This window comes from Chromobacterium sp. (assembly GCF_041912965.1).
GTDB lineage: Bacteria > Pseudomonadota > Gammaproteobacteria > Burkholderiales > Chromobacteriaceae > Chromobacterium > Chromobacterium aquaticum.
On record NZ_JAYSGF010000034.1, the window covers coordinates 1 to 56,616 of the forward strand.

Consider the following 56,616-nt stretch of genomic DNA (forward strand, 5'->3'; position numbering starts at 1 on the left):
TGTTCGGCTCCACGCTGAACATGTTCTCGGTGATCGGCATCATCATGCTGATGGGCCTGGCGGCCAAGAACGGCATTCTGTTGGTGGACTTCATCAACCAGGCGCGGCGCGAGGGCATGGAGCGCAGCGAGGCCATCGTCGAGGCCGGCCGGGTGCGGCTGCGCCCCATCATGATGACCAGCCTGGCGATGATCTTCGGCATGCTGCCCTTGGCGCTGGGCACCGGCGACGGTTCGGAAAGCAACCGGCCGATGGCGCACGCCATCATCGGTGGCCTGCTGACCTCCACGGTGCTGACCCTGATCGTGGTGCCGGTGGTCTACACCTATCTGGACAGCTTGCGCGGCTGGGTGCGCCGCCTGCTGGGCGGCAAGCCGGCGCACCAACCGGCGGCCGAGCACTGAAACGACAAGAGCCTGCGTTAACGCAGGCTCTTTATTTGGGCGGAAGGGGGGCTTAGAACGTGTTTACGATCTCGCGAGCAAGAGCGGGGCAAGGCGAAAACGAGCGAAAAAGCGGAATGTACAGGTGGTACATGAGCATTTTGAGCTTGGTTTCAACGCCCATTTCTATCCATCCCGCCGACGCGCAGCAGATCGTAAACCGGTTCTTAATTCTTGGGCGGCGCCACGCAGTCATTGCCCTCGAAGCTCACCGACAGAATGGTGTGGGTCTTGGGATCGGCGACGAAATTGGTGGTGCAGCGGTAATACACCGAGCCGCCGCCGCTAAAGCCCCAGGGGTAGTTGTAGAGGCCGCCCTGATAGGGCATTTCCTGGCTGTAGGCGCTGCGGTAGGTATAGAGTTGATTGCCATTGGGCATGGTCAGCTGGCTGGTGGGCGCGCCCCATTGCGCCAGCATCTCGTTGACGTCGCGGCCTTGCCAGCCGTAGACCTTCTGCGCGTAACCCGCCTGGGTGGCGCAGCCGGTCAGCAGGCTGGCCGCCAGCAGGGACAGCGCTAGTGTCGTTTTCATGATGCGCTCCTGAGCGATGTGGCGGGCGGCTGGAGAGGGCGGCCGCTCGCGGTGGTTCGAAGGGATACTTTTACGATGGCGTCGCCGGCGTCGCTTGTCAACAAGCAGAGCCGGCGCACCTTGTTCATGAGTGTTAAGAACCTGTTTACGATCTGCTGCGCGTCGGCGATACGGCGTTGAAACCGAACTCAAAATGCTCATGTACCACCTGTACATTCCGCTTTTTCGCTCGTTTTCGCCTTGTCTCGCCTTAGCTCGCGAGATCGTAAACACGTTCTAAGAGCCGCTAGAACAGCGACATAAAAACTAGGCCGGCGCCAGACGTCAGGCCGGAGCAAGAACAAAGGAGAAAGTCATGAGCCTGACGCGATGCGCGCTGCTGGCGCTGATGGCGTGGGGGGGAATGTCGGTGCAGGCCGCTGACATGAACAAGGTGCTGCACGTGGCCTTCAACGCGCCGGAGACCGGTTTCGACCCGTCCAAGACCTCGGACATCTACTCCGGCGCCATCATCGAACACATTTTCGATCCGCTGCTGACCTTCGACTACCTGGCGCGGCCGGTCAAGGTGGTGCCCAATGTCGCCACGGCCATGCCCACGGTCAGCGCCGACGCCAAAACCTATACCTTCACCCTGAAAAAAGGCGTGTACTTCGCGCCGGACCCGGCCTTCAAGGGCAAGAAGCGCGAGCTGACGGCGGAAGACTACGTCTACGCCTTCAAGCGCTTGATCGATCCGGCGGTGGCCTCGCCGATCAGCGATCTGGTGGCCGGAAAATTCGTCGGCCTGGACGCCTGGGCCAAGCCCGCCGGCGGCAAGATCAACTACGACGCGCCGGTGGCCGGCGTGCGCGCGCTGGATCGCTACACCCTGCAACTAAAGCTGATCCAGCCGTATCCGGCGCTGAAATACATTCTGGCCGCGCCCTTTGTGCAAGGTCAGGCGCGCGAGGCGGTGGAAGCCTACGGCAGCAACACCAATGCCCATCCGGTGGGCACCGGTCCCTATATGCTGGCCAAATGGCAGCCCGGCACCCATATCTCGCTGGTGGCCAACCCCAATTTCCGCAAGCAGACCTTCAACTACCAGCCGGGCAGCGACCCGGAAGACCAGCGCGTCGCCCGCGAGATGAACGGCAAAAGCTACCCGCAGATCGGCCGCATCGAAGTGTCGGTGATCCAGGAGGAGCAGCCCACCTGGCTGGCGTTCAAGAGCGCGGAGCTGGACCTGGTGGGCATCCCCCAGCCCTTGATCCGGCAACTGCTGCGCATGGACCCGAGCAACCCGTGGCGAGCCGAGCTGAAGCCGGATCTCCAGCGCCAGGGCATCCGCTTGCTGCGCAGCCTGGATGAGGAAATCACCTTCTACGCCTTCGGCATGAAAGACCCGGTGGTGGGCGGCTACGGCAAGGACAAGATCGCGCTGCGCCGCGCCATCACCATGGCCTTCAACACCGATGAAACCATACGCGACATCCGCCGCAACCAGGCGGTCAAGGTCCAGTACGTGGTGCCGCCCAATGTGGCCGGCCACAACCCGGATTTCCGCGGCGCCTTCCCCTACAACCCGGCGCTGGCCAACGCCTTGCTGGACCGCTTCGGCTACAAAAAGGGCGCGGACGGCTACCGCCGCCAGCCAAACGGCGCGCCGATGGTGGTGGACTTCCTGACCGGTCCCACCGCCATCGACAAGCAATGGAACGAGTACTGGCAGAAAGCCTTCGATCTGATCAAGGTGCGCGTGGACTTCCGCGTGATGCAGTGGAACGAGCAGATCAAGGCGCAGCGCGAATGCAAGTTCGGCATGAACGGCGCGGCCTGGAGCGCGGACTTCCCGGACGGCGAAAACTTCGTCCAGCTGCTGTACGGCCCCAATACCGGCGGCGTCAACTACGCCTGCTACCAGTCCGCGCGCTACGACCGGCTGTATGAGCAGTCCCGCAATCTGGAGGATGGCCCGGAGCGCAACCGGCTATACGACGCGATGAACAAGACCGTGATGGCGGACACGCCCTGGGCCTTCAGCGACATCCGTTTCCGCAACACGCTGATCCAGCCCTGGGTGCGCGGCGCCAAGCTGCATCCCAACTACAACTACATCTGGCGTTTCCTGGACGTGCAGAAGTAAGCGGCAGGCGAGGAGAACATCATGTCCGCTTTTATCATCCGACGCATCCTGCAGATGATTCCAACGCTGTTCGGCGTCATGCTGCTGGTTTTCACTCTGTTCACCCTGGTGGGCGGCGATCCGTCGCTGGTGCTGGCCGGCAAGCACCTGACGCCGGACGTGCTGGCCAATATCCGCGCCCAACTGGGCCTGGATCAGAGCCTGCCGCGGCAGTTCTGGATTTTCGTCAAGCAAGTGCTGACGCTGGACTTCGGCACCTCCTGGTCCACTCAGCAGCCGGTGGCCGACATCATCGGCAGCCGCGTCGGCCCGTCCTTGACGCTGACCGGCGCCATGCTGGTGGTGGACCTCGCCATCGCCATCCCGCTGGCGGCGCTGGTCGCCTATTTCCGCGGCGGTCTCACCGACCACATCGTCACCATCGCCTGCACCGTGGCCATGTCCATCAGCGCGCTGGTCTACATCATCGCCGGCCAGTATTTCCTGGCCTTCAAAATGGGCTGGTTCCCGGTGCGCGGCTGGGGGGATTCCTTCTGGGTCAATCTCTTCCTCTACGTGCCGCTGCCGCTGCTGATGGGCCTGATGGTGTCGCTGGGGCCGGACATCCGTTTCTACCGCAGTTTCTTCGTCGAGGAAATCGGCCAGGACTATGTGCGCACCGCGCGCGCCAAGGGCTTGTCCGAACGCGCGGTGATGCTCAAGCACGTGTTGCGCAACGCGCTGATCCCGGTGGTCACCAGCGTGATGATGTCGCTGCCTTATATGTTGATAGGCGCGCTGGTGCTGGAAAGCTTCTTCGGCATTCCCGGCATGGGCAATGAAGTGGTGATGGCGGTGAACAAGAGCGATTTCCCGGTGATCAAGGCCATCACCATCTATATCGCCATCGCCACCATGGTGTTCAATCTGCTGGGCGATCTGGTCTACAAGCTGATCGATCCGCGCGTGCAGCTGAAGTGAGAGAGGGCTGGAGATGACGACATTGAACAATAGCGCCGGCGCGGCGGCGGCCGCTCCCTCGCGCGGCTTGTGGGCGCTGGGCTGGCAAAGGCTGAAGCGCAAGAAAGTGGGTTTTGTGTCGCTGTGGATCGTGGCGGTCTATCTGCTGCTGGCCATCGGCGGCTGGTTCAATCTGGTGGGCGCAAGCTGGACCGATGAAATCGCCGTGCCCTACGCGCCGCCCAGCTGGGTTCAGGCCTCCGCCGACGACGTGTTGCCGCCGGAGCCGGCCAAACCCGCCCAGGCGGCTCCCATTGTCACCATGACGCCGGAGGAAGACCCGATAGGCGCGGAGCTGCAACAGGCGCGGCAACACGTGGGCGAATACGCGCAGGCCGCGCCGGCCAAGCGCGCCACCTTGCCCTTTGGCGCGGATCTGCGCGGCCGTGATGTGATAGAGAAAACGCTGAAAGGCACCTCCACCTCCATCTTTGTCGGTGTGTTCGGCGCGGTGGCGGCGCTGTTGGTGGGCTGCGCGCTGGGCGCGGCGGCCGGTTATTTCGGCGGCCGGGTGGACGACGCGCTGGGCTGGTTCTACAGCGTGTTCACCTCGGTGCCGGACATGCTGTTGCTGCTGTCCTTCGCCGCCGTCTCCGGCCGCGGCATCACCACCATCATCGCGGTGATGGCGCTGACCAGCTGGACCGGCTGCTTCCGCCTGGTGCGCGCCGAATACCTGAAACTCAAGGGCCGCGAATACGTGCAGGCAGCGGACGCCATCGGCGCCGGCAGCGCCCGCAAGATGTTCATCCACATCCTGCCCAATATCTCCCATCTGCTGCTGGTGCAGTTCTCCTTGCTCACCGTGGCGCTGATCAAGTACGAGGCCATCCTGTCCTTCCTCGGCTTCGGCGTGGGCGTGCGCCAGGTCAGCCTGGGCTCGATGCTGGCGGAAGCGCCCACCGAGCTGATCCAGGGCTATTGGTGGCAAATGCTGGCGGTCACCTTGTCCATGTCGCTGCTGGTCACCGCTTTCAGCCTGCTGGTGGACGCGCTGCGCGATGCGCTGGACCCGCGCGCGGCGGTGCAGTGAGAGGGACCGAGGCGGCTCAGAATCAGGGTCTGCGGCCGGGGCGCTCTTTTTAAAGTGGCATTCCGGCAGCAGGCGTCGCTGTCCGGCCGCCCTGCTTACCTTGAAGTCTGGCGAGCCATCCGCAACAGCCAGTTCACCACGCTGGCGGCCGCATTGGCGGCTTAAACCATGTGGAGGCATTGATTCGCACGGCTTTTGCCCTTTATCGGCGTGACGGATGTCCAGGAGGCTGCGATTGAACCGGCGGAAATCGCCGTTGATGAACTGGAGAATGGCATCGCGCTAATGGTTGCTGAGCCCTTGAACCTAGCTGAGTTCACGCCTCACCGGGCTGGATACTGAGATTGCGTGTGCTGGCCGACATAAAAAACCGCCAGGAAGCCGGCGGTTTTTTATGCTGCGGTGCTTGCAGCCGGTTCACGATCCCACGAACCGTGAACCGCGGTTTAAGCGGCCGGCTCCAGCTTCAGCTCCAGAATATGGTCGCCATGCTGGTCCGACTCGCCGCCATGAACCCAGCCAAGATGGCGGTAGAAGCCGTAGGAGCGCGCCGCCGGATCGCTGGAGCAACTGAGGAACAGCCGCTGCCAGCCATGGCCGGCCAGCGTGTCCACCATATGCCGCAATAGGCGGCGTCCCCAGCCACCGGCCTCGTATTCCGGCAGCAGCGCCAGCACCACGATCTCGCCGCTGTCGCGATCGCCAAAGCAATAGCCGGCCATGCGCTCGCCGTCCCAGGCCACCCAGCCCGGCAGTTCGCCGCTGAGGATGCCGTCGCGCCAGCTTGCCACGGTAATGCCCAGCTCGGCCAGCCTGGCCTCGGTGAACGCGTTCTCCCGGGTCAGCGCGCGGATGCGCAGGCATTCGGCCGCATCGTCGGGGAGGGCGGGTTTGAGCGTCAGGGTTTGCATCTTGTTGTCCTTATCAATGAGGTGATGGCTCAGCCGAGGATGATGTCCCGGCCGCCATGCGGCGCCAAGCCCGCGGCGCGGTCTTCGCTCAAGCCCATTCCGGCATGGGGCTGTGCCGCCGCGTCGTGTCGCTCTTGCGCTTCCGTTTGTCCGGGGCGCTCCATGATAGGGCAAAAAGGGGCGGGCATGAAAAACGCCGCCAGCGGGGCTGGCGGCGTTGTCGGGACGGGCGTCAGGCCTGAACTCAGGCGGCGTCGTTCACCCAGCGGATGGCCTGGGTCGGCGCAACCTTGTTTTCCGTCACGATCTGCAGGGCCAGGCCGCCGCAGGAGGTTTCACGGTACTTGGCGTCCATGTCCTTGCCGGTTTCGTACATCGCGGCGATCACCTTGTCCAGCGACACCTTGGGGCTGCTGACGCGGTGCATGGCCATGCGCGCGGCGTTGATGGCCTTGACCGCGGCGATGGCGTTGCGCTCGATGCAGGGAATCTGCACCTGGCCGCCCACCGGGTCGCAAGTCAGGCCCAGGTTGTGCTCCATGGCGATTTCCGCCGCCATGCACACCTGGGACGGGCTGCCGCCCATCAACTCGGTCAGGCCGGCCGCGGCCATGGAACAAGCCACGCCCACCTCGCCCTGACAGCCCACCTCGGCGCCGGAGATCGACGCATTGAGCTTGAACAGGCAGCCGATGGCGCCGGACGACAGGAAGAAGCGTAGGCAGCTGTCCTCGTCCAGCGGCTGGATGAAGTGGTTGTAGTAGGCCAGCACCGCCGGCACGATGCCGCAGGCGCCGTTGGTGGGCGCGGTGACCACGCGGCCGCCGGCCGCGTTTTCTTCCGACATCGCCATCGCGTACATATTGACCCAGTCCATCACGCTCATCGGGTCATTGGCCACTTGCAAGGAGCTGGTCAGCATGCGATGCAGGGCCGGCGCGCGGCGCGGAATCCGCATCGGGCCGGGCAGATTGCCCTCGGTGCGCATGCCGCGCTCGATGCTGGTCTTCATCACATCCCACACCTTGGCGAAGTGCTGCTCGACATCCTTGGCTTCGTGGAAGGCTTTTTCGTTTTCCATCACCAGCGCGGACACGGACAGGCCGGTTTCCTCGCACATATCCATCATCTGCTGCGCGCTGAGGAAGTGATAGGGCACCGGGGTGTCGCTGCAGGAGCTTTGATTGAAATGCTCCTCGTCCACGATGAAGCCGCCGCCGATCGAATAATAAGTCTTGGTCAGCACGCACTCGTCGCCGACGAAGGCGTGGATCTGCATGCCGTTTTCGTGCATCGGCAGGTTGGCGGTGTGGAAATCCATGTCGAAGCCCACGCGCTGATGGGTGCGGCCCAGCGTCAGCTGGCGGGTTTTTTCCACATCGGCGATCAGGGCCGGGGTCTGTTCCGGGTCCACGGTGTCCGGCAGATTGCCGGCCAGGCCCAGGATGATGGCGTGGTCGGTGCAATGGCCCTTGCCGGTCAGGGCCAGCGAGCCGTAGCAGTCGACGTGAACATGGGTGACTTGGTTGAAACGGCCGGTTTCCTTGAGCGAGCCCAGGAACTGGTGGCCGGCCTTCATCGGACCGACGGTGTGGGAACTGGAGGGGCCGACGCCGATTTTGTAGATATCAGTCATGCTGAACATGATTGCTTACCTCTTGGCTTGATACTTTGGCTTGATGCTGAGGAACCCGGCCGGCCGCGACCGGCCGGGTTGTCAGAGAAGGGCGATCAGGCGAACAGATCGTAGAAGATGGCGGAGATGGCGATCAGGCCGATCAGAACCACGAAGATGTTGCTGGCGGCGCCGGAGTATTTCTTCATGGCCGGCACTTTGGCGATGGCGTACATCGGCATCAGGAACAGCAGCATCGCGATCACCGGGCCGCCCAGGGTTTCGATCATGCCCAGGATGCTGGGGTTGAAGGTGGCCACGGCCCAGGTGGTGATGATCATGAACACGGCGGTGAAGCGGTCCAGCTTGGCGGTCTCGATGGACTTGCCGTTCTGGCGCAGTTGCTTAATCACCAGGCCGTTGAAGCCTTCTTTGGCGCCCAGGTAGTGACCCAGGAAGGACTTGCTGATGGCGACGATGGCGATCAGCGGAGCCACCCATTCAATCACCGGGTTGCGGAAGTGGTTGGCCAGGTAGGACAGGATGGAAATGTTCTGCGCCTTGGCGGCGGCCAGATCGGCCGGGGACAGGCTGAACACGCAGCTGAACACGAAGAACATCACCGACAGCACCATCATGACGTGAGCGCGGATCAGCACGCGGCCGGCGGCCGGCTCAGCGGCGTCGCCATGCAGCTTCTGCTGGTCAACCGAGAAGGACGAAATGATGGGCGAGTGGTTGAAGGAGAACACCATGACCGGGATGGCCAGCCACAGCGTTTTGTAGAACGCGCCGTGGGACAGGGCGTCGCCCAGGCTGCCGGCTTGCTGGATGGCCGCGCCGTTCCATTCCGGAATCAGGTACAGCGCCAGCAGCATCAGGCAGGCGACAAAGGGGTAAACCAGCACGCTCATGGCCTTGACGATCATCTTCTCGCCCAGGCGCACGATGGCCATCAGACCCAGGATCAGGATCAGCGACAGGATGGCGCGCGGCGGAGCGGACACGCCCAGCTGGTTGACCATGAAGGATTGCACGGTGTTGGTGATGGCCACGCTATACACCAACAGAATGGGGTAGATGGCGAAGAAGTACAGCAGGGTGATCAGCTTGCCGGCGCCCACGCCGAAGTGCTCTTCCACCACCTCGGTGATGTCCGCGCCCGGCTTGGAACTGGACAGCACGAAGCGGGTGAGGCCGCGGTGAGCGAAGAAGGTCAGCGGCAGGGCCAGCAGCGCCATGACGATCAGCGGCCACAGACCGCCGATGCCGGCGTTAATGGGCAGGAACAGGGTGCCGGCGCCAATGGCGGTGCCGTACAGACCCAACATCCAGACGGTATCTTGCTTGGTCCATGCGGACGAAGCGCCTGATTTGGGCAGGGGGGTGGAAACGGCTTGAGACATGATATTGGCCTTCATTAAAGACAAATGGGGTAATCGTTTTGACGTGCCGCCAGGCGGCGCGCCGTTTTATCTCTTGCTAGACTTTTAGTCAGTAGCGGGAACCGTTGATTAGTGATTCACGCTTCATTGATGTGCATGGTATAGGCAGTTGTACCGAGGGGGTTACACCTTTCAGAACATCAGTTGATTCTAATCAACTTTATTTTGAAGCAAAACGAACATCCGAACAATTGCTATTTGCTGTTGATGACTTATCAATATCATGATGATTGATTGTTTTTGGTTTAAAAATAAGAAAAATCGTCCATAAAAATAAGAAAATTGCTCAATACGTGGCTTGTTTGCGGAATATTCCAATTTTCAGATTGTTTTGATTTAATGTTGCTTTGCTGATCGTTGTTGAGTGAAACCGAGCGCTTGCTTGAAAGCTCGGCCGGGTTTTTCGACATGGTTCGAGCTAGTTGTAACGCGGGAAGACACGCGCATGGCATGGGTGGAGCGACGGCGGCTAGGGTTGGAAACAGGTTGCCTAGCCCGTGGAAATGGCTTGGTTTGGTGAGCTAACTAACTGAAAAATAGTAATTAATTGGATTGCTGCGGTGGGGGGTGGGCACAATGCAGGGGAGGTGGAGGTGCTCGCTTACGTCAAGACGTTTGCTATATCAGCATGGCTGACGGCTTGCGATGAAGTATCATAATATGAAATCCGAGCAGTAAAATTGTTTTCGAAAACGAACAAAAATTTTTCAAAACGAACATTTTTTGATTGGTTTCAAACATTGTTTTGCCTATCAAACGACCGTTTTTCGCCTAGTTGGCTGATTTTTAAGCATTTTTGTATTGTTTGCAATCGCGCTTGCCATCGGCGTAAAGCCGGTGTCCGGTGGAGAAGGACGCTTTCGTGGCGCGGCGAAAGGCAAAACCGTTGCCGGCCATGTTGCAAAAAGAAGGAGCTGAACAGAGTCTCGCCAGGGAAAGACCTGCGTTTGATTGTTATCAAACAACGATGATGCAATACGAACATAAAATTTTCGTGAACCAACAATCGGCGCAAGCGCAGGCGCGGGAAGCCATCAAGGATGACAGCCAAACAAACTCGTGTCGGAAGCAGGCCAGGCCGGGCAAGTCCCGGCGGAAACCTGAAAACGGCATCATCAGTTGATAGGCATTGCATCAAGATGGACCCGAGGCCGGCGGCTCTGCCCTAGCTCGCGAAATGAAAAACATGAATCACGCCTCCACACTCGCCTATGTCGCGGCCGAAGCCGCCTCCAAACAGACCGTGCTGCGTCAGCACCCTGGGCGCTATCTATTGAGCGCCGGCATGGCCGGCGCGCTGATCGCCGTGGTGCTCAGCGTCAGCCTCAAGCTGGGCCAGGTCTTCTTCGCCGTCGGCTCCCCCGGCTACTACATCGCCGTGGCCGGCTTCTTTGGCGTGGCCCTGGTCAGCATCATCGTCTGCAAGCTGGAGCTGTTCACCAGCAATGTGATGTACTTCAGCGTGGGCGTGCTCAGCGGCGACTGCCGCGTGTGCAACTTGCTGCGCAGCTGGACCATGGTCTACCTGGGCAATCTGCTGGGCGTGTTGCTGTTCACCGCGGTGTTCGCCGGCGCCGGTGGCATGGGCAGCCTGCCGGCCGACCACCTGCTGTTCAATGTGGCCGCGCATAAAGTGCATGCCGGCGCTTGGGAAATCTTCTGGAAGGGCGCGCTGTGCAACTGGGTGATCTGCCTGGCGGTGTGGGTGCCGTTGCGCATGGCCGGCGATGCCGCCAAGATGTTGATGATCCTGCTGCTGGTGTTCGTGTTCTTCTTCTCCGGCTTTGAACACAGCATCGCCAACATGGCCTTCTTCTCGCTGGCCCTGCTGCACGGCATGCAAGGCCTGGACGCCGCCGCCATCCTGCACAATATGATTCCGGCCACCCTGGGCAATATCGCCGGCGGCGCGCTGGGCGTGGGCCTGGTGGTTTACCTGCTGGAGCGTCACACCCTGCCGGCGCGGCGCGAAGCCGCAAAACCGGCCGCGACGGCGCTCGGAACCAGTGTTTGATGTTCGTTTTCGAATGTAATGCGACGGCTACAATGACGGCGTGTTGATGTGGTTTTTCATGGTATTGAAAATAAAGCGTTTTTTATGGAATTTCGCCGCCGCGGCGCCCGGTTCGGAAACCGCGTTTTAGTCGGCGGCAGTTGATCTTTATCAAACGATTTTTTTCGAAACCGAATGTACAATATGTTCAGTACTCAACATTTACTGATAGTTACTAGGAGGCACACATGGATGCTCTGAATCGTGACGCGACTCAAGCCAACCCCTGGCGCGATTTCACCGGTGGTGAATGGCAAAGCAAGGTGGATGTCCGCAACTTCATCCAGCTGAACTACAAGCCGTTTGAAGGCGACGCCAGCTTCCTGGCGCCCGCCACCGCGCGCACCCAGAAGCTGTGGGACACCCTGAGCGAGTTGCTGAAAGAAGAACGCGCCCGTGGCGTGCTGGACGTGTCCGCTGACCGCGGCAGCTCCATCACCGCGCATGACGCCGGCTACATCGACCAAGCCAGCGAAGTCATCGTCGGCCTGCAAACCGACGCTCCGCTCAAGCGCGCCATCATGCCCAACGGCGGCCTGCGCATGGTTGAGAACGGCCTGGAAGCCTTTGGCTTCAAGCTGGACCCGGTCATCAAGGACGTGTGGACCCACTACCGCAAGAGCCACAACCAGGGCGTGTTCGACACCTACACCCCGGACATCATGGCCGCGCGTAAATCCGGCGTGATCACCGGCCTGCCGGACGCCTACGGCCGCGGCCGCATCATCGGCGACTACCGCCGCGTGGCCCTGTACGGCACCGACTTCCTGCGCGCCGAACGCCAAAAAGTATTCCATGAGCTGGACGACGCCGTTTTCAACGAAGACGTGCTGCGCCTGCGCGAAGAACTGTCCGAACAATTCCGCGCGCTGGACGAACTGAAGCAGATGGCCGCCAAGTACGGCTTCGACATCAGCCGCCCGGCCGTCAACGCCCGCGAAGCGGTGCAGTGGACCTACTTCGCCTACCTGGCCGCCGTGAAAGAACAAAACGGCGCCGCCATGTCCTTCGGCCGCGTCGCCACCTTCCTGGACGTCTACATCGAGCGCGATCTGGCCTCCGGCGCGCTGACTGAAGAACAAGCCCAGGAAATGATCGACGACCTGGTGATCAAGCTGCGCATCGTGCGCTTCCTGCGCACCCCGGAATACGACCAACTGTTCTCCGGCGACCCGACCTGGGTGACCGAATCCATCGGCGGCATGGGCGAAGACGGCCGTACCCTGGTGAGCAAGAGCAGCTTCCGCTTCCTCAACACCCTGTACAACCTGGGCCCGGCGCCGGAACCCAACCTGACCGTGTTGTGGTCCACCCAGCTGCCGCGCGGCTTCAAGGACTTCTGCGCCAAAGTGTCCATCGACACCAGCTCCATCCAGTACGAAAACGACGACCTGATGCGTCCGCACTGGGGCGACGACTACGGCATCGCCTGCTGCGTGTCCGCGATGCGCATCGGCAAGCAAATGCAGTTCTTCGGCGCCCGCGCCAACCTGGCCAAGGCCATGCTCTACGCCATCAACGGCGGCGTGGATGAAAAATCCGGCGTGCAAGTGGCCAAGGGCTTCGAGCCGATCAAGAGCGACGTGCTGACCTACGACGAACTGATGCCCAAGTTCGACCTGCTGATGGACTGGCTGGCCGCGACTTACGTCAAGGCGCTGAACTGCATCCACTACATGCACGACAAATACGCCTACGAACGCATCGAAATGGCGCTGCACGATCGCGACATCCTGCGCACCATGGCTTGCGGTATCGCCGGCCTGTCCGTGGCCGCCGACTCCCTGTCCGCCATCAAGCACGCCAAAGTGCACATCATCCGCAACGAAGAGGGCCTGGCGGTGGACTACAAGATCGAAGGCGACTACCCGGCTTACGGCAACAACGACGACCGCGCCGACAGCATCGCGGTATGGCTGACCGAAACCTTCATGGACAAGATCAAGGCCCAGCCGCACTTCTACCGCAACGCGATGCCGACTCAGTCCGTGCTCACCATCACCTCCAACGTGGTGTACGGCAAGAAAACCGGCAACACCCCGTGCGGCCGCCGCGCCGGCGAACCGTTCGCTCCGGGCGCCAACCCGATGAACGGTCGCGACGTGAAAGGCTTTGTCGCCGCGGGCGCATCGGTAGCCAAGCTGCCGTATGAAGCCGCGCTGGACGGCATCAGCTGGACCGCCTCCGCCACCCCGGACGCATTGGGCCATAGCGAAGAAGAACGCGTAGCCAACCTGGCCAACTGCCTGGACGGCTTCTCCGACGCCGGCGGTTTCCACGTCAACGTCAACGTGTTCAAGCGCGAAACCCTGATGGACGCGATGGAACACCCGGAGCTGTATCCGCAACTGACCATCCGCGTGTCCGGTTATGCGGTGAACTTCGTCAAGCTGACGCGCGAGCAACAGCTGGACGTGATCAACCGCACCTTCCACGGCAGCATGTAAGCGCAAGGCCGCTGGCCACCGCGACGGCCAGCCGGCACAACGCCAAGCCTCCCTTAGGGGAGGCTTTTTTTATGCGTGGCGGTTTGGGATCAATGTCGCAGAAGATGCCTTTCGAGGCGCTGGCCGATCCGGAGCGCGCCGCCGCCAAGCGGGTGCTCGCTGCGATGATGGGGAGAATTGATGTTGAGGGAATTGAGGCTGCGCGGAGTGGAGGAGGGTGCGCGGCGCCATGCTTTTTGGCGGCGCGCCCACTGTAGCGATGAGTTAGAGTTGCCCTCTACAGCGTGCATGGTATTGATTGACAAACTTCCGGAAAACGGTCGCTACATAGATCTGCTTGTTTTCCTTAACCAGTGCCATGACATAGGCCCTGCCACTGCCGTTGCTTGTTTTGAAAGCATTAAAAAAGAAGAAGCCAACATTTCCATACTCGTCTTTGTTGGGGACAATGGACTTGCATTTCAGATCTGATGCATAGTCGGAAAAATACTCCTTCATTGATGCAATAAAAGTCTTCACCTCATTCTCAGAGCTGTCTCTCCGTGTTAAGGGCGACATTAGCTTGATGAGCTCATCCTCTTGAGCGTTTTTGGCGGCATCGATAAACCTTCTTTCTACTTCTTCATAGGGGGCCTCATCCCCACGAATGAAGTAGGAGTTAAGGCCCGAATCTGCATTGGGCGCGATGTTGTCATTGGCTTGGGCGCTTGAGTGGAAAGCTAATATAAGCAGAATGGCTGCGATTGGTTTTGGCATGTACAAGCTCTAACGGGTTTTATACGGGCGCGCGGGTCCATATATCAATAGATATTACTGACGCATATTGTCACACCCAAATGCCATATTCTTCAAGCCATTTTGTAATGAATCCGTCGGTATAATAACCCTCAATGTACCGCTGCCATCTGTGTTAAAGCCGCCATTTCCTGTCCCTGACGGGGCACGGCTACTTTGGGCCCTGAGCAGCCATAAGCTCAGAACGTATTTACGATCGTAAACAGGTTCTAAGCCCCCATCATCCCTGAATGTCCCGCACCACCCCGGCGCAAGCCGGGTTCCTGTTTTTCTTCTTCTCTATCCGCCGTGCCGTGCGGCTCTCCATGGTTTTGCGTTTGAGCAGCGCCCGCTGCTGGCGATGCCGTTCGTCAATGTCCTCGTACCCATCCACCTTGCGCGCGGCTAGTGTGAGCATGGCTTCCAGATAGTTGAAGAAGCCTCCCGGTTGCCGTGCTGCGCCGGCTTGCGGAAGCCGATGTCGCGGCTGAGAAGGCTTTTTATGCGCGGCTGCTTTGGATCAATGCCGCAGAAAATGCCTTTGTGCTATAAAATGGTTTGATTTATACGTCATTTTTCTTGACCGCCAGCGACAGATCAGCGGACCAGAGGAGGGACCATGCACAAAAACACCATCTGCTTGTGGTACGACGGCGACGCCGAAGACGCCGCGCGCTTCTATGCCGCCACCTTTCCGGACAGCCGCGTCGGCGCGGTGCTGCGCGCGCCCGGTGATTACCCGGCCGGCAAGGAAGGTGATGTGCTTACCGTGGCATTCACCGTGCTGGGCATCCCGTGTCTGGGTCTCAATGGCGGCTCCACTTTCCAGCACAGTGAAGCCTTCTCCTTCCAAGTCGCCACCGAGGACCAGGCGGAAACCGATCGCCTGTGGCAGGCCATTGTCGGCAACGGCGGCCAGGCCAGCGCCTGTGGCTGGTGCAAGGATAAATGGGGCCTAAGCTGGCAAATCACTCCGCGTGTGTTGACTGAGGCGCTGGCCGATCCGGATCGTGCCGCCGCCAAACGGGTGTTCGACGCGATGATGGGGATGGTGAAGATTGATATTGCGGGTATTGAGAAGGCGAGGAGGGGGGATATTTTAGGTAGCTGTTGACGATCCAAGAGCGGTCTGTCAACAAGGCTATCCATATTGCGGATGTTGGTCCATCATTCTGGGAGTCTTAGGCCAGAACCAATCAGCTAAAGTAGGGCTAGGTGGCGTGAGGGTTTTACGGTAAATTTATACATTTATGTAATTCTAGCGCATTAGCCACTGGCTTAGCAAGGTAAGCCAGTTTCGAGTGGATGGGGTGACTAGATTAGGCCGCAGGATTTGCGATCTACATTATGTTAGATCAGTCATCGAGATATATATGAATAAAACAGAACTTGAGCAATGGCTTGTCATAGCCAAAAACAATACGATCAAGCAACTTAAATTGCAGACTGATTGGTGGCCTTTGTCATCGAATTCAAAACCATATGCGGCACAGGCATCGGCTTGGGGTATAGCTTTTTTTACAGAAGCCGCACTAAATCGAGCTGCAGGTGAGGTGCTGACTGCCAGATGTTCAAACGGATCAAACAACTTGAGTCAGAGTATCGTGGATGCTTTGTGGGTTTCCTCTCCTGATCGAATTCACGACAAAGACCAACTAATGCTTGATTATTGTGTTGTGAATCAGACTGCATCGAGTCCCATTCAGGTCACAGGTGAAAGCGAAGTTGGCCCAAGCCATCCTATCGATTTCAATCCAATTCCGACTAACGGATATGCTTGGGATTTTTACAAGCTACTTATTGTCCCCAGTGCAACGCGACTCTTTTTCGCGAGGGTTGCATCCAGCGGTGGAGTCGGCGCACCGCAGAGAATAGAAGCCTTAGCAAAATCATTGCGCAAGCTTATAGATATCTATGGTCCAACATTTTTGCGGCCAAACGATGAGCTCGGCGCTGTTCTTATTCCGTCGACAACAAGTCAAAGAGATGGCGCAATCATACTTTGGGTTAGCCAAGGACGAGTCCGTTTCGAAAAAATCACGCCTGGTTTGCTCTAGGTCCAACCATTTCGTTGAGAGAAAGCTCATAAGCATAAGCCGTGAGGTATATTCGTGGCTTCGCTGAGATGGCTCCTAACATCAGACGTTGAGTGGCCGCTTTTATATTGATCGACCTTCCGCTTTAGGTCGCTTACAGTCGCTGGCTATGAACTACTCCCGGTCAGGATTAGTCTCTCGGTACCGTGATCGAAAGCAGGCGTAAGTGCATCAGGAGCTCAATGGTTAAGATGCCGCGCTCGCTGTTGAGCCACAACAAGAAAGCCTCAATGACTGTGCTGTCCAGTTGTGGGTGGGAGGCGGCTCTAGGGCTTGCGTGCTCATAAATGCGCACACCCTATTGGCATGAATCTGCTGTGCTGGTATGCTTTATGGCTAAAATTTTAGATGCTTGCGTAATTGTTTCCGTACCTTGGTCTAGCACAGCGGAGGCATAAATGTGGAGCTGGTTTTCATGTGTGTTAATGCTGTAAATGAATACGTTGTGAGTCGTCTACCTGAAACTAAGCCCGCACTTAATACTGATCGCCTGCAAGTTGCGCTTGCAGGCTCCTTCCGTCCACCAGTTGGCTTCACACTATACACATGAGGAGTGCCTTTGAAACTCTATGTGATTGATAAGAAAAAAAACGGAAAAGTATTCCTTCGTACCATTGCCCCAAACCGCCAGGCACTTGCACAGAAACTTGGAGGCAAAGTCTTTAAGGCAAATGGTGCTACTTACTGTGTAAGCGATGTCGTAGCGGAAAAGGGCTCCGACAACACCGCCATTGGAATGCTGGTGGGCGGTGTAATCGGAGCGCTGGGTGGGGGAGCGGGTGTTGCGGCTGGTGGTGTTATTGGTGCTCTACTCGGAAAGGAGCAAGACAAGAAAGAGGAAGCTGAAGTTACTCAGTTTAACAGGAGCATCGCATGAGCCGCGGCAAGTTCAGCCCATCGAGGCTATTCGTAGTCATTGCATTGCTCATCCTTGGACTTGTTCTCGTCTACAGCAAAGATGAAGCAAAGAACGCTGTTCGTATTTTTCTCGAATCTTATTGGCCAGCGGTAGTCATCTGGCTCCTTGCAATTGTCGGCGTTGGTGCAGGCAAGTTCTTCTGTGAACCCGACGAAAATGGAGGAGAGGGTTTAATCTATAGAAGTTTTGGCGGATACGCCGATGCGGTGTTCACAATTGCCACCTATGGCTTTTCTGGAAGTACATCACTTGCGCTATTGAAAGGACTCTATTTACAGCTGTTTTTTGGTGGGTCCTTCTTTACAGGATTTGGTGAATTCGACCTTGCATCAATTTTTGTCATCTCATCATTTCTACTTTTCTATTCAGTTGTAAGCACGACAAGGCAAATCATAAATGTTGTTTTCCAAGCTGAAGCGACAACGGTTACATCTGCATAACACTACAGCCAAGTCGACCGTCAAAAGCTGCATTTGTGCAGTCGGCTTGTGTTCATGTTGAGTGTCCGGCTTCTCATGGCACGCAGGGTAGCTTCGGGTCGTAAATGGCCATAAGCCCATCAATCATCATCTCCAAAAAGCCCCACCCCCAACCAAACCCCGGCCTAAGCCGGGGTTCATTCTTCCTTACTTCTTCTCTATCTTCCGCACCGCGCGGTTTTCCATATTCTTGCGTTTGATCTGCGCCTGTTGCTGACGGTGCAGTTCGTCAACATGCTCGAACACGTCCACCTTGCGCGCGGCCAGCGTGAGCATGGCTTCCAGATAGTTGAAGAAGCCTACCCGGAAGCCGCGTTGTTCCGGCTTGCGGAAGTCGATGTCGCGGCTGATGCGCGCCAGCAGGCTTTGGGCGCGGTAGCCGGGGTTGTCCTTCAGCCATTGCACTAGATGGGCGCCGCATTCGCGGCCATAGGCGCAGTCGGCGGCGTAGTCCGGGTGCGCGGCTGGCATCTGCCAGTAATCGGCTTGTGGCCGTCCTGGGCGTCGTGACACGAAGGGGAGCAGGGCTTCGCGCGCTTCCAGCGCGGCTTGGCGATAGCGACGGCGAGTGGGAAAGGTTTTCGACATGGTGTTTCTCCTGCGGTGACACAAGATAAACCACCTGCCTGTGAATCGTGGGGTAGGTGTAGGCAGGCGCGAGGCAGGATTGGCGTACCGAGAAACAAGGAATCGGTGAGCGCTAGGCGCTCTCCCACCACGCACCCGCCAGCCATGCATGAAGTACAGACGCAAAGCGGGTACGGATGAAGGCGCAGATGCGCCTTCATCCCCCTGTTTCGAACGGGACGCCAATCCCGGTGCCGTTAATGACGGCACCCGGCGATTGTTACCGAGTGGGCCGGCAGGGTCAAGCCAGCGAGGGCGCGGCAGCGGGTGGTGGGCAGCCTGATTTGGTCTGTGATTTGAATGTCATGATTTTGCTGCATTGCGGTATACTTCACTGCCCATTTCGTCGGTTTATCTTTGCTACAAGATAGGGCATTCCCCATGACGTCAATCTCTCTCTCGCCGCAAGCGGTGGGCAGCGCTTTCTCCCTGGAAAAAATGATCGTCGCCCGCGACAAAACCATGGCGGCGGTGCGGCGCATTGCCGCGCAGATCCGTCCCGGCATGACCGAGCAGCAGGCCAAGGATTTGGCCAAGGCGGAGCTGGAAAGCATGGGTATGGACCGCATCTGGCACGGCATCATCATCCGCTTTGGCCGCAGCACGCTGAAAATCTTCAAGCAGCAGATCGACCCGGACAATGTGCTGCTGGACGACGACATCTTCTTCATTGATCTGGGCATTGTCTGGGGCGGCCACGAGGGCGACGCCGGCGATACCTTCGTGGTCGGCGACAATGCGCGCAAGCAGGCCTGTGCCGAGGCGGCGCGCCAGTTGTGGCAGGAGGTGGCGGACAAGTGGCGGCGCGAGCGCCTGGCCGGCCCGGCCTTGTATCAGTACGCGGCGGAGCGCGCCGAGGCAGTGGGCTGGCGGCTGAACCTGGATATCAAGGGCCACCGGGTGTCGGACTTTCCGCACGCCATTTACAAGGCCGGCAGCCTGGGCGATTTCGCCCAATGCCCGGACACCGGTTTGTGGATTCTGGAAATCCAGATTGCCGATCCGTCCGGTGAATTCGGCGCTTTCTATGAAGACTTGCTGGTGAGCGAGGGCTGATCCGGGACGGGCGGCGGTAAGCCGCCCGTTGCCGTGGCCTAGGGTGGGTGGGGCCGTAGGCGATGCCCACGCGGACACGATGCCGCGTGTGCTTTCAAACCGGGCGGTGGTGGGTATCGCTGCGCTTCACCCCCCAAGCTTCCGCGCAGCGGATGCAACATCAGCACGACCCTCGCCAAATCCTATTCCTCCCTATGCGCGCCCGGATAGCGCACGCTGGTCTCCGGTATGCCGCAGCCCCACAGCGAGTAAGGGTCGGCCATTTCATTGACGCCTTCGCCATAGCGGTTGTCCGCCGGGCGCAGATGCGCCAGGCAGCAGGCGCCCAGCTCGGTGGCGTAGAGGCCGTGCACGGTGCTGAGCAAGCGGTGGCTCATGCTGTGCTGGGAGGGGAAGGCGATGGTCTGCTGCGTTTCCACGCGGCTGTAGTCCGGGCTCATCTTCACTTGCACCACGCCGTTGAGGGCGCTGTCGCAGGCCATGGACGAGGCCAGCAGGTTGAGGCGCGGTTCCGCGCCGGATTCCGGCGTGAAGCCCAGGTGGATGAAGCCGGCGCCGGCGGCCGGGGCGGTGCTGAGCCGGAACCAGTCGATGTCGCCGCCGGCCCGGATGCGGCCGAAACCGCCGTTGCCGCCGGAGGCGTTGCCCAGCAGCGCGAACCACAGATTGCCGTCCGGCCCCGGCACCATGCCCACCGGGGTGTTGCCGTGTTCGGCGGGGATTTCAATGGCGGCGGGCGCGCCGCCGTTGGCCGGGATGCGGTAGAGCTGGCTGGATTGGTCCAGCGTGGCGTAAATGTCGCCGCTGTCCGGGTGGCGCTGGACGAAGATGGGGCGCGGCGGGCAGGGGTAGAGGGTGGCGGCCGCCGGGTTGCGGCTGTCGACGCGCACGATGTGGTGGCTGTCCTTGCAGGAGGTCCACAGGATGTCGCCGTCTTCCACCACCACGTGCGGGCCGCGCGCCAGCTGCGGCAGCGGCACCCGCTTGAGGATTTCTGGCGGCGTGGTCAGGTCAGACGCTATCGGGTCTATCAGCAGCAGTTCGGACTGGAATTGCAGCGTCACCCACAGGCAGCCGGGGTGGGTTTTGGAAACGGTCAGCCCGTGCAAGCCGGTAAACGGGTTGTCGATGACGTGGGCGATGGCGGCGCGCGGTTGGCCGCTGTGCGGGTCCACCCGCATTTTGACCAGCGCGCCGGACGGCTGTTGGGAGATCAGCAGCAGGTCCGGCCCGATGGCGGCCACTTCATGGGTTTGGCTGGAGGCGGGCAGCGGATATTCGATCACGCTTTTGAGGGCGAGGCGGAGTGCGTTCATGGCGGTTCACCGTGGGTGTGGAATCCCTTTGGCATAATAGATGCCGCCAATGACATTTGCAAAAACGACCCGTGCTTTGATCCAGCTCAGCAGCGGGCGGGCGCGCGCCCGGCCACGCTTATGCCTATGGGGTGTTATGAGGATGTTCGCGAACGAGCGAAAATATTGCACTGCAAGGTAAAACTAACGATTGTTTTAACTAGAACACGACTGAAATCAAGGGTTTGATCAGGCGAGGGGTGGGGGCTATGTGGCGTGCGCACATCACAATGTACGCTTTTGACCTGTATCAAACACATATTTTCGTTTTAGAATATAAAATGTGTTCGTAAAATAACATTTGTGTTCGGCTCTGGCGTTTTGGGCGCATGCCCGTTCGGAACCGCGCACTATGCTTTAAAAGGCGGCCCTCGATGGGGTTTGCCTGTGTCGGCCATAGGAGCACAAACGCATGCCAGATACCCAAACCGCCGTGGACACGGCCTCGCAAGAACACGCCATGTCTCCCGAATCCGTGGTGGGTTACCTGCACTCCACGGAGAGCGGGGCCGGGGTGGATGGGCCTGGCATGCGCTTTGTCTTCTTCACCTCGGGCTGCCAGTTCCGCTGCCTATACTGCCATAACCCGGATACCTGGAAGCTGCACAATGGCCGCCAGGTCACGGTGGAGCAGGCGATGGCGGAACTGGAGCCGTATGCGCGCTTTTTGAAGTTCGCCGGCGGCGTGACGGTGTCCGGCGGCGAGCCGCTGATGCAGGACGAATTCGTCGGCGCGCTGTTCCGCGAGGCCAAGCGCCGCTTCGGCCTGCACACGGCGCTGGATACCCAGGGCTTTTTGCATGAGCGGGTCAGCGACGAGTGGTTCGACACGGTGGACCTGGTGATGCTGGACATCAAGCATTCGGACCCGGAGCGCTATCACGCGCTGACCGGCCAGCCCTTGCAGCCGACGCTGGATTTCGCCCGCCGTCTGCAGCGGTTGGGCAAGAAGATGTGGGTGCGTTATGTGCTGGTGCCGGGTTTGACCGACGGCGACGAGGACATCAGCAGGCTGGCGGATTTCGTCGCCGGCCTGGGCAGTGTGGTGGAGCGGGTTGAAGTATTGCCCTTCCATCAGTTGGGCATGGACAAGTGGCAGAAGCTGGGCATGGAATACCAGTTGGCGGATACGCCGATTCCCACGCCGGAGCAGGTCAAACGTGCCCGCGAGTTGTTTTCCTGTAAAGGCTTGAAGGTGACTTGAACGCCTTCCGGCCGGTGGTTTTGGCTGGCAGCGTCGCCCGGAGCGGCGCTGCTTGTTTATCGAATTATCTATCATGAATCGCTGATATATTATGACGACATCTTCTGAAATTCTGGTGATCAACTGCGGCAGTTCCTCGCTGAAATTCGCGCTGCTGCCCAAGGGCTCCAGCGAGCCGCTGCTGTCCGGTCTGGCCGAGTGCCTGGGCCTGGCGGATTCGCGCATCATTTTCAAAACCGCGGAAGGCAAGAAGACGGAGTCGCTGAACGGCGGCAGCCACGCCGAGGCGATGGAAGCGCTGACCCGCTTCATGGGCGAGCATGAGTGGCTGGACAGCGTGGCCGCCATCGGCCACCGCATCGTGCACGGCGGCGAGCGCTTCCAGGCGTCCGCGCTGATTACCGACGAAGTGCTGGCCGGCATCGAAGAATGCTGCGCGCTGGCGCCGCTGCACAACCCGGGCCACCTGGTGGGCATCCGCGCCGCGCAGAAAGCCTTCCCCAAGCTGCCGCAGGTGGTGGTGTTCGACACCGCCTTCCATCAGACCATGCCCAAGCCGGCCTATATGTACGCCGTGCCGCAGCGCTTCTACAAAGAATACGGCGTGCGCCGCTACGGCATGCACGGCACCAGCCATCGCTTCATCGCCGGCGAAACCGTGGCCGAGCTGAAGCTGGACCCGGCTAATCACGGCATCCTGATCGCCCACCTGGGCAACGGCGCGTCCGCTTCCGCGGTGAAGAACGGCAAGTGCATGGACACCACCATGGGCATGACCCCGCTGGAAGGCCTGATCATGGGCACCCGTTCCGGCGACATCGACCCGGCCGCGGTGACCTTCATCGCCCGCAAGGAAGGCCTGGATCTGGACGGCATCGACAATCTGCTGAACAAGCAGAGCGGCCTGCTGGGCATTTCCGGCGTGTCCAGCGACTGTCGCGCTCTGGAAGAGGCGGCGGCGGAAGGCAATGTGGACGCGCAACTGGCGCTGGACATGTTCGCTCACCGTCTGGCCCGCCTGCTGGGCGGCCTGGCCACCTCGCTGGACCGCATCGACGCGCTGGTGTTCACCGGCGGCATCGGCGAGAACTCCAGCCTGCTGCGCGAGAAGACCCTGAACCACATGAAGGTGCTGGGCTTCGCCGTGGACGCGGCCGCCAACGAGCGCGCCGTGCGCGGCAACACCGGCGTGATCAGCCAGCCGGGCAGCACCACCGCGCTGGTGATGGCCACCAATGAAGAGTGGATGATCGCCAAGGATACCGCCGACCTGGCCGGTATCTGATAGGACCTCGCGGCGCAAGCCGCGTCTGTATCGCGCGGCCGGCGTTCCGTCGGCCGCCGCCTGATTCTGAACGCCGGGCCGCCTAGCGGCGGCGCGCGCGTCGAAAGCAAAACCATGACATCGCAACAACCGAAACGAGTGTTTTTCCTGGCTTCCTATGGTTCGGACGCCGGGCTGACCTCCATGACTCTTGGCCTGGTGCACGCGCTGGAGCGCGACGGCATCAAGGTGGGCTTCGTCAAGCCCATCGCCCAGGCCGCCAGCGCCAGCGCCGGCGCGGAGCTGTCCAATCACTTCGCCCGCCAGCTGTGCAATATCGACGCGCCTGCGTCCATCCCGTTTGCCCGCGCGCAAGCCATGCTGCGCGAAGGCGAACTGGCCACGCTGATGGAAGACGTGGTGCGCTTGGCGGAACAGGCGCGCGACAATCACGATGTGCTGATCGTTGAAGGCCTGGTGCCGGACGCGGACGCGCAAACCACGCTGCGTCTGAACGCGGAAATGGCGGGCAGCCTGTCCGCCGAGCTGCTGCTGGTGTTGTCCGGCGCCGACCGCGACGCGCGCGGCATCGCCGAATGCGTGCAGCTGGTGCAGAGCCAGTTCAGCGCCGACGGCAACGGCAAGCTGGCCGGCCTGCTGCTGAACCGCGGCGCGGAATGCGGCAAGCTGGACGCGCTGCGCGCCGAGCTGGCGGCCCTGGGCTGCGTCACGCCGCTGCTGGGATGCGTGCCTTACGACGCCAAGCTGGACGCACCGCGCGTGCTGGACGTGGTCAGCGCGCTGGGCTTGAAGATCGAGCACGCCGGCCAGATCGAGCAAGCGCGCATGCGCGAAACCGTGGTGGCGGCCCGCACCGTGGAGAAGATGGCCGAGCGCCTGCTGCCGGGCACCCTGGTGGTGACGCCGGGCGACCGCAGTGACGTGGTGTTGGCCACCTCGCTGGCCATGCTGCGCGGCGTGCCGCTGGCCGGCCTGCTGCTGACCTGCGGCGAACCGGTTTCCGGCAGCATCCTGCCGCTGATCCAGTCCGCGCGCCAAGCCGGCCTGAGCATTCTGTCCACCGAGCGCGACACCTATGAGACCAGCACCATGCTGGCCAATCTGGACCGCCACGTGGCGATGGAAGACACCGAGCGCATGCAGGCGATGATCGATTTCGTCGCCGAGCGCATCGACACCTCCGCGCTGGTGCAGAAGATTGGCGAGCCGCGCGAAGTGCGCCTGCCGCCGCCGGCCTTCCGCCATCGTCTGATCGAGAGCGCGCGCCGCTCGCAGAAGCGCATCGTGCTGCCGGAAGGCGACGAGCCGCGCACCATCCAGGCCGCCGCCATCTGCCACGAGAAGGGCATCGCCCGCTGCGTGCTGATCGGCGAACCGGAGCGCATCCGCCAGGTGGCGGAAGCCCAGGGCGTGACCCTGCCGGCCGACATCGAGATCCTGGCCCCGAAAGAGGCCGCCGGCCGCTACGTGGCGCCGATGATGGAGATGCGCAAGAGCAAGGGCCTGACCGCGCAGCAGGCGGAAGAGCAGCTGGAAGACAGCGTGGTGATCGGCACCATGATGCTGGCGCTGAACGAGGTGGACGGCCTGGTGTCGGGCGCGGTGCATACCACCGCCAACACCATCCGTCCGGCGCTGCAGCTGATCAAGACCGCTCCGGGCGCGAGCATCGTGTCCAGCATCTTCTTCATGCTGATGCCGGATCAGGTGCTGGTTTACGGCGATTGCGCGGTGAACCCGGACCCGAACGCGGAGCAGCTGGCGGACATCGCCATCCAGTCCGCCGATTCCGCCCGCGCCTTCGGCCTGAGCCCGCGCGTGGCGATGATCTCTTACTCCACCGGCACTTCCGGCAGCGGTTCGGACGTGGAGAAAGTGCGCGAAGCCACCCGCATCGCCAAGGAAAAGCGTCCGGATCTGATGATTGACGGTCCGATGCAGTACGACGCCGCCAGCGTGGAATCCGTGGGCCGTCAGAAGGCGCCGGACAGCGAAGTGGCCGGCCGCGCCAATGTCTTCGTGTTCCCGGATCTGAACACCGGCAACACCACCTACAAGGCGGTGCAGCGCTCCGCCGGCGTGGTGTCGGTGGGCCCGATGCTGCAAGGCTTGCGCAAGCCGGTCAACGATCTGTCGCGCGGCGCGCTGGTGGACGACATCGTCTATACCATCGCGCTGACCGCGATCCAGGCGGACGCGTAATACGCGAGCCCAGCCTGGCCTGATCCAGGATGGATCCAAGTGACAGCCCCCGGCGTTTTGCGTCGGGGGCTTTTTTCTTGATGGCTGGAGGTGCGGGGGGCGCTGTTGGGCGTGCAAATTAATGCCCATGGTATTGTGGTACAATGGAGGCGAGGTTGAACTTCCGATAAACACTTAATTAGAAAGGGAACCTGCTTATGCTGAGCCTGTTTTTGATTACTGTTTTTCTGATTATCAGTCTGGTCCATTGTTATTGGGCATTGGGCGGCACCGTGGGCATGGGCGCAGCCGTGCCGGAGGTGGATGGCAAACCGCTGTTCCAGCCCTCGCGCACCAGCACCTTGATGGTGGCCGGGGCATTGGCCCTGTCGGCGCTGGCGGTGGCGCTGCACGGACATCTGAGCCGTTTCTGGCTGGCTGAGACCGTGCGCTGGGGCCTGCTGGCGCTGGGCGCGGTGATGCTGCTGCGCGGCATCGGCGAATTCCGCTACGTCGGCTTGTTCAAAAGCGTGCGCGATAGCCGTTTCGCCCGCAACGACACCCGTTTCTATTCCCCCTTGTGCCTGCTGCTGGGGGCGTCCTTGCTGTTCCTGGCCTGGTAAGGAATGCAAAGCGGGCGGCGCGAGCCGCCCGCTATCCGCGCTTCCCATCAGCGCTTGCTGTTTTTATAAAGCAGCTGCGCCTTCCAATCCTGCCGCTGCGGCTGGCGCGCGATGCTGACGCGGAAACGTTCGCGCGGGCCGATATTGGGCTGCCATAAATACAGTTGTCCATCGTGGGCGCCGCCGTTCCAGGCGGTCAGATAGTAGTCGTTCTGCCGCGCCCAGTCCTTGAAACTGACGATATCGCCGTCCCGCAGGCAGCCGTCCGGCCGGTCCTGGATCTGCAAGCGCAGTTCCGAGGAGGCGTTGAGCGGGCCTTGCTTGGTGTAGTAGGCGTATTGATTGGCGTCCAGGCCGCCCCACCAGGTCCAGAACCAGCCGGGACGATCGGCGCGTTCCACCCGCAGGTATTCGCCGGAGCGCAGGCAGCCGTTGTCGCGCATCGCGAAGTTGTTGGACAGATTGAAGCGGGCGGCCGGGCCAGTGCCGGCGCCGGTTTTCAGCCAGCCGTCGTTGGCGGTGGCGCTTTGCAGCCATTGGCCGTTGCCCAGGTTCTGCAGGCCCACCTGGCGGTAGCTGCCGGCTTGGTCGGTATAGGACTGGGTGGGGGTGGCGGCATCGGCCCAGGCGAAGGCCTGTACCGGGTAGTGGTCGCTGTAGTCGGTGTAGGCGTAGGTGTGCTTGCCGACGGATTGCACCGTCCACTGCGGCGACGGCGCGTCCAGCGCCAGATTGTGCCAGGCCGCCGGCTGACGGTGGGCTTTCAGTGTCAGGATGTAGTCCAGGTATTCCGGCGCGTCGTCGCCGCGCGCGCCGTAACGCTCCAGCGCCAGGCCGTTGCGCGCGGTGTCGAAGCTGTCGCTGACGCCGGCGTAGCGCGGCTCGCTGGCTTGCAGGATGTCCAGCATCGCGCGGTATTCCGCCGGCTTGCGGCGGTCCACGTTCATGTCGCCGGCGATCAGCACCATTTCGTCCTTGGGCAGCTGCCGCGCGCGCAGCCAGTCGGCGATCTCGCGCAACTGGGCCTGGCGCACCGCCGCGTGGTCCTTGCAGCCGCTGTCTTCCGATTGCAGATGGGTGCCCAGCACGTGATAGTACTGGCCGCCCACTTGCAGCTTGGCGTAGGCAAAGCCCTTGAGCGCGTATTGATCCCAGCTGCAGCCGGCGTTGCGGAACAGGTATTGCCGCTTTTCCACTATTGGCCAGCGGCTGACGATGGCGACGCCGCCGTCTTCCGGCCTGGCGCCATCCCAGCCCTCGGTGCCGTCCCAGCCGCTCTGGCTGCGGCCTATCACCGGGGTCTGGTGCGGGAAGCGGGCTTTCAGGCCTTGCAGCAGCGCTTCGGAGCTGCTGTTGTCCTGCAGTTCCTGAAACACCGCCACGTCCTGGTGTTGCAGGATGGGAGCGGAGGCGATCAGCCGCGCGCGCTGTTCCTGGCCGTAATTGGGATAGAGCGATTGCGGCAGCAGCATCGCGTTCCAGGTGGTGAGCCTGAGGTCGTCGGGATAGGCGGCGAGGGCGGGGGTGGCCAGCAGCGCGGCGCACAGTGCCAGGCAAGCTTTCATCATGTCTCCGGGGAGTGTGGGGAGCGCAAAGCTTGAATGGCGTGGTTTACGGAATTGCTATGTCATTTAAATTTGATCTGGCGTAGAATGAGCGCCTGCGCCGTCACGCTTGTGCGGCTTGAATCTCTTCTGTGTTTTCCCGATAGGAGCGCGCCGGAATGAAGCTGTAATGCCCGTCACTCGTTTGCCCAGCCAGGGCCGTTTGCCGCATTGCCGTTTCTTTCGCTGTCATGCTTCGTCTTCGCTCCCCGATGGGAGTCGTCCATGTCTCTATGGACGCGGCCTTGGCTAGGTGTTTCCCATTCTCTGAACAGAACAGGATTCCCCATGTCGGAACACGCTTCCCTCGATATTTTTTCGCATAATCAGGCCGCCTGGGATCGTCAGGCCGAGCAGGCCGGCCCATGGTCGCAACCGGTGGACGCCGCCGCCATCGCCGCCGCGCGCGCGGGCGATCATCGGGCACGGCTGACGCCGGGACCGCTGCCGGCCGGCTGGCTGGATCAGGTGGCCGGCTGGCGCATTCTGTGCCTGGCCAGCGGCGGTGGCCAGCAGGGCCCGCTCTTGGCGGCGGCCGGCGCCGAGGTCACGGTATTGGACGCCTCCGAGCAGCAGTTGGAGCGCGACCGCCTGGTGGCGCGGCGCGAAGGGCTGAGCCTGGCGACCGAGCTGGGCGATATGCGCGATCTGTCGCGCTTCGCCGATGGCGGCTTCGACTGCGTCTTCCACCCGATTTCCAATCTCTATGTGCCGGATGTGCGCCCGGTGTGGCGCGAGTGTTTCCGGGTGCTGCGTCCGGGCGGGCGCTTGCTGAGCAGCTTTTTCAATCCGGCGGCCTTCATCGGCGACCGCGACCCGGAATACGCGCGCCAGGGCCTGATCCGGCCGCGCTTCCCGGTGCCGTATTCCGATCTGCGCGATCTGGCGCCGGCGGCGCTGGCGGCCAAGCGGGCCGGCGGCGAGGCGCTGGTGTTCGGCCATAGCCTGGCCGAGCAGATTGGCGGCCAACTGGAGGCGGGTTTCTTGTTGGCCGGTTTCCACGAGGAGATGCAGCCGACGCCGCGCTTCGTCATCGACGGCTATTTGCCGGCCTTCATTGCTACCTGGGCGAACAAGCCGGGGGCTTAGAACCTGTTCAATGTCTGCTGCGCTTCAGCGATACGGCGTTAAAAACTGCTTCGAAATGCTCATGTACCGCTTGTACATTCCGCTTTCTCAGCCGTTTTCGCCTTGTCTCGCTCTTGCTCGCGAGACTTTGAACAGGTTGCAAGAAGCTGCGTACGATCTGCTGCGCGTCGGCGATACGGCGTTGAAACCGAGCGGTGTCAGCCTTTCCCTGGACGGGGTCGATGTTTATCGCGTGCGATGAGCATCGACCCCCTTGTTAATGGCTGCCTGCTTTCTTGAGTCCCTCGGCGACCATGCCCGGTTCATAAATGAATTTCATCGCCTTCATGAAGGGCATGCCCCACAGGTCCGCGTGCGCCGCGCCATTAAATGATTGCGCAAACACATGCTCCTCTTGCATCAATACATTCCAGACGATTCCGCTAAACCAGGCGCAATTGTGGATGGGAGTGTAAGCGCCATTCACCGGATTGGTTTTGGACATTCCCATGGCCTGGCCGGCAAAGTAACTGGCCATGTTCAGCTCGGGCACTATCACTTCTTCAAGGATCTTGATTTGTTTTTTCGGACTATTCAAAGGCGCGCATCTTTGAAGGCTGAATTTTCTGTCGGACTTGTCCATATTGCCGTTTTTAACATAGCCCTGGCCTTCGCGATAGCTGTAGGACGATGGGCTGACGGCGCCGTTTCTATCGTGGAAAACATTGATCCAGGTATGGCCGAACTTTCCCGATCCGAACGCCGTGGTCAGCTGATCCAATACCGCCTTGGCGCGTTGCTCGGGCTGGTTTTCAGGGAATTTCCTGGCAATTTCGTCCGCCATCTTAATAATCGGACCCATGTCTGTTTTGTTTGGTGTCCGGTTGGTCCTAATGCAGATTTGCGGGTAGGCGATGCTGAGATCCCCATTGGGCATGAACTGGTCCGCCAATATTTCCGCATAGGCTGAGCAGGATAGGCTGGTTAGTACCAAAAAACCGATAGCCGAGTGTTTTGTTTTCATTGTTTCTTCCTGGAAATGGATTAATGCTGATTGCGGCAATAAGCGATGAGTCAATTGAGCGCTTTTCAGCACTCCATGCTTATGGCGTCATGAATCAGACCAGGGAGAATTTACTCTTGAGCCATCTTAATTTTAATGGGACGGGTACTAAATCAATTCGAGTAAATATATTATTGATGTTTACCATTGCTTTAGCCGCGCGGCCGAGTAAGTGGCGCGGGTTTTAGAACGTGTTTACGATCTCGCGAGCTAAGGCGAGACAAGGCGAAAACGAGCGAAAAAGCGGAATGTACAAGTGGTACATGAGCATTTTGAGCTCGTTTTCAACGCCGTATCACCGACGCGCAGCAGATCGTAAACAGGTTCTTAGTTGCGGCGCAGCTGGCAGGCCAGGCTGCGCGGCACCAGCAGCCTTTGCTCGTTCAGGATGTCGTTGCTTGGGAAGTAGCGGATTTCGCGGATGCCGTCGTCTTCGCGCAGCAAGGTGATGCTCTTGGCGGCGGGGATGTAGATGATGATCTGGCCGGCTTGGTGACAGACGATGCTGTAGGCGTTGAAGTCGCTGTCGCTCAGGTGCTCGCTGTTTTGGCGCAAGGAGCGCGGCAGCCGCTGGTCGTCGCGGCCTTCCGCCTGGCTGGCGGCGAGCAGGACGGCGAGCGTTAGCGGAATCAGGCGCTTCATGGCGTTGGCGCTTATCCGGCCGGACGCAGCCGGCTGTTCAGATAGCGCTCGCCCTGGCGGCGCAGCGGCGGCGGCGCCAGCCGCAGCCATTGATTGAAATGCAGGCCCAGCAGGGTGTTGTTGCCGGCTTTTTCCTGCAAGGCGATGGCCAGGCTGTCGTAGATGGGGTCGTCGTCGTGGAGGTCGTCGGCGCAGGCTTGGGAGAAGCTGTCGCTGTCCGCACTCCAGCGGCAATCCGCGCCCAGGCGCAGGCCGTAGCCGTGGCTCAGGCCGGAGGCGAGCAGGCGCGCGTATTGGCGCTCGAAGCCGGCCGGGTCGAACAGATAGCTGTCGCTGTGCAGCCAGCGGCCGTCCAGCCGCGCCTGCACCATGCCGTGGAACAAGTGGGACGGCAGGCACAGATAGACCGGCGCCGGCACCGCGTGGCGCAGAATGCGCTTGTCCAGCCGCACGAAACGCAGCCGCGCCGGGATGCCGGCGGTGGTCAGCAGCGCGCGCAGCAAGTCGCCCTGGGCGTTGCAATGGCCTCGGCCCAGCGCCAGCGTGCGCTCCGGGCTGACGGTTTCGAACTGGGCGGTGAAGCCGAAGCGCACGCGGTCGCGCACGAAGTCGTGCAGCGCGCGGCAGTAATCGCGGTCGTTGTCGGGGGAGGCGTCGCGTTGCACTTGGCGCAGGGCTTCGCTCAGGCTCGGCCCCGTGCTGGACGCGGGGCGGATGGACAGGGCTTGGAGGCTTGGATGCATGGCATGCTCTGGCGGCAGGTGTTAATCATATTGAATATTCTGGGCCGGGGATTGTCAATGCACAGTTTGATGACGGCAGGCTGGAAAAGCCGCCGGCCCGGAGGATGGGCCGGCGGCGCACAAAGCACCGATCAAACGTGCAGCAGCAGGAAACGCCGTTCCCACGGGCTGATCACGTCGAAGTACTCGCGGTACTCGGCTTCCTTGATCGCGCTATAGGTGCGGATGAAGTGCTCGCCGAACAGATTGGTCAGCGGCTCGCATTTGAGCAGCATGTCGATGGCGTCGTCCAGGTGGCGCGGCAGTTGGTGGGGCTGTTCATAGGCGCTGCCGCTCAGCGGCTCGGACGGCATCAGGCCCTGTTTCATGCCCAGGTAGCCGCAGGCCAGGCTGGCGGCGATGGCCAGATAGGGGTTGACGTCCACGCCGGCCAGGCGGTTTTCCACCCGTCGCGCCTGTGGGTCCGAGTGCGGCACGCGCAGGCCGCAGGTGCGGTTGTCATAGCCCCAGGACAGATTGATCGGCGCCGAGGTGTAGCGGCTCAGCCGGCGGTAGGAGTTCACATAGGGCGCGAAGAAGGGCATCGCCGGTGGCAGATAGCTTTGCAAGCCGCCGATGAAGTGGAAAAACTTCTGCGAGGGCTGGCCGTCCTTCAGGCTGAAGATGTTCTTGCCGCTGTCCTTGTCCACCACGCTTTGATGCAGATGCATGGCGCTGCCGGGCTGGCCCTGCATCGGCTTGGCCATGAAGGTGGCGTACATATTGTTGCGGATCGCCACTTCGCGCACGGTGCGCTTGAACAGGAAGACCTGGTCCGCCAGCGCCAGCGGGTCGCCGTGGTCCAGATTGATTTCCATCTGGGCGGTGCCCATTTCGTGGATCAGGGTGTCCAGCGCCAGGCCCTGGGCCTCGCACCAGTCGTACATTACGTCGAAGATGCCGTCGTATTCGTTGACCGCGTCGATGGAGAAGCTCTGCATGCCGGCTTCGGTGCGCTTGGTGCGTCCCACGGGCGGGCGCAGCGGGATGTCTTCGTCCGGCTGGATTTCCACCAGGTAGAATTCCATTTCCGGCGCCACCACGGCCTTGAGGCCTTCGTCTTCGTATAGTTTCAGGATGCGCTTGAGCACATTGCGCGGCGCCAGGTCCACCGGGCGGCCGTCGAAAAAGGTACAGTCGTGGATGATCTGGGCGGTGGGTTCCAGATTCCACGGCACCGGGCGCAGGGTACTGGCGTCCGGGATCAGCCGCATGTCGGGATCGGCGATGGAGGTGAAGTCCTGGTCCGGGTAGTCGCCGGTCACGGTCATGGACAGCACGGCTTCCGGCAGGCGCAGGCCTTCGGCGGGATTGTATTTGTGGCGCGGCACGATCTTGCCGCGGGCAAGCCCGGTCATGTCCGGGATCAGGCACTCCACTTCGGTGATGCGGTTGTCGTCAAGCCATTTATTTATTTGTTCTGCGTTATTCATAAACCCTCTGGTTTCATGTGTGCGCGCCGGAGCTGCTGTCGCGCTGGGCGGCATGCCTCAGCGTATGCGGCCGCTGCGCTTGTACTAAAAATAATCTACGGTCCAGTGTTCGGCAGCCGGGGCTGCGCGGGCAGGCGGGACGGGGCTGGAATCGGGCCCAGTGATGGGTTGGCAATCCGGTTGCTCCTCTCGGTCAGGCAAAACGGCACAATGCCGGTTTGAAGGGTATTGATCGTTTTGGTTTTGAAATGTTCAATATTTTGAACAAATGCATGCTAGTACCGGCGCATGGACATTCGCAATGATTATTGATTGGAGTCCGCTCTATTGTTGGTTTGCGGCAACAGGGAAATCTGACAAGGGGACTGTTAAGACCTCTTTATGAGTATTAGAATTGACCGATATGGAAAACGATACCGAGCAGTTGAAACCCGCCTCAGATTCCAAGCCCAATCCTCCGCGCCGCCGTTGGTGGCGCTGGCTGGCGCTGCCCATTGTGCTGCTGGCCTTGCTGTGGGGCTTCCTGGGCTGGCTGGCGCCGGGCATGATCAGCGACGCCGCCGCCAAGTGGGCAAGAAGTATTGGCCGCACGCTGAGCATGGGCGAGGTCAGGATCACGCCCTGGGACATGTCGTTGGAAGTGCGCGACTTGAAACTGAGCGAGGGCGACGGCCGGCCGCTGTTCGCGGCGCAGCGGGTCTATCTGAACCTGGATCCCTCCATGTTGCTGATAGGCCGCTGGCAGGCGCAGGAGTTCTCATTGGACCAGCCGCGGCTGGCGCTGACGCGCAACCGCGCCGGGCAGTGGAACTGGGCCAGCTTCGTCGCCGACGCCGCCGGCCCGGCCAAGCCGGAGGGCGGTTCGGACAAGCTGCCGCGGCTGCTGATCAAGGCCTTGAACATCCGCAACGGCCAGGCGCAGCTGTCCGATCAACTGGGCGGCGGCGAGCGCTTTTCCATGGTGCCGCTGAATCTGGCCTTGGTGGACCTGTCCACGCTGCCGGAAAACGGCAGTTATACGATGCAGGCGGCGCTGACCGACGGCACCCGTTTCAATTGGAAGGGCAGCATCAATCTACAGCCGCTGAAGTCCGACGGCGAGGCGCAGATGGCGGAGCTGCCGCTGGCCTCGGTCTGGCCCTATGTGCAGCCGCATTTCAATACCGCCGCGCCGGAAGGGCGCTTGTCGGTGTCGGCGCGCTACCGCTTTGAAATGTCAGGCAAGACGCCGGAGCTGACGGTGTCGCCGTTCCGCGCCAGCCTGCTGCGCTTCGCGCTGAAAGCGCCGGGCGGCGGCAGCGAGCTGACGATTCCGGAAGTCCGCGTCGAAGGCGGCGCGCTGGATCTGGCGCGCTCGATGCTGAAAGTGCAGTCCATCGAGCTGGATCAGGGCCTGGCAATGGCCGGACGCGATCGTGACGGAACGGTGGATTGGCAGAAGGCGATTCCGGCCGCGCCGGCCGTCGCCAAGCCGCAGCCGGAGGCCGCGCCGCTGCCGTGGCTGGTGAATATCGAGGCGATCAAGCTGCGCAATTGGCGTCTGAACTATGCCGACCATGGTTTCCGCCAGCCGCTGGCGCTGGAGGCCAGGCTGCCGGCCTTGTCCGGCCGTTTTTCGCTGTCGCCCGACCATGGCTTCTCGCTGAGCGGGATGGTGGCGCGCCTGGAAGAATTGAAGCTGGGCGCTCAGGGCGCGGAGCCGGCCTTGAGCCTGGCCAGCGCCGAGCTGGCGTCCAGCCAGCTATTGCAGCAAGGCCGCCGCATCGAACCGGGCAAGCTGACGCTGAGCGGCCTTGAGGCCAAGGTGGAGCGCGACCGTGCCGGCCAGGTCAATCTGGCCCGCTTGTTCGAGCCCGCCGGCCGCGCCAAGCCGGCCGCCGCGCCCACGCGGGCCAAGGATGAGGCGGTGCCGGCCTGGAAGTTCTCCTATCCGGAAATGGAGCTGCGGGACAGCCGGCTGAGCTGGACCGACCGCAGCCTGCCCAAGCCGGTGAGCGCGGCCTTGTCCGATCTGGGCGGCACGGTGGAGGCGGGCGACGGCCAGCGACTGGAGCTGGACCTGGCGGGCAAGCTCAACGGCGGCAAGCTGGCGGCCAAGGCCGATATCGACGCCGCCGTTGGCGCGTTCAAGGGCAAGCTGCGCGCCGACGGGGTGCAACTGGCGCCGTTGGCGCCCTATGCCTTGAGCGGCACGCCGCTGCGTTTCGGCGGCGGCTCGCTGTCGGCGGATCTGAACCTGGATGTCGGCGCGCGCGGCTGGCGCGTCGGCGGCTCAGCCGGCGTGGCGCGGCTGGCGGTGTACGAGCCGGGCGAGAAACTGCCGCTGTTGGGCTGGCGCGATCTGCAAGTGCGCGGCCTCAGCGCCCAGGGCATGCCGTTGAAAGTGGCGGTCAACGATGTGCGGCTGCAAGCGCCGGCGGCGCGGCTGGTGCTGGACGACAAGCGCGAGCTCAACTTCAAGCGCCTGTTCGCCGGCCAGGGCGGCAAGCCGGCAACGCCCGCGCCGGCGGCCAAGGCGGCGCCGCTGCCCTTGGTGGAGGTCAAGTCCATCCATGTGCAGGGCGGGCGGGTGCAGTTCGCCGACCATGGCATGAAGCCGGACTTCGCGTCCGATATGCACAATCTGCGCGGTTCCATCCAGAACCTGTCCACCCGCGCCAGCCAGCGCGGCAATATCACGCTGGACGGCGATGTGGACCAGTTCGGCGACGTCAAGGTGCGCGGCGCGCTGTCGCCGCTGGCGCCCACCGACAATACCGACATCACCCTGGCCTTCCGCAATATCTCCATGGGCACGCTGAACCCGTATTCGATGAACTTCGCCGGCTGGCAGGTCAAGGACGGCCGCTTGTCGGTGGACCTGCGCTACCTGCTGGAGCAGCGCCAGCTCAAGGGCGAGAACCGGGTGGTGATCGATTCCCTGCAATTGGGCGACGAATTGCCGGACAGCGAATACAAGGGCCCGCGGCTGCCGCTGCGGCTGGCGGTGGCCATCCTGGAGGACAGCGACAAGCGCATCGATCTGGACCTGCCGGTGGCCGGCAGCCTGGACGATCCGCAGTTCAGCTACGGCAAGATCATCTGGAAAGCCATCGTCAACGTGGTGACCAAGGTGGTGACCGCGCCGTTCCGCGCGCTGGGCGCCTTGCTGGGCGGCGAGGGTTTCGACGATATCCGCTTCGTGGCCGGCGAGGCCAATGTGGCGCCGCCGGAGCGCGAGAAGCTGGTCAAGGTGGCTGGGCTGATGGTGAAGCGGCCCAAGCTGATGCTGTCCATCAGCGGCGGCTACAACGCCGACGCCGACCGCAAGGAAATGGCGCGCGCGCAGACCGATCTGGCGATCTTCGCCGCCGCCGGCCATCAACTGGGCGCCGGCGAGCCGCTGCCGCTGCCGGACATGCAGGACGAGGCCATCCTGTCCGCGGTCAAATCGGTGTACGGCAAGCAGATCGGCCGCCTCAAGCTGCTGGGCCACACGCTGAAGCCGGGCGGGCCGTCCGGCGCGGCCTTGGGCAAGCTGCTGCGCGAGGAGTTGATCGCCGCGCAGAGCATCACCGACGCCAGCCTGCAGCAACTGGCCAAGCAACGCGCCGCCAACGCGCGCGCGGCCATGGTCAAGGTCGACCCGTCCTTGCAGGAGCGCATCCAGTTGGGCGAGCCGGTCAAGGCCTCGGCCGGCCGCGACGGCGTGCCGCTGGAGGTCAAGCTGAAGAGCTCCTGACCCAGTATTCCGGGCCGCCGCCGCGCGTCGTGTTTTTGCTCATGACGAACGGGAAAAGTGGTGGCGGCGCGGCATAGCGCTTGATATGTGTCAACGAACGGCGTAACTACATATAGTGTAATACGCCGTTTTTCTTTTCCAGATGTTGCGTATTGGACGTGTTGAAACCTTTTGCGAGCCACACAGTCCATTGCATGCTGGAACGGGGTCGTACTGGCCGCCGCAGGTCGCAATTCAAGAGGAACCGGGAACCATGAAGCAGGAAAACATCGCCGCCATGACTGAGCAGGACATCTCCCGCGAGGTGTTGCTGGAAAAATACGCCAAGAACGGCGAGCAAAGCGTGGGCGAGGTGCGGCTGCGCGTGGCCAAGGCGCTGGCGGCGCTGGAAAGCGATCCGGCGCGTTTCGAGCCGCTGTTCTATCAGGCCCTGGAAAACGGCTTCATTCCCGGCGGCCGCATCAATTCCGCCGCCGGCACCGAGCTGCGCGCCACCCTGATCAATTGTTTCGTGCAACCGGTGGGCGACTCGGTGTCGGAAACCGAAAACGGCAAGGTGGGCATTTACGAGGCTTTGCTGCAGGCGGCGGAAACCATGCGCCGCGGCGGCGGCGTCGGTTACAACTTCTCGCGTATCCGTCCCAAGGGCGCGCGGGTCAAGGGCACCAATAGCCGCGCGTCCGGCCCGGTGTCCTATATGCGGGTGTTCGACCGCAGTTGCGAGACGGTGGAGTCCGCCGGCGCGCGCCGCGGCGCGCAAATGGGGGTGCTGGACATTTCCCACCCGGACGTGGAGGACTTCATCCACGCCAAGGACCAGGGCGATTTGCGCAATTTCAATATCTCGGTGGGCGTCTCCGACGACTTCATGCGCGCGGTGGAAGCCGACGTCGCCTGGGAACTGACCCACGCGGTGGAGCCGTCGTCCGACGCCTTCCCCGGCAGCTATCAGCGCGAGGACGGCCTGTGGGTCTACCGCGCGGTGCCGGCGCGCGAACTGTGGCGGCAGATCATGGCCTCCACCTATGACCACGCCGAGCCGGGCGTGCTGTTCATGACCCGCATCAACCAGGACAACAATCTGTCCTATTGCGAGGTGATCGAGTCCACTAATCCTTGCGGCGAGCAGCCGCTGCCGGATTACGGCTGCTGCGACCTGGGTTCGATCAATCTATGCCGCCATGTGCGCCAACCGTTTGGCGACAAGCCCAGCTTCGACTTCAAGAGCTTCGAGAAAGTGGTGCGCATGTCGGTGCGCATGCTGGACAATGTGCTGGATCTGACGGTGTGGCCGCTGGAGGAACAGCAGCGCGAGGCGCAGGCCAAGCGCCGCGTCGGGCTGGGCTTCACCGGCCTGGGCGATGCGCTGATCATGCTGAAGATACGCTATGACAGCGAGGAGGGCCGCCGCTTCGCCAGCCGTATTTCCGAGGCGATGCGCGACGCCGCCTACGATGCCTCGGTGGACATCGCCATCGAGAAAGGCGGCTTCCCGCTGTTCGACGCCGATGCCTACCTGGCCGCGCCGCATTGCGCCAGCCGGCTGCCGGAGGCGATCAAGGCGCGCATCCGCAAGCATGGCATCCGCAACTCGCACCTATTGTCGATTGCGCCCACCGGCACCATTTCGCTGGCCTTCGCCGACAACGCCTCCAATGGCATCGAGCCGCCGTTCTCCTGGTTCTACACCCGCAAGAAACGCATGGCCGATGGCAGCCAGCAGGAATACCTGGTGGAAGACCACGCCTACCGCGTCTACCGGATGCAGGGCGGCGATACCGACGCCTTGCCGGACTATTTCGTCTCCGCGCTGGAAATGAGCGCGCTGGACCATATGCGTATGGTGGCGGCGGTGGCGCCCTATATCGACACCGCCATTTCCAAGACGGTGAACGTGCCCGGCGATTACCCCTTCGACGATTTCGAAAGCCTCTACCTGGAAGCCTGGCGCGCCGGCCTGAAGGGCATTACCACTTATCGTCCCAATAGCGTGCTGGGCTCGGTGCTGTCGGTGGAACCGGCCAAGCCCAGCGCCGCCACGCCGCAGGACCTGTCCGGCAGCGGCGACGGCGATCCGGACCGCCGCGTGGTGCTCAACACCGCGCCGACGCCGGCGCTGTCCAGCCTGAAATGGCCGAATCGGCCCAAGTTGAAAGAGGGCAACCCATCGTGGACCTTCATGGTGGAAGGCGACGCCGGCGATTTCGCCGTGGTGGTGGGCCATGTGGAGAACGGCCGGGTGTCGCCGTTCGAATGCTGGGTCAACGCCACGGAAGAACAGCGCGGCCTGGGCGCGGTGGCCAAGACCCTGTCCATGGACATGCGCTGCCGTGACCACGGCTGGCTGGCGGCCAAGCTGGACGCGCTGTCGCACACCAACGGCGACAAGCGCTATGTGTTCGACCTGGGCGAGCGCACCGTCTACGCCACCTCGGCTTCGGCGGCCCTGGCTCAGGTGGTGCGCCACCGCGTCGAGCAACTGGGCGCGCTGCCGGCGGACCAGAACGAGCCGACGCCGGTGATGGACGCGCTGTTCGCGCGCAAGGAGCCCAAATCCGGCACCGACGGCACCATGAGCTGGTCGGTGGACGTCAGCAACCCGCAAACCGGCGATGACTTCGTGCTCTTCATCAAGGAGCTGGTGTTGCCCAACGGCCAGCGCCGGCCGTATTCGATGTGGCTGGCCGGCGCCTACCCGCGCGAGCTGGACGGCTTGTGCAAGATGCTGAGCCTGGACATGCGGGTGATAGACCCGGCCTGGATCGGCCTCAAGCTGCGCAAGCTGCTGAGCTACGCCGAGCCGCAGGGCGATTTCTTCGCCCGCATCCCCGGCGTGGAGAAGTCGCAGAGCTGGCCGTCCACCGTCGCCTACCTGGCGCAGCTGATCATCCACCGCTACGCGATGCTGGGCGTGCTGACCGAGGAGGGCGTGCCGTTGGAGGAGATGGGGGTGATGGTACCGGAGCAGAGCGATCTGTTCAGCCCGGAAGCCAGCGCCGCCTTGAAACAGGTGCCGGGCAAGCCCTGCCCGGAATGCGGCAACCACGCCTTGATCAAGAAGGACGGCTGCGAGTTCTGCACCGCCTGCGGCCATGTCGGCGCCTGCGGCTGAGTTTTAGACAAGCCGACTAAATGCAATGGCCCCGGCGTTTGCCGGGGCCATTGTCGTTTGGCGCAAGCGTCAATACAGCCCGTTCTGGGCCATCTTGCTGCGGCACTGCACATAGGGCAGGCCGTTGGGCTTGCCTGGGAAGGGGTAGCTTTCCCCCACCTTGCTCAACATCGACGCACTGCTGCTCTTGCGCTGGGTTTTCTTGATCGCGGCTTTGATCGCGGCGGCGTCGCCGTCCACGAACAGCGCCAGGAAACCGCCGTCCACTTCGGACAGCTGCACCGAGCGGATAGGCAGGCCGCCATAGTCATAGCCTCCCGGCAAGGCCAGCTCATGTTCCCATATCTGGTTGGGCGCGCTGCCAGTGGCGCTTGCCAGCAGTTTGGCGATGCCGTTTTCGCTGAGGTTGAGATTGTGGCAGTTCAGCTGCGCCGCCAAGGCCTTGTTCTTGCCGGCGCCGGCCTGGGCGCCGCCGGCCGTTTTGGCCAGCCGGTATTGGCCGTCGAAGGGCACGTCGCCGAAGGCGCTGGCGCATCGGTCCAGCTGCAGTTGAACTGAAGCCGTTTGCGGCACGACGCTCATCGTGCAGATGCCTTCGCTGTAACGCCATTGTCCGCCGTTGGCCTGCAGTTGTCCGCTGCCGGAGCCGGAGCGCAGTTGGCCGGGTTTGCCTTTCTGCATCACTTCCAGTTCGAACTTGCCGTTGGGGCGAATGGTCAGCGTGCGTTCGAACTGTTTGTCGGAGCCGTCGTAGACGCCGGGCGCCAGCGGGGCGGTGGCGCCATCCGCGGCGGGGTCTTTTTGCAGCGCCTTCTTGATGCCGTCCTTGAGAATGGCGCCCAGGTCGAAGGTTTCGGCGTGAGCCGCCAGCGGCAATGCCGCGAGCAGAGCCGCGGCGAAGCGTTTACGGTTTGAAAGGGTCATGAAAGAGGCCGTTTAAGTGGCGTTGCGATGAGAAGGTGGCGGAGCATGCCTTGATTATTTAAATTTATCAGGACATTAGCATGTCAATGGGCCGAAAACAACTTGGCGGCGGCGTGATAAAAACCAAGAAGCGGACAAACTGGCCTAAGAACCTGTTTACGATCTGCTGCGCGTCGGCGATACAGCGTTGAAAACGTCTTCGAAATGCTCATGTACCACCTGTACATTCCGCTTTCTCAGCCATTTTCGCCTTGTCTCGCCTTAGCTCGCGAGATCGTAAACAGGCTCTAAGAGCCTGTTCAAAGCCTCGCGGGCATCGGCGCGCGCCCGGCAAGTCCGCATCCAGGGGATGGGCTTGGCGGGCGCGGTTTGCGGCGGCGCGCGATGGCGCGCTGGAAAGGGGGCGCTTAGGCCAGGTCGGAAATCACCAACATGGCGATGTTGAAGTAGATCACCAGGCCGGTGCCATCGATGAAGGTGGCGATGAAGGGCGCCGACACCACGGCCGGGTCGATGCGCATCTTCTTAAGCAGCATCGGAATGATGGAGGAGACGATGGCGCTCCAGATGGTGATGGCGATCAGGGTCAAGCACACCACCAAGGCCACTTCGTCTCCCACGCCCAGCATCCAGGCGCGTATCCAGGCCACCACGCCTATGGCCAGCGCAATCATGAAGGAGGTGGTCACCTCTTTGCGCAGCACCGTGCCGATATTGCGCAGGCTGACTTCGCCCATCGCCATCGCGCGCACCAGGGTGGAAGTGATCTGGGTGCCGCTATTGCCACCGGTGCCGATCAGCAGCGGGATGAAGAAGGCCAAGGCGATGGCGGCTTCCAGCTGCTCTTCGAACACTTGCAGGATGGTGCTGGTGTAGGCTTCCGCGAAGAACAGCAGCAACAGCCAGGGCAGGCGTTTTTTCCACAAGCTCCACGGGGAGCTTTCCAGGTAGGAAGTTTCCAGCGGCAGGCTGGCGCCCTGGCGTTGCGCGTCGTCGGTGCCTTCGTCGCGGATCAGCGCGGCGATCTCTTTTTCGTACAGGGCGCCCAGCAGCTTGCCGCCGCTGACCACGGGCGCGAGATCCACGCCCTTGTCTATCAGCTCCGGCACGATGTCGCGGCGTTGTTGATTGGGCTCGACGACAAATGAGGTGGGGCCCATCAGCGCGGAAACCGGCAGCGTCAGATCGGTTTCGGTCAGCAGGCGCTTGACCGAGAGTTGGCCGTGCAGGAAACGGCTGCTGTCGATGACGAAAATCTGCGCGGGAATGTCTTCGTCGCGCAGCTGTTTGAGCATGTGCTCGCGCGCTTCGCTGACTTTCATGTCGCGGCTGAGGGTGATCAGGGTGTCGCTCATGTAGGAGGCGACGGTTTCTTTCAGATTGACTTCGTTTGCCTGAGCGGTAGGCAGGGTGATGCTTGCAAAAGACATGTTGAGGGGTTCCCCGTTAGCTGTTTTATAACCACAAACAGTTGTCACAATGGGGGCGTAAACCAGAAGAGAGAGTGCAGAAAAGCTATCTCCGCGTCTAAGTTTTGGCACTATGCAACGTATCCCGAAAATATCGGGAAGTCACTTTGGGCTATACCTTAATCCGATAAAGCCTGTCCTAACCTTGGGCGTCTCTCGACGTCGTCAGATCAGTGACCTGTGTTTGCATAGGAGCCTCGCCGAACGAGACACTGCATCTTTGGGACGCATGCGCGGCGCGTGGCCGGGCCGATCCCGCGCTGTCGTCGACGCCGCGCTGCGGCAGGGCAGTGCGATCATCGTCTTGGCGCCTTGTTGCTGGGCGCTTCACCTCCTTGGGCTGGGTTTGCGAGCGGTGTTTGAACGTAAGCGTCTGTTTACGATCTGCAGCGCGTCGTGGAGCGTTATACGGTGAGTATGTCTTCGAAATGCTCATGTACCGTGTGTACATTCCGCTTTCTCAGCCGCAACGCCTTGTCTCGCTCTTGCTCGCGAGACTTTGAACAGGCTCTAAGCGCGGGCGGCATTCGCCGCGGCCGATGTCATGGTGCAGTGCAGTAAGGTCGCGGCGAATAACAGCTATGAAAGAGGGGGTATCAAGTAGTTCCTCGATTTTGTAGAGTTTGTGTAATAAAACGCGTTCGCATGTCGATTATTCCCAAACATGCCATTGGCTCGCGAATTACATGCCAATCACATGTGTTTTTCAAATTGGCTGACCAGGCGTCGCAAATCGCCAGCGGTGGTGTGCAGCTTCTGCGCCACCTGCAAGGTGGCCGCGATGCTGTGGCTGTTCTGCTCGGTCAGATTGCTCATCGTTTCCATGCTCTGCGCCACCTCGGTGGAGGCGGATGACTGCTGTTGCAGCATATTGGCCACGCTGGAGGAGGATTCCGCCACCTTCGCGTTGGCGTTGCGTATCGCCTCCAGTCCCTGGGCCGCCGCTTGTATCGTTTCCTCGGCGGTATGGACCTTGCTCACCGCGGCCTTCACTTCTTCCAGCGCTTCCTGTGAGCGCTCGCGCAGGAAACCCACGGATTGTTCGATTTCCAGCGTGTTGCCGGCGGTGCGTTCCGCCAGTTTGCGAACTTCGTCTGCCACCACGGCGAAGCCGCGACCTTGTTCGCCGGCGCGCGCGGCCTCGATCGCCGCGTTCAGCGCCAATAGATTGGTCTGGTTGGCGATGTCCTTGATCACGCCGGTGACGGTGTTGATCGATTCCACCGATTGCTCCAGCTTGATGATGATGTCGCGGGTGCAGGACACTTCGCTGACCACGGCCTGAGCCGCCTGGCGCGTGTCGCTCATCTGTACCTCGCCTTGATTCGCCAGCTCGGTGGCCTGGTCGGCGAATTCGGCGCTGGCGCGGGTGGATTGAGAAATCTCGTTGACCGACACCGACAATTGCTCCAGCGCCGCCGCCACCCGGGTAATGCCTTCCAGCGTCGATTCGCCGCGGGTGTTCAGCGACTCGGCCTCGGCGTGGGTGGCGCTGGCGGCCTCGCTGACATCCTCGGCGCCGGCGACGACGTCGGCGAGGATGGCGCGCAGATGAATGCGCAGGGTTTCCATTTCTTCCAGCACCGCGCGCGGCTCGCGCAGGCCGGCGGCCGGGATCTGGGTGCTGAAGTCTCCTTCGGCCAGCCGCATCAATGCGTGGCGCGCGGCGTCTATCGGCCGCGCCAGCCAGCGGCCGACGAGATAGCCGGCCGCTGGCGCCCAGGCCGCCGCCAGCGCCAGCAGGGTCAGCCGCGCGGGGCCGTCCGCCGCCGCCGCTGCCAGCGCCAGGGCGGCTGCCGGCAGTTGCGCGAGCAGCAGGCTCGAGGCCAACGTTGGCGGGCTGACGTGGCGGGTTTCCGGAAATGCCTGTCGCCGTTCGCGGATGCGGGCGTAGAGCTGTTCGGCCTCGGCGGTCTGCTCCTTGGTGGGCGCGCTGCGCACCGACATATAGCCCACCGGGCGGCTGTTTTCGCAGATCGGCGTCACATAGGCTTCCACCCAGTAGAAATGCCCTTGCTTGGTGCGGTTCTTGACCAGGCCTTTCCATGGGCGGCCGGTCTTGATGGTGGCCCAGAGGTCGGCGAAGGCTTCGGCCGGCATGTCCGGGTGGCGCACGACATTGTGCGAATGCCCGACCAGTTCGTCCTCGCTAAAGCCGCTGATGTCGATGAAGGCGCGGTTGGCGTAGGTGATCTGGCCTTTCAGGTCGGTCTTGGTGACGATGGGGCGATGGGGCAGCAAGAACACCTCGGTGCTGTCCACGGGAAGATTCTTTTTCATGGGTCCGGCTCCAGTCTTGGTCAGCGCCGCGCAACGGCGATCCGGCACGCGCCTGTGGCGGGCCGGGAGCGGAAGGCTGAAATCCCATCCGGGTCAATCTAAATGAGATTGATTAATGTCCACGCTATTTCATTGATTGCACTGAAATTTTGCGTTTACCGCCTCCAATGCAGATATAGAACAAAACTGTGCCGTCAAGCAGTCAAGTTTGATGCGAAGGTGATGTTTTCAGTGAGTTAAAGCCCGGAAAAGGCCGGGCAAAATAAGCATCTTCCTATTTCTTTTGCGATGTCCGCGTGAGGAAAATGGCGCATCCGACTTGGATGCAAGAAAAGCTATGGAACCAGCAAGTGTCAAACTGGGCGTGGGGCCCATGCGGGTATTGGTGGTGGACGATCACGATCTGCAGCGTTTCGCTCTGAAGCAGGCGCTGCGCGAGATCGGCATCGAGAGCATAGACGAGGCGCAGGATGGCCGCGCGGCCTTGGATTTGCTAGTCCAGCGCCGTTACGACCTGATGATCAGCGATCTCAATATGCCGGGCATGGACGGCGTGTTGCTGCTGCGCCACCTGGCCTTGCTGCCGCATGTGCCCCATATCGTGTTCAACAGCACCTTGTCCAAGGACATGCTGATGGGCGCCTACCGGGTGGCCTCGTTTTACAACCTGCCGGTGATAGGCAGCTTGAACAAGCCCTTGTCGATGGAGCAGCTGTGCAAGCTGTGGCAGGCGGTCGCGCGGCGGCCGGCGTGGAATTCGCAGTTGCCCGGCTTTGAGCGTAGCGAGCTGGAGCTGGCCTTGCAGCGTGGAGAGATTGTGCCCTGGTATCAGCCACAGGCCGATCCCGGTTTGCTGCGGGTGGTGGGCGTGGAGGCGCTGGCGCGGTGGAACCATCCGACGCGCGGCGTGCTGGAGCCGTCGGAGTTCCTGCCTGGCCTGGAGCATTACGGCCTGGACGAGTCCTTGTTCTTCGCCATCTTCCGCGCGGTGGTGGCGGATTACCGGCGCTGGAGCAGGCAACTGACGTTGTCGGGCCTCAAGGTGTCGATCAATCTTACCGCCGGTCAGTTCTGCAACCCCGAATTGCCGGCCAGCCTGGCGGCGGCGGTGGAAGAAATGGGGATGGCGCCGGCCTTGCTGACGCTGGAGCTGACCGAGACCCAGCGCTTGAAAAATATCTACCAAGCGCTGGAAAACGCGATCCGGCTGCGCATGGCCGGCTTTCGCGTGTCGCTGGACGATGTCGGTTCCGGCTACAACGGCTTGCAGTACTTGCGCGAGCTGCCGGTGACCGCGATCAAGATAGACCGATCGCTGGTGGCCGGCGCGGCCGAGGACGAGGTGGCCAGGGATATCCTGGAGTCCACCATCCTGCTGGCCAAGGACCGCAATATCCAGGTGGTGGCCGAAGGCGTCAGCGAGGAGGCCGACCTGCAGCTGATGGCGCGGCTGGGGGTCGATTACGTGCAGGGCTATTTGCTGGGCTGGCCGATGCCGGCGGAACGGGTGCCGGATTATCTGCGGCGGCGCGGCCAGGGTTGAGCCAAGGGTTTGGCTGCTTCTCAGCCCGGCTTGCCGTCGGAGCGTGGCCGCCAGTAGCTGGGCAGGAAGGCGCGGCCCCAGGCCGCCAGCGTCAGCAGCCAGCCCAGGGCCGCCGCGCCGTACAGCCAGCCGGACCAGACGCCGGGCAGCATCTCGGTGGCCACCCGGGTCAGCGCCAGCCAGTGCGCGGCCAGGTAGAGCCGCCACAAGCCGGTTCCGGCCTGCAATGGCTGGCCGGAATGGCCCAGCGTCACCCGCGACACGAAGGCGATCATCATGGTCAGAAAGAAGCCTACGGTGACCGCGTGCAGCGCCGCCAGCGCCAGCCGCGGCGACGCCAGCCAGCCATTGAGCGCATACAGCCCGAAGCCTATCGGCAGCCAGGCGAAGGCCAGGTGCAGCATGCCCAGCAGCCGCACCCGCAGCGCGGCCACCAGCCGCCAGCGCCAGCTGACGTAGGCCAGCAGCGCGGCCATCGCCGCGTCCAGCGGCCAAGCGGGCAGGCCGAAGCCGTCCAGCAGGCCGTGGCCTAGCGAGCCGGCCAGCATCGCCGCCAGCAGCCAGCCCGGCCGCCACGGCTGGTACAGCGGCAGCGCGTTGGCGGAGAAGAAAGGCAGCATGCGGTGGCAGACGGTCAGGAATACCGGCAGCAGGAAGCCCCAGAGCGCCAGATTGCGCATCCACAGCCAGCCGCGGCCGTCCTGGAATAATAGCCAGTAGCCGCCGGCCAAGAGCGCCAGCACGCCGCAGCACAGCGCCGCCAGCACCGCGCAGGCATGGCGGCGGTCCGGCTGCGGGCTCGCCAGCAGCAGGCAGGCGAAAGTCAGCATGAGGCCGCTGAAGCCCAGCGTGTACAGCGCGTGGCCGGCCAGGGTCCAGGCCATGCCCAGCCACAGTCCGGCCAGCCATAGCAGCAGCCCGGCGACCAGCAGCGCCGGCACGCCGATGAAGATGACGCGGCCTGGCGGCTCCACGCCCAGCCAGCGCGGGCCGGCGGTAAACAGAAAGCCGGTCATGAACAGTGGGAAGAAGCCGAACAGCATCAGGAAGCCATGGGCCAGCGAGGCGGGCACGGTCAAGGCGGCGTGGACGCCGAGCAGGCGGCTGGCCAGCTCGGCGCTCCAGGCGGCCAGCAGCAGGATGGCGAACAGCATGCCGGGCAGAAAGGCGGCGCGATGCGGCGCTTGCGCCAGCATCGCCGCGGGGTGGGGGTGTTTCATCGCGGACTCGATAAGACTTGTGGGCGCCTCAGTATCGCCGCGCCGAAGCCGGCGCGGACATGATTTGGATCAAGGCTTTCCGAGCCTGCCTTCCCGGCTCAGGCGCGCTGCTGCAGCAACTCCGACACGTCGCGCACCACTTGCACCACTTCCTTGGCGCCGGCGCGGATCTCGGCGATGGAGTCGCGCGCCTGCTCGGACAGCTGCAGGCTGGTGTCGGCCAGGCCGCGCACTTGCTGCATCGAGGTGATGGCGGACTTGGAATCTTCCTGGATGCTGCGCACGATGCCGGAAATCTCGCCGGTGGATTGGCTGGTGCGTTCGGCCAGCTTGCGCACTTCGTCGGCCACCACCGCGAAGCCGCGGCCCATCTCGCCGGCGCGCGCCGCCTCGATCGCCGCGTTCAAGGCCAAGAGATTGGTCTGGTCGGCGATCTCGCTGATGGTGCTGATGATGGTGCCGATCTGGCCGGAGCTGTCGCCCAGCTTGGTGATGATGACGGAGGAGCTTTCCACGCTGGATGCCACCTTGGTGATTTCGCTGGCCGCCTGTTCCAGCACCGCGCTGCCCTTGACCGATAGCTGCTCGGTATTGACCGACACTTCCACCGCGGATTGGGCGTTCTCGGCCTGGGCCTGCAGTTGCTGCACCCGGCGGCTGATGTCTTGGGCGAACTTGACCACCCGCACCGGCTTGCCGTTGAGGTCGTACACCGGGTTGTAGGTGGCTTCCAGCCAGATGGTCTGGCCGTTCTTGCTCAGGCGCTTGAACTGGCCCTGGAAGAACTTGCCCTGGCGCAGCTGGCGCCAGAACTCGGCGTAGTCCTGGCTGGCGGCGTAGTCGGCGTCGCACAGCATGCGATGGGGCTTGCCGCGGATTTCGGCCAGCGTATAGCCAAAGGTATTGAGGAAATTCTCGTTGGCATCCTGGATATTGCCGTCCAGATCGAATTCGATCTGCGCCATGGAGCGGCTGATCGCCAGGCGGATCGCCTGGTCGTTCTGCTCCTGGTGTACTTGCTCGGTAATATCGGACGCCACCTTGACCACGCCGCACACCTGGCCGTTGCTGGACAGCACCGGGGTGTAGCTGGCCTCCAGCCAGATCTCCTCGCCGTTCTTGGCGTAACGGTTGAAGCGGCCGTTGACCGGCTCGCCGCGTCGCAGCTGCTGCCAGAATTCGGCATAAGCCGGGCTGCTGACATAGTTCTTGTCGCAGAAGATCCGATGCGGCTTGCCTATCACTTCATCGCGCTGGTAACCCATGGTGCGCAGGAAGTTGTCGTTGACATTGGTGACCACCCCGTCGGGGGTGAATTGTATCATCGCCATCGAGCGGTCGATGGCGGACAGCATGCCGCGCAGGCCGTCCAGTTGGCCGGTCAGCTCGTTGAGCTGCTCCTTCAGTTTTCCGGTGAAAAAGGGCATGGCTGCCTCCATTCTAATTGCGATACAGGAGTGCCAGTGGAGCACGCCAAGCTCATTTCAAACTAATACATTCCACATGATTTAAAAGGGAAATTTATTTTTGAATGAATTTCTTATTACTGGGCGGCATTGGCCATAGGCACGGATTAAGAGTGTATCCAGCTATTGCGTCAATAACATCTCGCCATTGATTGGCTGCTGATTTAAGACAAATGCAAAAGCCGGGCTTATCATGGGCGCGCAACCCACCCGTCCAACTCAATGGAGCGCGCATGAGCGATTTATCCGCCTTTCCCATCACTCGCAAATGGCCTGCGAAATATCCGGAACGCATCCAGCTGTATTCGCTGGCCACGCCCAACGGGGTCAAGGCGTCCATCATGCTGGAAGAAACTGGCCTGCCTTATGAGGCGCACCTGGTCAGCTTCGACAGCAATGATCAGTTGTCGCCGGAGTTTCTGTCGCTGAACCCCAATAACAAGATTCCCGCCATCCTCGATCCGCGCGGCCCGGGCGGCAAGCCGCTGGCCTTGTTCGAGTCCGGCGCCATTTTGCTGTATCTGGCGGAAAAGAGCGGCCAATTGCTGCCGCGCGACCCCGCCGCGCGTTATGAAACCATTCAGTGGCTGATGTTCCAGATGGGTGGCATCGGCCCGATGTTCGGCCAGCTCGGTTTTTTCCATAAATTCGCCGGCAAGGATTACGAGGACAAACGGCCGCGCGACCGTTATGTGAACGAGTCGCGCCGCTTGCTGGCGGTGCTGGACCAGCGCTTGAGCGGCCGCCAGTGGATGATGGGGGACGATTACAGCATCGCCGATATCGCCATCTTCCCCTGGGTGCGCAATCTGATCGGTTTTTACGATGCCGGCGCATTGGTGTCGATTGCGGATTTCCCGCAGGTGACGCGGGTGCTGGACGCCTTCCTGGCGCGGCCGGCGGTGCAGCGCGGGCTGACGATTCCGGCGAGATCGTAAACCGCCTGTTCTAGATGGCCTTGCCCACGTATGAAAAAGCCCCCGTCCGGGGGCTTTTCATTTGCTTAGAGCCTGTTCAAAGTCTCGCGAGCTAAGGCGAGACAAGGCGTTGCGGCTGAGAAAGCGGAATGTACAAGTGGTACATGAGTATTTCGAAGACGGTACTCACCGTGTGACGCCTCACGACGCGCAGCAGACCTTGAACAGGTTCTTAGTCCACCGGGCTGACCTCGCCCGGCTGGCTGGCGCGGGCGCGTATCACCTTGCCGGTGGCGCTGTTGCGCACGCGGATGATCTCGCCCTGGCGGCCATTGCCCAACGCCTCGCCGGCGGCGACCACTTCGATGCCGCTATTGCGCGCGACGATGCGCACTTCCTCGCCGCGCTTGACCAGCAGGCTGGCTTCCAGCGCCTTGAGCCGCAAGGGCTGGCCCTGGCGCAGCGCGGTGCGGTTGCTCAAGCCTTCCAGCTTGGTCTTGGCGCCGACCATGTCGGCCGGGTCCAGCACCGGGCGTTCCATCCATTCGATGTCGCCTGCGTCCAGCAGGCTGCGCGCCGGGATGTCGCGCGCCGCCACCGCCACGCGGGCGCTGATTTCGGCGCGGACGATGAACTCGGCGTCCCAGCCGGCGGCGTCGCAGCGCGCCTGCAGCCGCATGCGGCTGGGCGCGCGCTCGTCCAGCGCGACGACGCGCACTGGCTCGGGGCAGGGCGGGGCGTTGAATCCGCGCGGCGGCAAGGCCTTGACGCTGATGCGGGGCGCTTCCAGGCCGGCTTTTTCAGCCTTTTGCAGCAGCAGCGCGCGCGCGCTCTGTTCCACCGCGGCGGCGGCGGGATAGGGGGCTGCCAGCGTGCGAGCGCCGGGCAGGATGAGCAGCGCGGCCAATAACGGCGCGGTTTGATGCCGATAGGATGTGAAAATTCCCATTACAGATGACTTGGTAATTATCCCGTATACGTGAGGGGGTGCGGTTATTAGTATCGCTTTTCAATCGAGCGGCCATTTAATGTGAATTAGATAGCCGATGTTAAATATGGTAGTGAAGCGCATGGATCTAGGCAATGGGTCTGCACCTTGATAAAGCATTGAGCGTTCACCCGGCTGCCTTGCAGTTGCGAGCGGAACGCACCCGCATCCTGGCGTCCAATATCGCCAACGAGAACACGCCGGGGTATCAGGCGCGGGACATCGACTTCAAAACGGCTTTGGCCGCCTCGGCGGACGACGCCGCGTTTCCATTGGATTCGCCGTCCGGCGAGTTGCAATACCGGCGGCCCAATCATCCCGCGCGCGACGGCAATACCGTCGAGTTGGGCGTGGAGCAGGCCGAGTTCGCGCAGAACGTTTCCGAATTCCAGACCAGTCTCGCCTTCCTGAACATGAAGTTTCGAGGGCTGGCCAAAGTGATAGCAGGTCAGTAAACCATGTCCTTCCGCGATATTTCCCGCATCGCCGGCTCCGCCATGACGGCGCAGACGGTGCGTCTCAACACCGTGGCCAGCAACCTGGCCAACGCCGACACCGCCGCCGGCAGCGAGCAAACGGCTTACCGTTCCCGCAAACCGGTGTTCGCCACTCAATATCGCGGCGGAGACGGTTTTGACGGCTGGCGCGGCGCCAGCGTCGGCGTGCTGGACGTGGTGCAGAACCAGGAGCCGGTGCGCAAGGCGCACGAGCCAGGTAATCCGCTGGCCGATGCCGACGGCAATGTTTTCTATTCCAATGTGAACGCGGTGGAGGAGATGACCGACATGCTGTCGGCCTCGCGCGCGTTCCAGACCAATGTGGAAGTGCTGGCCCGAGTCAAGGGCATGCAGCAGGACCTGCTGAAACTGGGAGACAACGCATGAGCGTGAACGCCGCGCAAAACGGACAGCAGAGCCAGTCCGCCGCCTCCAATGGCTCCAATCCGGCAGTGGCGCCGGCCGCCGGCCAGAGCACCGGCATGGATGATATGTTCATGAAGCTGCTGCTGGCGCAGATTCAGAACCAGAACCCGCTGGACCCCACCGACGCCTCGCAGTTCGTCAGCCAGCTGGCGCAGATGAGTCAGATGAAGAGCTCCGCCGACATGCTCAAGCAATTGCAGGGCAATGCGCTGATGCTGCGCGAGCTGCAGGGCGTGTCGCTGGGCTCGCAAGTGGGACGCCAAGTGCTGGTGCAGGCCGATCAGGCGCACCTGAGCGGCAAGGACCCCTTGTCCGGCCGCGTGACCCTGTCCGGCGAAGAACAGCAGGTGTCGCTGGTGCTGACCGACGCCGGCGGCAAGGAAACCGTGATCGATCTGGGCAAGCGCCCGGCCGGCGAGTTCGATTTCAACGTCGATCCAAGCAAGCATGGCCTGGTGGAGGGCGAGTACAAGCTGGAAGTGCGCGCCGCGTCCAAATCCAAGGCCGGGCTGGAAATGCTGGCCACCGTGTCCGGCGTGCGCCTGCCCATCAACGGCGGCGAACCAACGCTGACGCTGGCCGGTCTCGGCGAATTCCCCGCCTCCGCCATCACCCGTCTGCTGGGCAAAACCCAGGCCTGAAGCGCCGATTCAAGATACCTAAAACTTTGGAGCGACCATGAGTTTCGACATTGCTTTGTCCGGCATCAACGCCGTCAACAACCAACTGGGCAATATCAGTAACAACATCGCCAACACCGGCACCTACGGCTTCAAATCCAGCCGCACCAGCTTTTCCGCGGCCTATGCCGGCGCGCAGCCGATGGGGGTGGAAGTGGTCGGCCACAGTCAGAACATGGCGCGCAACGGCAATACCGTGCGCACCGGCCGTCCGCTGGACGCCGCCATCGACGGCCGCGGCTTCTTCGTCAGCCGCGACCTGAACGGCGGCATGGCCTATTCGCGCGTCGGCATCTTCACCGCCGACAAGGACGGCTACCTGGTGGATGGCTACAACCGCCGCGTGCAAGGCTACGGCAAGGCCGATGGCAATGCGCTGGGCGCCTTCGGCGATATCAAGATCCCCAACGGCAACATCCCGGCCAAGGCCAGCGACAAGCTGCAATACGTCGGCAATATGTCGGCGGGCTGGAGCGTGCAGACCATGCCGTTCGACAAGGCGCAGAACACCTTCAACAGCTCGGCGGTGTCCACGGTTTACGATTCCCTGGGCAATAAGCACAACCTGACCCAGTATTTCTGCAAGACCGGTTCGGGCGCCATCACCGTCCACTACACGCTGGACGGCGCGGATCTGGCCACCACCGCCACCTTGAATTTCGACACCGACGGCAAGCTGACCAGCCCCACCGCGCCGGTGGCGCTGAATCTGGGCACCCCGGCCGGCGCCTCCGCGCTGTCTGTGAACCTGGACTACACCGGCACCACTCAGTTCGCCGGCGAAAGCAGCCAGACCCTGAACGCCAGCAATGGCTACCCGTCCGGTTCGATGACCGGCACCAGCCTGAACGACAACGGCGATGTGGTAGCGGCTTACAGCAATGGCCAGAAGCAGGTGGTGGGCACCTTGGCCATCGCCAACTTCCCCAACGAATCCGCGCTGCAAGCGACCTCGCAAACCAGCTGGGTGGAAACCGCAGGTTCCGGCACCGCGGTGTATTCGCGTCCGGGCGCCGGCCTGTCCGGCAATCTGCTGGCCTTCACCCTGGAACAGTCCAATGTGGACATGACTTCGGAACTGGTGGACCTGATGACCGCGCAACGCAATTACCAGGCCAACACCAAGGTGATTTCCACCGAAAACCAGACCATCCAGGCGTTGATGCAGGCGGTCTAAGGCGGGGCACGAATAAATGGACGCACTGATCTACACCGCGATGAGCGGCGCCGACCGCATGCTCAAGGCGCAGCAGATACACGCCAACAACATCGCCAACGCCGAAACCGGCGGCTTCCGCGCCGACATCGGCGTCAGCACCAGCCAGGCGGTGCCGGGCTATGGCTACGACGCGCGCCACCTGAGCCAGAACGGCGCCAACGCGGTGGACGTGCGCAGCGGCGCGGTAGTGCAAACCGGCCGTGATCTGGACGTGGCGGTGCAGGGCGACGGCTTTCTGACGCTGCAAGGGCCGGACGGCAAGGAGGTCTACACTCGCGCCGGCAATATGGTGGCGGACGTTGACGGCAAGCTGAGCGTCAATGGCCACCCGGTGCTGGGCGACGGCGGTCAGATCACCGTGCCGCCCGACTACGTCAAGCTGCACATCGGCAGCGATGGCGTGATCTCGGTGCTGGCCGCTGGCGAAAGCGAAATGCAGCCGATAGACAAGCTCAAGCTGGTCAAGCCGCAGCCGCAGGACATCGCCAAGGACGTCAACGGCCTGGTGATCAGCCGCCAGGGCGGCGCGCTGGCAGCAGACGACACCGTCAAGGTGCAGGGTGAGCACCTGGAGCGCAGCAATGTGTCGGCGGTGGAAGAAATGGTGGCCACCATGACGCTGAACCGCAACTTTGAAATGCAGATGCGTTTGTTCAACTCCGCCAGCGACATGGTGGAGGCGGGCAACCGCCTGGTGCGCGCCTGATCCGGCATTCCAATAACAGCGCCGCGGCCAAGGTCGACGGCGCAAACCATCGGGGAATCGAAACATGAATCCAGCTTTGTGGGTGAGCAAGACCGGCATCCAGGCGCAGGACGCGCGCCTGACCTCCATCGCCAACAACCTCGCCAACGTCAACACCGTCGGCTTCAAGCGCGACCGCATGGTGTTCGAGGACCTGTTCTACCAGGTGGATCGTCAGCCGGGCGGCAAGACCGACCAGGACAATACCGCGCCCTTGGGCGTGCAGTTGGGCAACGGCACCCGGCTGGTGGGCACCCAGAAGGTGTTCACCCCCGGCCCGCTGACCACCACCAATCAGTCGCTGGACGTGGCCATCGTCGGTCAGGGCTTTTTGCAGGTGAAGATGAGCAACGGCGAAACCGGCTATACCCGCGCCGGCCAGCTGCAGCGCAACGATCAGGGCGCCATCGTCACCCCGCAAGGCCTGCCGCTGGAACCGTCCATCACCATTCCGGGCGATGCGTCCTCGGTGACCATCAGCGAAACCGGTACCGTCAGCTATACCCGCGGCAGCAGCAGCACGCTGGAAACCGCCGGCCAGATCGAGCTGGCCAGCTTCGTCAACCCGGCCGGCCTGCTGGCGCTGGGCGACAATCTGTTCCAGAAAACCGCCGCCAGCGGCGATGCCACCGCCGACGCGCCGGGCTCCGGCTCCTTGGGCAAGCTGAAGCAGGGCGCGCTGGAAGGTTCCAACGTCCAGGTGGTGGAAGAGATGGTGGACATGATCGCCGCGCAGCGCACTTATGAGATGAATACCAAGGTGCTGAGCGCCGCCGACAATATGATGCAGTACCTGGCGCAGTCGGCGCGATGAAGCTGCTGGCCCTGACGCTGTCCGCCTTGCTGCTGGCCGGCTGCGCGCAGCCGATTCCGCCGCAGACCACGCAGGAGTTCGCGCTGCCGGAATTGCTGCAGCAGCCGCAGCGCGGCAAGGGCGGCGGCGTGTTCACCGTCGCCGGCGCGCAATCGCTGACCTCGGACAGCCGCGCCTTCCGTCCCGGCGACGTGCTGACCGTGGTGCTGGAAGAAACCACCCAGGCCAGCAAGAAGGCCGGCACCAGTTTCGGCAAGAAATCCGGCGCCAGCGTGGCGCCGTCGCTGCTGGGCAATACCACCTTCCGCGCGCAAGTGGGCGTGGACGCCAGCCGCGATTTCAACGGTTCCTCCACCTCCACCCAGCAGAACATGCTGTCCGGCGCGCTGACCGTGGTGGTGCACAAGGTGCTGGGCAACGGCCTGCTGGAAGTGAAGGGCGAAAAGCAGCTGGTGCTGAACCAGGGCGAGGAATTCCTGCGGCTGGCCGGTTATGTGCGAGTGGAAGACATCGACACCGACAACCGCGTGTCCTCGCTGCGCATCGCCAACGCGCGCATCGGCTACTCCGGTCGCGGGGCCTTGTCGGACGCCAACGAACCCGGCTGGCTGATGAAGTTCTTCGCCAGCCCGCTGATGCCGTTCTGAACGGCGGGCGGCGGGGAGTTCGGGCGGGACAACAGGCGGGCGCTGACGGGCGTCCGCCGTTCGCGTATGCGGCCCTTGGGGCGCGCATGCGCAATCACAGAATCATTCAGGGCGGATCATGCACGGTTTTATCAAGCAAATGACGGGATGGGCGCTGCTGCTGGCGGCGACGCTGGCGACGGCGCAGCCCTTGCGCAATCTGGTGACGGTGGAGGGCATCCGCGAAAACCAGTTGATCGGCTACGGCATCGTGGTGGGCCTGGACGGCACCGGCGACAACTCCCAGGTCAAATTCTCCGGCCAGTCGGTGGCCAATATGCTCAAGCAGTTCGGCCTGAAAATGCCGGAGCGCACCGACACCAAGGTCAAGAACGTGGCGGCGGTGATGGTCAGCGCCAGCCTGCCGCCGGGTTACGGCCGAGGCCAGACCATAGACGTCACCGTGTCCTCGCTGGGCGACGCCAAGAGCCTGCGTGGCGGCACCTTGCTGCTGACCCAGTTGAAGGCGGCCAACGGTGAAATCTACGCGCTGGCCCAGGGCAATGTGGTGGTGGGCGGCGTTTCCGCCCAGGGCAAGAGCGGCTCCAGCGTCACCGTCAACACCCCCACCTCCGGTCGCGTGCCCAATGGCGCGTCCATTGAGCGCGAAATCCCCAGCGACTTCGAAGAAGGCGACAGCGTGCGCCTCAGCCTGCGCCGGCCCAATTTCGAAACCGCCACCAATATCGTCAAGGCCATCAACGCCAGCTTCGGCCGCGTGGCCAGCACTCGCAACGCCACCACCATCCAGGTGCGCGCGCCGCTGGATCCCACCGAGCGCGTCGCCTTCGTCGCGCGGCTGGAAAAGGTCAATGTCGGCGTCGGCAGCGAAGTGCCGCGCGTGGTGTTCAACTCGCGCACCGGCACCGTGGTGATCAGCCAGGGCGTCACCGTGCGCCCGGCGGCGGTGTCGCACGGCAGCCTGCGCGTGGTGATCTCGGAAAACCCCAGCGTCAGCCAGCCCGGCCCGTTCAGCAACGGCCAGACCACCACGGTGCCTAATTCCACCGTCAACGTGGATCAGGGCTCCGGCCGCATGTTCAAGTGGCCGGCCGGCGCCAGCCTGCGCGCCATCATCGACACCGTGAACAGCACCGGCGCCACGCCGGAC

48 protein-coding genes and 1 riboswitch (1 of these 49 only partly in view) are annotated in these 56,616 nt (G+C 62.2%); of the genes, 29 read left to right on the forward strand and 19 right to left on the reverse strand.

Annotated features, from left to right (window positions below):
* A partial coding sequence (locus tag ACE3QM_RS16925; protein WP_374423497.1) for an efflux RND transporter permease subunit occupies positions 1–404 on the forward strand: 404 nt, incomplete at its 5' end.
* Between the two features lie 206 nt (positions 405–610).
* Here the strand turns inward: ACE3QM_RS16925 and ACE3QM_RS16930 are convergent.
* Positions 611–976 (reverse strand): hypothetical protein, encoded by a 366-nt coding sequence (locus ACE3QM_RS16930; RefSeq protein WP_374423499.1) that lies wholly within the window; start codon positions 974–976, stop codon positions 611–613.
* Positions 977–1,331: 355 nt separating this feature from the next.
* Here ACE3QM_RS16930 and ACE3QM_RS16935 point away from each other — a divergent pair, with 355 nt between their 5' ends.
* From ACE3QM_RS16935 to ACE3QM_RS16945, 3 genes are read left to right on the forward strand one after another with little or no spacing between them, the layout of a single operon-like run.
* On the forward strand, positions 1,332–3,104 hold the full coding sequence (locus tag ACE3QM_RS16935; protein WP_374423501.1) for an ABC transporter substrate-binding protein: 1,773 nt from the start codon (positions 1,332–1,334) through the stop codon (positions 3,102–3,104).
* A 21-nt stretch (positions 3,105–3,125) separates the two neighbouring features.
* Positions 3,126–4,064 (forward strand): ABC transporter permease, encoded by a 939-nt coding sequence (locus ACE3QM_RS16940; protein ID WP_374423503.1) that lies wholly within the window; start codon positions 3,126–3,128, stop codon positions 4,062–4,064.
* A gap of 13 nt (positions 4,065–4,077) precedes the next feature.
* Positions 4,078–5,136, forward strand: coding sequence for an ABC transporter permease (locus ACE3QM_RS16945; protein WP_374423505.1), 1,059 nt, complete (start codon positions 4,078–4,080; stop codon positions 5,134–5,136).
* Between the two features lie 446 nt (positions 5,137–5,582).
* On the opposite strand, the gene ACE3QM_RS16950 is transcribed toward ACE3QM_RS16945, so the two are convergent.
* The 3 genes from ACE3QM_RS16950 to ACE3QM_RS16960 form a co-directional block, all read right to left on the reverse strand.
* Positions 5,583–6,047: an N-acetyltransferase family protein gene (locus tag ACE3QM_RS16950; RefSeq protein ID WP_374423507.1), complete on the reverse strand. Its 465-nt coding sequence runs from the start codon at positions 6,045–6,047 to the stop codon at positions 5,583–5,585.
* A gap of 244 nt (positions 6,048–6,291) precedes the next feature.
* Entirely contained in the window at positions 6,292–7,692 is a 1,401-nt protein-coding gene (locus ACE3QM_RS16955) for an L-serine ammonia-lyase (protein WP_048410875.1), read from the reverse strand.
* A gap of 86 nt (positions 7,693–7,778) precedes the next feature.
* Positions 7,779–9,068, reverse strand: a complete 1,290-nt coding sequence (locus ACE3QM_RS16960; RefSeq protein WP_374423509.1) for an HAAAP family serine/threonine permease — start codon at positions 9,066–9,068, stop codon at positions 7,779–7,781.
* An 883-nt stretch (positions 9,069–9,951) separates the two neighbouring features.
* On the opposite strand from ACE3QM_RS16960, the gene ACE3QM_RS16965 reads away from it, so the two are divergent.
* From ACE3QM_RS16965 to pflB, 3 genes are all read left to right on the forward strand, one after another.
* Positions 9,952–10,230: a hypothetical protein gene (locus ACE3QM_RS16965; RefSeq protein WP_156183919.1), complete on the forward strand. Its 279-nt coding sequence runs from the start codon at positions 9,952–9,954 to the stop codon at positions 10,228–10,230.
* 63 nt (positions 10,231–10,293) lie between these two features.
* A complete protein-coding gene (locus ACE3QM_RS16970) occupies positions 10,294–11,121 on the forward strand; it encodes a formate/nitrite transporter family protein (protein WP_048410877.1) in 828 nt (275 codons plus the stop codon).
* 227 nt (positions 11,122–11,348) lie between these two features.
* Positions 11,349–13,607: a formate C-acetyltransferase gene (gene pflB, locus ACE3QM_RS16975; RefSeq protein ID WP_374423512.1), complete on the forward strand. Its 2,259-nt coding sequence runs from the start codon at positions 11,349–11,351 to the stop codon at positions 13,605–13,607.
* Positions 13,608–13,871: 264 nt separating this feature from the next.
* On the opposite strand, the gene ACE3QM_RS16980 is transcribed toward pflB, so the two are convergent.
* Positions 13,872–14,363 (reverse strand): hypothetical protein, encoded by a 492-nt coding sequence (locus ACE3QM_RS16980; RefSeq protein ID WP_374423514.1) that lies wholly within the window; start codon positions 14,361–14,363, stop codon positions 13,872–13,874.
* A 259-nt stretch (positions 14,364–14,622) separates the two neighbouring features.
* Positions 14,623–14,799: a hypothetical protein gene (locus ACE3QM_RS16985; protein ID WP_374423516.1), complete on the reverse strand. Its 177-nt coding sequence runs from the start codon at positions 14,797–14,799 to the stop codon at positions 14,623–14,625.
* Positions 14,800–15,000: 201 nt separating this feature from the next.
* Here ACE3QM_RS16985 and ACE3QM_RS16990 point away from each other — a divergent pair, with 201 nt between their 5' ends.
* From ACE3QM_RS16990 to ACE3QM_RS17005, 4 genes are all read left to right on the forward strand, one after another.
* Positions 15,001–15,495: a VOC family protein gene (locus ACE3QM_RS16990; RefSeq protein ID WP_374423518.1), complete on the forward strand. Its 495-nt coding sequence runs from the start codon at positions 15,001–15,003 to the stop codon at positions 15,493–15,495.
* A gap of 259 nt (positions 15,496–15,754) precedes the next feature.
* Positions 15,755–16,438 (forward strand): hypothetical protein, encoded by a 684-nt coding sequence (locus ACE3QM_RS16995; RefSeq protein WP_231463007.1) that lies wholly within the window; start codon positions 15,755–15,757, stop codon positions 16,436–16,438.
* A gap of 598 nt (positions 16,439–17,036) precedes the next feature.
* On the forward strand, positions 17,037–17,354 hold the full coding sequence (locus ACE3QM_RS17000; RefSeq protein ID WP_231463005.1) for a hypothetical protein: 318 nt from the start codon (positions 17,037–17,039) through the stop codon (positions 17,352–17,354).
* Positions 17,351–17,836 (forward strand): hypothetical protein, encoded by a 486-nt coding sequence (locus tag ACE3QM_RS17005; protein WP_231463003.1) that lies wholly within the window; start codon positions 17,351–17,353, stop codon positions 17,834–17,836. Before ACE3QM_RS17000 ends, ACE3QM_RS17005 begins: the two co-directional genes overlap by 4 nt.
* 186 nt (positions 17,837–18,022) lie before the next feature.
* Here ACE3QM_RS17005 and ACE3QM_RS17010 read toward each other — a convergent pair whose 3' ends face one another.
* Positions 18,023–18,463, reverse strand: coding sequence for a hypothetical protein (locus ACE3QM_RS17010; protein WP_231463001.1), 441 nt, complete (start codon positions 18,461–18,463; stop codon positions 18,023–18,025).
* 420 nt (positions 18,464–18,883) lie between these two features.
* Here ACE3QM_RS17010 and ACE3QM_RS17015 point away from each other — a divergent pair, with 420 nt between their 5' ends.
* Entirely contained in the window at positions 18,884–19,558 is a 675-nt protein-coding gene (locus tag ACE3QM_RS17015) for a M24 family metallopeptidase (protein WP_374423521.1), read from the forward strand.
* 182 nt (positions 19,559–19,740) lie between these two features.
* Here the strand turns inward: ACE3QM_RS17015 and ACE3QM_RS17020 are convergent, their stop codons facing one another.
* Positions 19,741–20,874, reverse strand: a complete 1,134-nt coding sequence (locus tag ACE3QM_RS17020; protein ID WP_374423523.1) for a hypothetical protein — start codon at positions 20,872–20,874, stop codon at positions 19,741–19,743.
* A gap of 451 nt (positions 20,875–21,325) precedes the next feature.
* On the opposite strand from ACE3QM_RS17020, the gene pflA reads away from it, so the two are divergent.
* The 4 genes from pflA to ACE3QM_RS17040 all read left to right on the forward strand — a co-directional run bounded on the left by pflA (position 21,326) and on the right by ACE3QM_RS17040 (position 26,206).
* On the forward strand, positions 21,326–22,117 hold the full coding sequence (pflA, locus tag ACE3QM_RS17025; protein WP_374423526.1) for a pyruvate formate-lyase-activating protein: 792 nt from the start codon (positions 21,326–21,328) through the stop codon (positions 22,115–22,117).
* A gap of 91 nt (positions 22,118–22,208) precedes the next feature.
* On the forward strand, positions 22,209–23,402 hold the full coding sequence (locus tag ACE3QM_RS17030) for an acetate/propionate family kinase (protein ID WP_374423528.1): 1,194 nt from the start codon (positions 22,209–22,211) through the stop codon (positions 23,400–23,402).
* A 114-nt stretch (positions 23,403–23,516) separates the two neighbouring features.
* Entirely contained in the window at positions 23,517–25,604 is a 2,088-nt protein-coding gene (pta, locus tag ACE3QM_RS17035) for a phosphate acetyltransferase (RefSeq protein WP_048410889.1), read from the forward strand.
* Positions 25,605–25,801: 197 nt separating this feature from the next.
* Positions 25,802–26,206, forward strand: coding sequence for a DUF3995 domain-containing protein (locus ACE3QM_RS17040; RefSeq protein WP_374423530.1), 405 nt, complete (start codon positions 25,802–25,804; stop codon positions 26,204–26,206).
* A 47-nt stretch (positions 26,207–26,253) separates the two neighbouring features.
* Here ACE3QM_RS17040 and sph read toward each other — a convergent pair whose 3' ends face one another.
* Positions 26,254–27,771 (reverse strand): sphingomyelin phosphodiesterase, encoded by a 1,518-nt coding sequence (gene sph / locus ACE3QM_RS17045; protein WP_374423532.1) that lies wholly within the window; start codon positions 27,769–27,771, stop codon positions 26,254–26,256.
* Between the two features lie 327 nt (positions 27,772–28,098).
* Between sph and ACE3QM_RS17050 the strand changes: the two genes are divergently transcribed.
* The gene (locus tag ACE3QM_RS17050) at positions 28,099–28,899 is read left to right on the forward strand and encodes a class I SAM-dependent methyltransferase (RefSeq protein WP_374423534.1); all 801 of its coding nucleotides are present in this window, start codon (positions 28,099–28,101) and stop codon (positions 28,897–28,899) included.
* Positions 28,900–29,155: 256 nt separating this feature from the next.
* Here the strand turns inward: ACE3QM_RS17050 and ACE3QM_RS17055 are convergent, their stop codons facing one another.
* The 4 genes from ACE3QM_RS17055 to ACE3QM_RS17070 all read right to left on the reverse strand — a co-directional run bounded on the left by ACE3QM_RS17055 (position 29,156) and on the right by ACE3QM_RS17070 (position 32,798).
* Positions 29,156–29,902 (reverse strand): hypothetical protein, encoded by a 747-nt coding sequence (locus ACE3QM_RS17055; RefSeq protein ID WP_374423536.1) that lies wholly within the window; start codon positions 29,900–29,902, stop codon positions 29,156–29,158.
* Positions 29,903–30,268: 366 nt separating this feature from the next.
* Positions 30,269–30,583, reverse strand: a complete 315-nt coding sequence (locus ACE3QM_RS17060; RefSeq protein ID WP_048412040.1) for a hypothetical protein — start codon at positions 30,581–30,583, stop codon at positions 30,269–30,271.
* Between the two features lie 11 nt (positions 30,584–30,594).
* A complete protein-coding gene (locus tag ACE3QM_RS17065; protein ID WP_374423538.1) occupies positions 30,595–31,326 on the reverse strand; it encodes a transglutaminase family protein in 732 nt (243 codons plus the stop codon).
* A gap of 131 nt (positions 31,327–31,457) precedes the next feature.
* On the reverse strand, positions 31,458–32,798 hold the full coding sequence (locus ACE3QM_RS17070) for a glutamine synthetase family protein (RefSeq protein ID WP_231462885.1): 1,341 nt from the start codon (positions 32,796–32,798) through the stop codon (positions 31,458–31,460).
* 403 nt (positions 32,799–33,201) lie between these two features.
* Between ACE3QM_RS17070 and ACE3QM_RS17075 the strand changes: the two genes are divergently transcribed.
* Both ACE3QM_RS17075 and ACE3QM_RS17080 read left to right on the forward strand, forming a co-directional pair.
* A complete protein-coding gene (locus tag ACE3QM_RS17075; protein ID WP_374423541.1) occupies positions 33,202–36,519 on the forward strand; it encodes a DUF748 domain-containing protein in 3,318 nt (1,105 codons plus the stop codon).
* 253 nt (positions 36,520–36,772) lie between these two features.
* Positions 36,773–39,631 (forward strand): adenosylcobalamin-dependent ribonucleoside-diphosphate reductase, encoded by a 2,859-nt coding sequence (locus ACE3QM_RS17080; protein ID WP_048412037.1) that lies wholly within the window; start codon positions 36,773–36,775, stop codon positions 39,629–39,631.
* Positions 39,632–39,700: 69 nt separating this feature from the next.
* Here ACE3QM_RS17080 and ACE3QM_RS17085 read toward each other — a convergent pair whose 3' ends face one another.
* The 3 genes from ACE3QM_RS17085 to ACE3QM_RS17095 form a co-directional block, all read right to left on the reverse strand.
* Positions 39,701–40,555 carry a hypothetical protein gene (locus ACE3QM_RS17085; protein WP_374423543.1) on the reverse strand — a complete coding sequence of 285 codons (855 nt, stop codon included), beginning with the start codon at positions 40,553–40,555 and terminating at the stop codon, positions 39,701–39,703.
* A 407-nt stretch (positions 40,556–40,962) separates the two neighbouring features.
* Complete coding sequence (locus ACE3QM_RS17090; RefSeq protein ID WP_231465296.1) at positions 40,963–41,985, reverse strand: magnesium transporter; 1,023 nt, start codon at positions 41,983–41,985, stop codon at positions 40,963–40,965.
* An 82-nt stretch (positions 41,986–42,067) separates the two neighbouring features.
* A riboswitch (M-box (ykoK) riboswitch) is annotated at positions 42,068–42,240 on the reverse strand.
* A 477-nt stretch (positions 42,241–42,717) separates the two neighbouring features.
* Positions 42,718–44,304 (reverse strand): methyl-accepting chemotaxis protein, encoded by a 1,587-nt coding sequence (locus ACE3QM_RS17095; RefSeq protein ID WP_374423546.1) that lies wholly within the window; start codon positions 44,302–44,304, stop codon positions 42,718–42,720.
* A gap of 337 nt (positions 44,305–44,641) precedes the next feature.
* On the opposite strand from ACE3QM_RS17095, the gene ACE3QM_RS17100 reads away from it, so the two are divergent.
* Positions 44,642–45,847 carry an EAL domain-containing protein gene (locus ACE3QM_RS17100; RefSeq protein WP_082151164.1) on the forward strand — a complete coding sequence of 402 codons (1,206 nt, stop codon included), beginning with the start codon at positions 44,642–44,644 and terminating at the stop codon, positions 45,845–45,847.
* A gap of 20 nt (positions 45,848–45,867) precedes the next feature.
* Here ACE3QM_RS17100 and ACE3QM_RS17105 read toward each other — a convergent pair whose 3' ends face one another.
* Both ACE3QM_RS17105 and ACE3QM_RS17110 read right to left on the reverse strand, forming a co-directional pair.
* Complete coding sequence (locus tag ACE3QM_RS17105) at positions 45,868–47,067, reverse strand: NnrS family protein (RefSeq protein WP_374423548.1); 1,200 nt, start codon at positions 47,065–47,067, stop codon at positions 45,868–45,870.
* A 98-nt stretch (positions 47,068–47,165) separates the two neighbouring features.
* The gene (locus ACE3QM_RS17110; protein WP_374423550.1) at positions 47,166–48,494 is read right to left on the reverse strand and encodes a PAS domain S-box protein; all 1,329 of its coding nucleotides are present in this window, start codon (positions 48,492–48,494) and stop codon (positions 47,166–47,168) included.
* Positions 48,495–48,766: 272 nt separating this feature from the next.
* Between ACE3QM_RS17110 and ACE3QM_RS17115 the strand changes: the two genes are divergently transcribed.
* The gene (locus ACE3QM_RS17115; RefSeq protein WP_374423552.1) at positions 48,767–49,471 is read left to right on the forward strand and encodes a glutathione S-transferase N-terminal domain-containing protein; all 705 of its coding nucleotides are present in this window, start codon (positions 48,767–48,769) and stop codon (positions 49,469–49,471) included.
* Positions 49,472–49,682: 211 nt separating this feature from the next.
* Here ACE3QM_RS17115 and flgA read toward each other — a convergent pair whose 3' ends face one another.
* Positions 49,683–50,399, reverse strand: coding sequence for a flagellar basal body P-ring formation chaperone FlgA (gene flgA / locus ACE3QM_RS17120; protein WP_374423554.1), 717 nt, complete (start codon positions 50,397–50,399; stop codon positions 49,683–49,685).
* 134 nt (positions 50,400–50,533) lie between these two features.
* Between flgA and flgB the strand changes: the two genes are divergently transcribed.
* From flgB to ACE3QM_RS17160, 8 genes are all read left to right on the forward strand, one after another.
* Positions 50,534–50,893, forward strand: coding sequence for a flagellar basal body rod protein FlgB (gene flgB, locus ACE3QM_RS17125; protein ID WP_374423556.1), 360 nt, complete (start codon positions 50,534–50,536; stop codon positions 50,891–50,893).
* Between the two features lie 3 nt (positions 50,894–50,896).
* Positions 50,897–51,322, forward strand: a complete 426-nt coding sequence (gene flgC / locus ACE3QM_RS17130) for a flagellar basal body rod protein FlgC (RefSeq protein ID WP_231464397.1) — start codon at positions 50,897–50,899, stop codon at positions 51,320–51,322.
* Positions 51,319–52,002 (forward strand): flagellar hook capping FlgD N-terminal domain-containing protein, encoded by a 684-nt coding sequence (locus ACE3QM_RS17135; RefSeq protein WP_048411430.1) that lies wholly within the window; start codon positions 51,319–51,321, stop codon positions 52,000–52,002. The genes flgC and ACE3QM_RS17135 overlap by 4 nt, the downstream gene beginning before the upstream one ends.
* Before the next feature lie 37 nt (positions 52,003–52,039).
* Entirely contained in the window at positions 52,040–53,218 is a 1,179-nt protein-coding gene (locus ACE3QM_RS17140; RefSeq protein WP_048411431.1) for a flagellar hook protein FlgE, read from the forward strand.
* 16 nt (positions 53,219–53,234) lie between these two features.
* Positions 53,235–53,966: a flagellar basal body rod protein FlgF gene (locus ACE3QM_RS17145; protein WP_374423559.1), complete on the forward strand. Its 732-nt coding sequence runs from the start codon at positions 53,235–53,237 to the stop codon at positions 53,964–53,966.
* Positions 53,967–54,030: 64 nt separating this feature from the next.
* Entirely contained in the window at positions 54,031–54,819 is a 789-nt protein-coding gene (flgG, locus tag ACE3QM_RS17150) for a flagellar basal-body rod protein FlgG (protein ID WP_231464390.1), read from the forward strand.
* Entirely contained in the window at positions 54,816–55,466 is a 651-nt protein-coding gene (flgH, locus tag ACE3QM_RS17155; RefSeq protein ID WP_374423561.1) for a flagellar basal body L-ring protein FlgH, read from the forward strand. Before flgG ends, flgH begins: the two co-directional genes overlap by 4 nt.
* A gap of 118 nt (positions 55,467–55,584) precedes the next feature.
* Positions 55,585–56,616, forward strand: the 5' portion of a protein-coding gene (locus ACE3QM_RS17160) for a flagellar basal body P-ring protein FlgI (protein WP_156183971.1). It continues 69 nt past the right edge of the window; the window shows 1,032 of its 1,101 coding nt (coding positions 1–1,032); it begins with the start codon at positions 55,585–55,587; its stop codon lies beyond the right edge, outside the window.

Excerpts from the sequence above, each read along its gene's own strand:
- ACE3QM_RS16990 (WP_374423518.1), top strand. The coding sequence starts at position 15,001 with ATGCACAAAAACACCATCTGCTTGTGGTACGACGGCGACGCCGAAGAC.
- ACE3QM_RS17020 (WP_374423523.1), bottom strand. The coding sequence starts at position 20,874 with ATGAACGCACTCCGCCTCGCCCTCAAAAGCGTGATCGAATATCCGCTG.
- ACE3QM_RS17115 (WP_374423552.1), top strand. The coding sequence starts at position 48,767 with ATGAGCGATTTATCCGCCTTTCCCATCACTCGCAAATGGCCTGCGAAA.
- ACE3QM_RS17060 (WP_048412040.1), bottom strand. The coding sequence starts at position 30,583 with ATGAAGCGCCTGATTCCGCTAACGCTCGCCGTCCTGCTCGCCGCCAGC.
- ACE3QM_RS16935 (WP_374423501.1), top strand. The coding sequence starts at position 1,332 with ATGAGCCTGACGCGATGCGCGCTGCTGGCGCTGATGGCGTGGGGGGGA.
- ACE3QM_RS17110 (WP_374423550.1), bottom strand. The coding sequence starts at position 48,494 with ATGCCCTTTTTCACCGGAAAACTGAAGGAGCAGCTCAACGAGCTGACC.
- pflA (WP_374423526.1), top strand. The coding sequence starts at position 21,326 with ATGCCAGATACCCAAACCGCCGTGGACACGGCCTCGCAAGAACACGCC.
- ACE3QM_RS17070 (WP_231462885.1), bottom strand. The coding sequence starts at position 32,798 with ATGAATAACGCAGAACAAATAAATAAATGGCTTGACGACAACCGCATC.
- ACE3QM_RS17055 (WP_374423536.1), bottom strand. The coding sequence starts at position 29,902 with ATGAAAACAAAACACTCGGCTATCGGTTTTTTGGTACTAACCAGCCTA.
- flgH (WP_374423561.1), top strand. The coding sequence starts at position 54,816 with ATGAAGCTGCTGGCCCTGACGCTGTCCGCCTTGCTGCTGGCCGGCTGC.
- ACE3QM_RS16980 (WP_374423514.1), bottom strand. The coding sequence starts at position 14,363 with ATGCCAAAACCAATCGCAGCCATTCTGCTTATATTAGCTTTCCACTCA.
- pflB (WP_374423512.1), top strand. The coding sequence starts at position 11,349 with ATGGATGCTCTGAATCGTGACGCGACTCAAGCCAACCCCTGGCGCGAT.
- ACE3QM_RS16930 (WP_374423499.1), bottom strand. The coding sequence starts at position 976 with ATGAAAACGACACTAGCGCTGTCCCTGCTGGCGGCCAGCCTGCTGACC.
- ACE3QM_RS17100 (WP_082151164.1), top strand. The coding sequence starts at position 44,642 with ATGGAACCAGCAAGTGTCAAACTGGGCGTGGGGCCCATGCGGGTATTG.
- ACE3QM_RS17065 (WP_374423538.1), bottom strand. The coding sequence starts at position 31,326 with ATGCATCCAAGCCTCCAAGCCCTGTCCATCCGCCCCGCGTCCAGCACG.
- ACE3QM_RS17040 (WP_374423530.1), top strand. The coding sequence starts at position 25,802 with ATGCTGAGCCTGTTTTTGATTACTGTTTTTCTGATTATCAGTCTGGTC.
- ACE3QM_RS16970 (WP_048410877.1), top strand. The coding sequence starts at position 10,294 with ATGAATCACGCCTCCACACTCGCCTATGTCGCGGCCGAAGCCGCCTCC.
- ACE3QM_RS17090 (WP_231465296.1), bottom strand. The coding sequence starts at position 41,985 with ATGTCTTTTGCAAGCATCACCCTGCCTACCGCTCAGGCAAACGAAGTC.
- flgC (WP_231464397.1), top strand. The coding sequence starts at position 50,897 with ATGTCCTTCCGCGATATTTCCCGCATCGCCGGCTCCGCCATGACGGCG.
- ACE3QM_RS17095 (WP_374423546.1), bottom strand. The coding sequence starts at position 44,304 with ATGAAAAAGAATCTTCCCGTGGACAGCACCGAGGTGTTCTTGCTGCCC.
- ACE3QM_RS17105 (WP_374423548.1), bottom strand. The coding sequence starts at position 47,067 with ATGAAACACCCCCACCCCGCGGCGATGCTGGCGCAAGCGCCGCATCGC.
- flgG (WP_231464390.1), top strand. The coding sequence starts at position 54,031 with ATGAATCCAGCTTTGTGGGTGAGCAAGACCGGCATCCAGGCGCAGGAC.
- pta (WP_048410889.1), top strand. The coding sequence starts at position 23,517 with ATGACATCGCAACAACCGAAACGAGTGTTTTTCCTGGCTTCCTATGGT.
- ACE3QM_RS17075 (WP_374423541.1), top strand. The coding sequence starts at position 33,202 with ATGGAAAACGATACCGAGCAGTTGAAACCCGCCTCAGATTCCAAGCCC.
- ACE3QM_RS16955 (WP_048410875.1), bottom strand. The coding sequence starts at position 7,692 with ATGTTCAGCATGACTGATATCTACAAAATCGGCGTCGGCCCCTCCAGT.
- ACE3QM_RS16960 (WP_374423509.1), bottom strand. The coding sequence starts at position 9,068 with ATGTCTCAAGCCGTTTCCACCCCCCTGCCCAAATCAGGCGCTTCGTCC.
- ACE3QM_RS16940 (WP_374423503.1), top strand. The coding sequence starts at position 3,126 with ATGTCCGCTTTTATCATCCGACGCATCCTGCAGATGATTCCAACGCTG.
- sph (WP_374423532.1), bottom strand. The coding sequence starts at position 27,771 with ATGAAAGCTTGCCTGGCACTGTGCGCCGCGCTGCTGGCCACCCCCGCC.
- ACE3QM_RS17135 (WP_048411430.1), top strand. The coding sequence starts at position 51,319 with ATGAGCGTGAACGCCGCGCAAAACGGACAGCAGAGCCAGTCCGCCGCC.
- ACE3QM_RS16950 (WP_374423507.1), bottom strand. The coding sequence starts at position 6,047 with ATGCAAACCCTGACGCTCAAACCCGCCCTCCCCGACGATGCGGCCGAA.
- ACE3QM_RS17085 (WP_374423543.1), bottom strand. The coding sequence starts at position 40,555 with ATGACCCTTTCAAACCGTAAACGCTTCGCCGCGGCTCTGCTCGCGGCA.
- flgA (WP_374423554.1), bottom strand. The coding sequence starts at position 50,399 with ATGGGAATTTTCACATCCTATCGGCATCAAACCGCGCCGTTATTGGCC.
- ACE3QM_RS16985 (WP_374423516.1), bottom strand. The coding sequence starts at position 14,799 with ATGCTCACACTAGCCGCGCGCAAGGTGGATGGGTACGAGGACATTGAC.
- ACE3QM_RS17015 (WP_374423521.1), top strand. The coding sequence starts at position 18,884 with ATGACGTCAATCTCTCTCTCGCCGCAAGCGGTGGGCAGCGCTTTCTCC.
- ACE3QM_RS17140 (WP_048411431.1), top strand. The coding sequence starts at position 52,040 with ATGAGTTTCGACATTGCTTTGTCCGGCATCAACGCCGTCAACAACCAA.
- ACE3QM_RS16945 (WP_374423505.1), top strand. The coding sequence starts at position 4,078 with ATGACGACATTGAACAATAGCGCCGGCGCGGCGGCGGCCGCTCCCTCG.
- ACE3QM_RS17145 (WP_374423559.1), top strand. The coding sequence starts at position 53,235 with ATGGACGCACTGATCTACACCGCGATGAGCGGCGCCGACCGCATGCTC.
- ACE3QM_RS16995 (WP_231463007.1), top strand. The coding sequence starts at position 15,755 with ATGAATAAAACAGAACTTGAGCAATGGCTTGTCATAGCCAAAAACAAT.
- ACE3QM_RS17010 (WP_231463001.1), bottom strand. The coding sequence starts at position 18,463 with ATGTCGAAAACCTTTCCCACTCGCCGTCGCTATCGCCAAGCCGCGCTG.
- flgB (WP_374423556.1), top strand. The coding sequence starts at position 50,534 with ATGGGTCTGCACCTTGATAAAGCATTGAGCGTTCACCCGGCTGCCTTG.
- ACE3QM_RS17080 (WP_048412037.1), top strand. The coding sequence starts at position 36,773 with ATGAAGCAGGAAAACATCGCCGCCATGACTGAGCAGGACATCTCCCGC.
- ACE3QM_RS17050 (WP_374423534.1), top strand. The coding sequence starts at position 28,099 with ATGTCGGAACACGCTTCCCTCGATATTTTTTCGCATAATCAGGCCGCC.
- ACE3QM_RS17030 (WP_374423528.1), top strand. The coding sequence starts at position 22,209 with ATGACGACATCTTCTGAAATTCTGGTGATCAACTGCGGCAGTTCCTCG.
- ACE3QM_RS17005 (WP_231463003.1), top strand. The coding sequence starts at position 17,351 with ATGAGCCGCGGCAAGTTCAGCCCATCGAGGCTATTCGTAGTCATTGCA.